Source organism: Streptomyces sp. MBT53 (assembly GCF_016654115.1).
Lineage (GTDB): Bacteria > Actinomycetota > Actinomycetes > Streptomycetales > Streptomycetaceae > Streptomyces.
This window is the reverse complement of the sequence record NZ_JAEQAZ010000059.1, coordinates 1-41,798: the sequence shown is the minus strand read 5'-3', so window position 1 is coordinate 41,798 and position 41,798 is coordinate 1. Positions and strand designations below refer to the sequence as shown.

The 41,798-nt window shown below is 68.6% G+C and carries 29 protein-coding genes; 20 read left to right on the top strand and 9 right to left on the bottom strand.

What is annotated here, in order from left to right; all coding sequences use genetic code 11:
- The 5 genes from JHN45_RS22590 to JHN45_RS22570 all read left to right on the top strand — a co-directional run.
- A partial coding sequence (locus JHN45_RS22590) for an RICIN domain-containing protein (protein ID WP_201050345.1) occupies window positions 1–925 on the top strand: 925 nt, incomplete at its 5' end.
- Between the two features lie 74 nt (window positions 926–999).
- A complete protein-coding gene (locus JHN45_RS22585; protein WP_201050343.1) occupies window positions 1,000–2,310 on the top strand; it encodes a hypothetical protein in 1,311 nt (436 codons plus the stop codon).
- 146 nt (window positions 2,311–2,456) lie between these two features.
- A complete protein-coding gene (locus tag JHN45_RS22580) occupies window positions 2,457–2,819 on the top strand; it encodes a helix-turn-helix transcriptional regulator (protein WP_201050341.1) in 363 nt (120 codons plus the stop codon).
- Window positions 2,820–2,921: 102 nt separating this feature from the next.
- Window positions 2,922–3,113, top strand: coding sequence for a hypothetical protein (locus JHN45_RS22575; protein ID WP_200710913.1), 192 nt, complete (start codon window positions 2,922–2,924; stop codon window positions 3,111–3,113).
- Window positions 3,114–3,208: 95 nt separating this feature from the next.
- The gene (locus JHN45_RS22570) at window positions 3,209–3,784 is read left to right on the top strand and encodes an SMI1/KNR4 family protein (RefSeq protein WP_201050339.1); all 576 of its coding nucleotides are present in this window, start codon (window positions 3,209–3,211) and stop codon (window positions 3,782–3,784) included.
- Between the two features lie 58 nt (window positions 3,785–3,842).
- On the opposite strand, the gene JHN45_RS22565 is transcribed toward JHN45_RS22570, so the two are convergent.
- The 3 genes from JHN45_RS22565 to JHN45_RS22555 all read right to left on the bottom strand — a co-directional run bounded on the left by JHN45_RS22565 (window position 3,843) and on the right by JHN45_RS22555 (window position 6,029).
- Window positions 3,843–5,372, bottom strand: coding sequence for a UDP-N-acetylglucosamine 1-carboxyvinyltransferase (locus JHN45_RS22565; protein ID WP_200710907.1), 1,530 nt, complete (start codon window positions 5,370–5,372; stop codon window positions 3,843–3,845).
- 64 nt (window positions 5,373–5,436) lie between these two features.
- Window positions 5,437–5,634, bottom strand: coding sequence for a DUF4236 domain-containing protein (locus JHN45_RS22560; protein ID WP_078532723.1), 198 nt, complete (start codon window positions 5,632–5,634; stop codon window positions 5,437–5,439).
- A gap of 53 nt (window positions 5,635–5,687) precedes the next feature.
- Window positions 5,688–6,029 carry a hypothetical protein gene (locus JHN45_RS22555; RefSeq protein WP_201050337.1) on the bottom strand — a complete coding sequence of 114 codons (342 nt, stop codon included), beginning with the start codon at window positions 6,027–6,029 and terminating at the stop codon, window positions 5,688–5,690.
- A gap of 313 nt (window positions 6,030–6,342) precedes the next feature.
- Here JHN45_RS22555 and acnA point away from each other — a divergent pair, with 313 nt between their 5' ends.
- Window positions 6,343–9,057, top strand: coding sequence for an aconitate hydratase AcnA (acnA, locus tag JHN45_RS22550; RefSeq protein WP_307783163.1), 2,715 nt, complete (start codon window positions 6,343–6,345; stop codon window positions 9,055–9,057).
- 68 nt (window positions 9,058–9,125) lie between these two features.
- Here acnA and JHN45_RS22545 read toward each other — a convergent pair whose 3' ends face one another.
- A complete protein-coding gene (locus JHN45_RS22545; protein ID WP_200710904.1) occupies window positions 9,126–10,127 on the bottom strand; it encodes a LuxR C-terminal-related transcriptional regulator in 1,002 nt (333 codons plus the stop codon).
- A 90-nt stretch (window positions 10,128–10,217) separates the two neighbouring features.
- Window positions 10,218–13,892, bottom strand: a complete 3,675-nt coding sequence (locus JHN45_RS22540) for a S8 family serine peptidase (protein ID WP_201050334.1) — start codon at window positions 13,890–13,892, stop codon at window positions 10,218–10,220.
- A gap of 279 nt (window positions 13,893–14,171) precedes the next feature.
- On the opposite strand from JHN45_RS22540, the gene JHN45_RS22535 reads away from it, so the two are divergent.
- Together JHN45_RS22535 and JHN45_RS22530 are read left to right on the top strand one after the other, a co-directional pair.
- The gene (locus tag JHN45_RS22535) at window positions 14,172–14,897 is read left to right on the top strand and encodes a response regulator transcription factor (RefSeq protein ID WP_201050333.1); all 726 of its coding nucleotides are present in this window, start codon (window positions 14,172–14,174) and stop codon (window positions 14,895–14,897) included.
- Entirely contained in the window at window positions 14,894–16,426 is a 1,533-nt protein-coding gene (locus JHN45_RS22530; RefSeq protein WP_200710901.1) for a cell wall metabolism sensor histidine kinase WalK, read from the top strand. The genes JHN45_RS22535 and JHN45_RS22530 overlap by 4 nt, the downstream gene beginning before the upstream one ends.
- Window positions 16,427–16,462: 36 nt before the next feature.
- Here JHN45_RS22530 and JHN45_RS22525 read toward each other — a convergent pair whose 3' ends face one another.
- The 3 genes from JHN45_RS22525 to JHN45_RS22515 form a co-directional block, all read right to left on the bottom strand.
- Window positions 16,463–18,742, bottom strand: coding sequence for an NEW3 domain-containing protein (locus tag JHN45_RS22525; RefSeq protein ID WP_236583959.1), 2,280 nt, complete (start codon window positions 18,740–18,742; stop codon window positions 16,463–16,465).
- Window positions 18,743–18,864: 122 nt separating this feature from the next.
- A complete protein-coding gene (locus JHN45_RS22520) occupies window positions 18,865–19,311 on the bottom strand; it encodes a MerR family transcriptional regulator (RefSeq protein ID WP_201050329.1) in 447 nt (148 codons plus the stop codon).
- Window positions 19,312–19,324: 13 nt separating this feature from the next.
- Window positions 19,325–20,326, bottom strand: coding sequence for an NADP-dependent oxidoreductase (locus JHN45_RS22515; RefSeq protein ID WP_201050327.1), 1,002 nt, complete (start codon window positions 20,324–20,326; stop codon window positions 19,325–19,327).
- 252 nt (window positions 20,327–20,578) lie between these two features.
- Here JHN45_RS22515 and JHN45_RS22510 point away from each other — a divergent pair, with 252 nt between their 5' ends.
- The 3 genes from JHN45_RS22510 to JHN45_RS22500 all read left to right on the top strand — a co-directional run bounded on the left by JHN45_RS22510 (window position 20,579) and on the right by JHN45_RS22500 (window position 25,715).
- Window positions 20,579–21,661 carry a lytic polysaccharide monooxygenase gene (locus JHN45_RS22510; RefSeq protein WP_201050325.1) on the top strand — a complete coding sequence of 361 codons (1,083 nt, stop codon included), beginning with the start codon at window positions 20,579–20,581 and terminating at the stop codon, window positions 21,659–21,661.
- A 339-nt stretch (window positions 21,662–22,000) separates the two neighbouring features.
- A complete protein-coding gene (locus JHN45_RS22505; RefSeq protein ID WP_201050317.1) occupies window positions 22,001–25,273 on the top strand; it encodes a GH92 family glycosyl hydrolase in 3,273 nt (1,090 codons plus the stop codon).
- 67 nt (window positions 25,274–25,340) lie between these two features.
- The gene (locus JHN45_RS22500) at window positions 25,341–25,715 is read left to right on the top strand and encodes a hypothetical protein (RefSeq protein ID WP_200710895.1); all 375 of its coding nucleotides are present in this window, start codon (window positions 25,341–25,343) and stop codon (window positions 25,713–25,715) included.
- A 7-nt stretch (window positions 25,716–25,722) separates the two neighbouring features.
- On the opposite strand, the gene JHN45_RS22495 is transcribed toward JHN45_RS22500, so the two are convergent.
- Window positions 25,723–29,514, bottom strand: coding sequence for a GH92 family glycosyl hydrolase (locus JHN45_RS22495; protein WP_201050310.1), 3,792 nt, complete (start codon window positions 29,512–29,514; stop codon window positions 25,723–25,725).
- A 369-nt stretch (window positions 29,515–29,883) separates the two neighbouring features.
- On the opposite strand from JHN45_RS22495, the gene ngcE reads away from it, so the two are divergent.
- The 9 genes from ngcE to JHN45_RS22450 form a co-directional block, all read left to right on the top strand.
- Window positions 29,884–31,350, top strand: a complete 1,467-nt coding sequence (ngcE, locus tag JHN45_RS22490; RefSeq protein WP_201050299.1) for an N-acetylglucosamine/diacetylchitobiose ABC transporter substrate-binding protein — start codon at window positions 29,884–29,886, stop codon at window positions 31,348–31,350.
- 49 nt (window positions 31,351–31,399) lie between these two features.
- A complete protein-coding gene (locus JHN45_RS22485) occupies window positions 31,400–32,326 on the top strand; it encodes a carbohydrate ABC transporter permease (RefSeq protein WP_200710892.1) in 927 nt (308 codons plus the stop codon).
- 4 nt (window positions 32,327–32,330) lie between these two features.
- Window positions 32,331–33,260, top strand: coding sequence for a carbohydrate ABC transporter permease (locus JHN45_RS22480; protein WP_201050297.1), 930 nt, complete (start codon window positions 32,331–32,333; stop codon window positions 33,258–33,260).
- 182 nt (window positions 33,261–33,442) lie between these two features.
- Window positions 33,443–34,642 carry an ROK family transcriptional regulator gene (locus JHN45_RS22475; RefSeq protein WP_200710890.1) on the top strand — a complete coding sequence of 400 codons (1,200 nt, stop codon included), beginning with the start codon at window positions 33,443–33,445 and terminating at the stop codon, window positions 34,640–34,642.
- Between the two features lie 133 nt (window positions 34,643–34,775).
- Window positions 34,776–35,876, top strand: a complete 1,101-nt coding sequence (locus JHN45_RS22470) for a sugar ABC transporter substrate-binding protein (RefSeq protein ID WP_200710912.1) — start codon at window positions 34,776–34,778, stop codon at window positions 35,874–35,876.
- Window positions 35,877–36,085: 209 nt separating this feature from the next.
- Window positions 36,086–36,874 carry an ATP-binding cassette domain-containing protein gene (locus JHN45_RS22465; RefSeq protein WP_078532725.1) on the top strand — a complete coding sequence of 263 codons (789 nt, stop codon included), beginning with the start codon at window positions 36,086–36,088 and terminating at the stop codon, window positions 36,872–36,874.
- A complete protein-coding gene (locus JHN45_RS22460) occupies window positions 36,871–38,190 on the top strand; it encodes a sugar ABC transporter permease (RefSeq protein ID WP_200710889.1) in 1,320 nt (439 codons plus the stop codon). Before JHN45_RS22465 ends, JHN45_RS22460 begins: the two co-directional genes overlap by 4 nt.
- A 216-nt stretch (window positions 38,191–38,406) precedes the next feature.
- On the top strand, window positions 38,407–40,335 hold the full coding sequence (gene dxs, locus JHN45_RS22455; protein ID WP_200710888.1) for a 1-deoxy-D-xylulose-5-phosphate synthase: 1,929 nt from the start codon (window positions 38,407–38,409) through the stop codon (window positions 40,333–40,335).
- A 137-nt stretch (window positions 40,336–40,472) separates the two neighbouring features.
- A partial coding sequence (locus JHN45_RS22450) for an amino acid permease (RefSeq protein WP_201050295.1) occupies window positions 40,473–41,798 on the top strand: 1,326 nt, incomplete at its 3' end.

Below are 41,798 nucleotides of genomic sequence, written 5' to 3'. Positions count from 1 at the left end.
GGCCGCCACGGCCGCCGTGGCCACCGCGACCGGAGCCTCGTCGGAGTCCGGTGCCGGTGCCGGGGCCGGTTCCGGCGCCGACGAGGGCACCGTCGCGGCCCCCGCCTTCGGCCGCCCCTCCCGAGGTCTCCTCGCCGGTGCCGCGATAGCCGGCGCGCTGTTGATCGGCGTGCCGTTCCTGGTGTCCGGTCTGCGCGGCGGGTCGAGTTCGGACGGTAAGCCGTCGGAGCAAGTGGCCGACGCCGGAACCGTGTTGAACGGCGCGACGGCGAACATCGGTGCCGGGGCCTACGGTTCGGCCAGCCCGGACCCGGCCTCGCCGAAACCGACTCCCTCGAAAACGGTGGGCGGCGGCAAGAAGAACACGGTCAAGAACGGCGGGGGAGCCGCGGCCGCCGGTGCCGGTGCCGGTGCTGGTGCCGGTTCCGGTGCCGGGGTGATCGCGGGCAGTTCCGCCGAGGCCCCCAAGAAGGCGTCCTCCGGCGGGAGTTCGAAGAAGTCCACCACCAAGGTCACGGCCACCAAGACGGTGACCACCGCGCCCGGCACCACCATCTACAGTCACGCCTCCAACAAGTGCATCGAGATGGTCGCGCACAAGGGCACCGACGGCTCACCGCTGCAGATCTGGAGCTGCGGCACCAAGAACTGGCAGAAGTGGGACTTCCGTTCGGACGGCACGGTCCGTTCGATGGGCCTGTGCATGGACGTCGCCTGGGGCTCGTCGGCGAACGGCGCGGTGATCCAGCTCGCGGTGTGCAGCGGCAACCCGGCCCAGCAGTTCCGCCTCAACTCCAGCAACGACCTGGTCAATCCGCAGGCCAACAAGTGCGTGGACGTCAAGGACCAGAAGACCGGCAACGGCACCCGGCTCCAACTCTGGGACTGCAACGGCCAGGACAACCAGAAGTGGAGCACCCGCTGACGGAGGCGGTGCCGACCCGCCCTTCTCGTCCGCCGCGGACACGTACCCTGCTGCAGGACGAACAGGGGGAGACGATGACCGACGACCGCAGGACGACCGTACCCGTGTGGACGCTGGCGACCGCCGACGTGAAGGCCCCGGGGCTGCCCGCTGGCGAGTCGATGACAGCCGAGCGCCTGGCCGAACTGCGCGGAGTGCTGGCCGTCATGGCCGACGAGCCGATCGTCACGCTGGAGGCGCATCCGCTTCCCGAAAAGATCGACCGCGGCCGTGGCATCCCGCTCGACGCCGCGAGCCCCTTGGCGCAGCACCTGTCGCAGTTCATCACGCAGTCGACACGCACGTCCCTCACGGCGGCCAGGGCGACCGCCTCCGGCGAGTGTCTCTACCGCATTGTGGTTCCGGCGAAGGTCGCCGCCCAGTACGGGCAGGGCGTCGTTCGTTCGATGGCGCCGAAGGGGGGAGCCAGTGGCATCCTGGGTCCGCTCGTGGGGCCGTCGGGAAGGATTGTCGCCCACGCGACCTACGTGCCGGTCGGTGGAGCGGCCGCCGTGGGCACGGTGGGTGGGGCCGGTGCCACTGCGGGGGCCGTTGCCGCCGGCGGTACGGCGCTCACCGTCGCCGCCCCGCTCGTGCTCATGGCCGTCGCGGTGGGAGTGAGCGCGCACGCCGACCAGCAGCGCCGGCAGGCCATCGAACACATCACGGAACTCCTGGAGCAACTCCAGGAGGACAAGCTCGACGACGAGCGCAGCGCACTCGGCGGCTGTCGTGCCGCCATCGACAAGGCCACGGCCATCCTGCTCGATCAGGGCAGACTCGGTGTCTCGCTGGGACTCGACTCGGCGGTGCACGCCATCGACACGGCTCTGAGCAAGGTCGAGATCCGCCTGGGGCGTTGGCGGAGCGCGCTCGACGGGATTCCCGAGGACGAGGCCGTCGAACTCGCCACGCTGACCAAGGCGTTCCCCGGCGTCGACGACCAGGGCGGCGCATTCCGCGTCCACCTCGAACTCGCCGCCCTGGCCGTCGCGTTGAAGCGGCGGGTCGTCGTCCTCCAGGCCGTCGAGCACGCCCAGAGCGATCCCGGCAACCCGTTCGAGAACTTCACCCGGCAGCTCAGGCGCGATCAACAGTGGCTCGAAGAACTGGAGTTGGGCGTCGCCGGTGTCCTGCTACGCCTGTCGGCCCTGAAACTGGCCCGCCCGAGCGGTATGCGACCCGTCTTCACACCGAGCGAGGTCGATCGCCTCATGAGCGCGTCACACCGGATCCACCAACTGGGCGTCGGCGTCACGGTCGACGGCCGTCCGGCGGACGTGGCGATCGAGATCGCCCGCGACAAGGACGGCTCGGTGACCGTGTTCCCCGCACTGCCCGTGTAGACGAAGCAGCCGGTGGCGGACGAGTGAGGGTTGCTTGTTCGCGCGAGCCCAGGGACGGCAGCGTGTCGCCGCGCGACGCTTCGCCCCTACACTGGGTGGGCGCGTGAGTATCGGCTGTGACGTGGGCACGATGGAGAGAGCGGACTGTGGCGGAGAAGGTCGGTGGCTACGGGGATCCGTCCGCCGAGGTTCTGGTGGAGGCGGCCGCGGCGTTCGGGCTGCTCGCCTCGGCGGCCCGGCTGCACATCATGTGGGCCCTGTCCCAGGGGGAATGCGATGTCACGCACCTCGCCGACCGGGTGGGCGGCGCGCTGCCGGCGGTCAGTCAGCACCTGTCGAAGCTGAAGCTCGCCGGCCTCGTCCGCTCCCGCCGTGAGGGCCGCCACCAGGTGTACTACGTCGACGATCCCGACATCGTGACGGTCGTGCGGGTGATGGTCGGCCAGTTGACCGCCCGCTCGCATCAGACCCTCGCGCCGGTACGCCGACTGCACGGCGTCGGTCGCTGAGACCACCGTGGTCCCGGGACAGGCAGGCCCTGACGGCCAACGCCCGCAACGGCTCACTAGGCTCCCCCTGTGAACAACATACGGTGCACCCAATGCGGTGCGGTGGGACTGGAACCAGGCTTCGTCGAGGACTCCGGCCAAGGTGCCCGCGGGTTCGCGCGATGGATCGCGGGCCCTCTGCAGCGAGGTCCGCTCGGCAACGCCAAGAGGATGGGCCGGCCGCGCTGGCAGATCGACGCCTACCGTTGCCCCACCTGCGCCCACCTGGAACTGTTCGCCGCCCAGGCGGACTGAAGGGCCCCGTCGGCTCAGCCCCGACGGGCTTGTCGCCGTGACAACCTCCGTGAGGTGATGGATCCGTGTCCTGGGTCGAGGAATTGCGGCGCATCATGCCCTCCCCTCCGGGAGCCGGTGACTCCGTGGACTGGGATGCTGTCGAGGCCAGTTGGGGAACGCGCTTCCCCGGCGACTACAAGGAGTTCATGGCCGAGTACGGCGAAGGTGCCATCGACGACTACCTGTCACTGATGGCACCTGAGACCCACGTCGGTCCTGGCGGCGAGTCCTCCTACATGGGCATGCAGCAGGAATCGGCGAACGCCGAGGACGTGTGGCGAGCTTCCGGGCCGGGGGCGGCGGAGCCTCCGCGTCTCATCGTCTGGGGAGCGGATTCCAGCGCGGACCTTCTGTGCTGGCTGGCCACGGACGCCGATCCCGACAAGTGGCCCGTGGTGGTGTGGGGTCGGGGCGACGCACGATGGACCGAATACCCGTGCGGAATGGCGGAGTTCCTGTGCCGCCTGTTCCGTGCGGAATTCGACGAGTGCCCGCTGGGCGCTGTCTCGCTCTGGGGAGTCGATTCCGCCCGCTTCCTGCACAGGCAGGAGGAACAGCGGCTCCGGAAGGCCGGAATCTCTCCGTGGACCGGTGAACCGGACCCGTACGCCGGAATGTTCGGAGACTGAGCCGTCGAGGATGCCGCCGCACCCGTAAAAGGCACGGCGGCATCCCCGCGACAACGGCTCAGATGTCGCGGAAGATCTCGATCTGCGCCCCGATGGAGTTGAGCCGCTCCGCCAGATCCTCGTAACCCCGGTTGATGACATACACGTTCCGCAGCACGGACGTGCCCTCCGCCGCCATCATCGCCAGCAGGACGACCACGGCGGGCCGGAGCGCGGGCGGGCACATCATCTCGGCGGCGCGCCAGCGGGTCGGGCCCTCGACCAACACGCGGTGCGGGTCGAGGAGTTGGAGCCTGCCGCCGAGGCGGTTGAGGTCGGTGAGGTAGATCGCGCGGTTGTCGTAGACCCAGTCGTGGATGAGGGTCTGGCCCTGCGCGACCGCCGCGATCGCCGCGAAGAACGGGACGTTGTCGATGTTCAGGCCGGGGAACGGCATCGGGTGGATCTTGTCGATCGGCGCCTCCAGCTTGGAGGGCCGGACCGTGAGGTCCACCAGGCGCGTACGGCCGTTGTCCGCGACGTACTCGGGCGTGCGGTCGTGGTCGAGGCCCATCTCCTCCAGGACCGCGAGCTCGATCTCCAGGAACTCGATGGGGACGCGTCGTACCGTCAGTTCCGACTCCGTGACCACGGCGGCGGCCAGCAGGCTCATCGCCTCGACCGGGTCCTCGGAGGGGGAGTAGTCGACGTCGACGTCGATGGTCGGCACGCCGTGCACGGTGAGCGTGGTGGTGCCGATGCCCTCGACCCGTACGCCCAGCGCCTCCAGGAAGAAGCAGAGATCCTGGACCATGTAGTTGGAGGAGGCGTTGCGGATGACCGTGGTGCCGTCGTGGCGGGCGGCGGCGAGCAGCGCGTTCTCGGTCACGGTGTCGCCGCGCTCGGTCAGCACGATCGGCCGGTCGAGGGTGACGGACCGGTCGACCTGGGCGTGGTAGAGGCCCTCGGTCGCCGCGATGTCGAGGCCGAAGCGGCGCAGCGCGATCATGTGCGGCTCGATGGTGCGCGTGCCGAGGTCGCAGCCGCCCGCGTACGGCAGCTTGAAGCTGTCCATGCGGTGCAGCAGCGGGCCGAGGAACATGATGATCGAACGGGTGCGGCGGGCCGCCTCCGCGTCGATCGAGTCCATCTCCAGCTCGGCCGGCGGCACGATCTCCAGGTCGACACCGTCGTTGATCCAGCGGGTGCGGACGCCGATCGAGCCGAGTACCTCCAGAAGGCGGTACACCTCCTCGATCCGCGCGACCCGGCGCAGCACTGTGCGCCCCTTGTTGAGGAGCGAGGCGCACAGCAGCGCCACGCACGCGTTCTTGCTGGTCTTCACGTCGATGGCACCGGAGAGCCGACGACCGCCGACGACCCGCAGATGCATCGGGCCGGCATAGCCCAGTGAGACGATTTCGCTGTCCAGCGCTTCACCGATTCGAGCGATCATCTCAAGGCTGATGTTCTGGTTTCCACGCTCGATGCGGTTGACGGCGCTCTGACTGGTGCCGAGTGCCTCGGCAAGCTGCGTCTGTGTCCAGCCCCGGTGCTGGCGGGCGTCACGGATGAGCTTGCCGATACGTACGAGGTAGTCGTCTGCCATGGGGCCGAGGTTATCTCAGATATGAGATGGCGCCTCTCGAGGGGGCCGTTCGGGTGACGCCCGGTCAGTCGTCCTTCTTCGTCCGTGTCTTGCGCCACCCGAAGGGTCCGGGCAAATCCATCGATGTCGTACGACGTCCGGACGTACTACGCGTGTACCGAGGACCGCGCTTGCCCCCTGTCGTGAACGACATGGACCCCTTGTTGATGTTCAGCCGGAGCCAGGGAAGGATCCGGAAACTCTTGCGGAACGTGAGCGGCATGACCGCCCCCTTTCGTCCCGCACCGGGTACCCCGAACTCCCGGGACTATGGCGTCAGTTCAGCGGAGCGGGCGCCGGGGTGCCGTAGAAGGTGAGTGGCGGCCAGCCCTTGGAGGCGGCGAAGTCGTTGAGCAGGTCGGCGATCTCCGTGGCGGTGATGTCGTTGGCCGCCGGTACCTCGATCGTGGCGACGCTGAACTTGATTGTGAGCCCCGGGAGCTGGCCGGGGATGTCCAGCTCGGACGTTGCCGTGAAGAGTGTTCCCGCGGGGAAGTCGGCCGCCGTGGTGTCCGCGGCGGCCTCGGCCGCCTGTGCTGCCGCCGCGCCGCCGACCATCGCGCCGACGGCGGTCGTTCCGGAGTGTGCGAGCAGAGACCGTCTCGAAATCCTGGACAAAGTACCCCCTCGTTCGGGGCCGTACGGGTGTCTCCCGAGGCCTCGGCCAGATCGTATGCATGTTCGATCGACGCGGGGAGGCGAACGGGATCGTCCGGTTGTGAGGGGGTGAGGGCGGCCGGGCATGACCAATCCGCCCCCGTGTACTAGAGTTATCTCGACATCGAGATATCTGCCGAGGTGCACCGCAGCCGCACACTCCGCCGATCCTAGTAGTAAGGCTTACCTAACTTAGCCTGACCTTAGCGGATCGGCCAAGACGTTGTGGCGGCAGGATGCGGTGGGAACGCGCACATCAATGAAGGAGACTGTCGTGTCGGCGAACAGCTTCGACGCCCGCAGCACGCTGCAGGTGGGCGACGAGTCGTACGAGATCTTCCGCCTGGACAAGGTGGAGGGCTCGGCCCGGCTCCCCTACAGCCTTAAGGTCCTGCTGGAGAATCTGCTCCGCACCGAGGACGGCGCGAACATCACCGCCGACCACATCCGCGCCCTCGGCACCTGGGACTCGCAGGCCCAGCCGTCGCAGGAGATCCAGTTCACGCCGGCCCGTGTGATCATGCAGGACTTCACCGGCGTGCCCTGCGTGGTGGACCTCGCGACCATGCGTGAGGCCGTGAAGGAGCTGGGCGGCGACCCGGCGAAGATCAACCCCTTGGCGCCGGCCGAGCTGGTCATCGACCACTCCGTCATCGCGGACAAGTTCGGCACGCACGAGGCGTTCGCGCAGAACGTCGAGCTGGAGTACGGCCGCAACCGCGAGCGCTACCAGTTCCTGCGCTGGGGCCAGACCGCGTTCGACGAGTTCAAGGTCGTCCCGCCGGGCACCGGCATCGTCCACCAGGTCAACATCGAGCACCTCGCCCGCACGGTCATGGTGCGCAACGGCCAGGCCTACCCCGACACCCTCGTCGGCACCGACTCGCACACCACGATGGTCAACGGCCTCGGTGTGCTGGGCTGGGGCGTCGGCGGCATCGAGGCCGAGGCCGCGATGCTCGGCCAGCCGGTCTCGATGCTCATCCCGCGCGTCGTCGGCTTCAAGCTCACGGGCGAGCTGACTCCGGGCACCACCGCCACGGACCTCGTGCTGACCATCACCGAGATGCTCCGCAAGCACGGCGTGGTCGGCAAGTTCGTCGAGTTCTACGGCGAGGGCGTCGCCGCCACCTCCCTCGCGAACCGCGCCACCATCGGCAACATGTCGCCGGAGTTCGGTTCCACCGCCGCGATCTTCCCGATCGACGACGAGACCCTGAAGTACCTGCGCCTGACCGGCCGTGACGAGCAGCAGGTCGCGCTCGTCGAGGCCTACGCCAAGGAGCAGGGCCTCTGGCTCGACCCGGCCGCCGAGCCCGACTTCTCCGAGAAGCTGGAGCTCGACCTCGCCACGGTCGTCCCCTCGATCGCCGGACCGAAGCGCCCGCAGGACCGCATCGTCCTCGCGAACGCCTCCGAGCAGTTCAAGAGCGACGTCCGCAACTACGTCTCCGACGACGACGAGGCGGGCAAGGAGTCCTTCCCGGCCTCCGACTCCCCGGCCGCCACCAACGGCGTCCCGTCGAACCCGGTCACCGTGACCGCCCCCGACGGCTCGACCTACGAGCTGGACCACGGCGCGGTGACGGTCGCGGCCATCACCTCCTGCACCAACACCTCGAACCCGTACGTCATGGTCGCCGCCGCGCTCGTCGCGAAGAAGGCCGTGGAGAAGGGGCTGACGCGGAAGCCCTGGGTCAAGACCACCCTCGCGCCCGGCTCCAAGGTCGTCACCGACTACTTCGACAAGGCGGGGCTCACCCCCTACCTCGACAAGGTCGGCTTCAACCTCGTCGGCTACGGCTGCACCACCTGCATCGGCAACTCCGGCCCGCTGCCGGAGGAGGTCTCCAAGGCCGTCAACGACCATGACCTGGCCGTGACTTCGGTGCTCTCCGGCAACCGCAACTTCGAGGGCCGGATCAACCCGGACGTCAAGATGAACTACCTGGCGTCCCCGCCGCTGGTCGTCGCGTACGCCCTCGCGGGCTCCATGAAGGTGGACATCACCAAGGACGCGCTCGGCGTCGACCAGGACGGCAAGCCGGTCTACCTGGAAGACATCTGGCCGACCGAGGCCGAGGTCAACGACGTCGTCGCCAACTCCATCGGCGAGGACATGTTCAACAAGTCCTACGCCGACGTCTTCGCGGGCGACGCCCAGTGGCAGGCGCTGCCCATCCCGGAGGGCAACACCTTCGAGTGGGACGCGCAGTCGACCTACGTGCGCAAGCCCCCGTACTTCGAGGGCATGACGATGGAGACCACCCCGGTCTCGGACATCGCCGGCGCCCGCGTCCTCGCCAAGCTCGGCGACTCGGTCACCACCGACCACATCTCGCCCGCCGGTGCCATCAAGGCCGACACCCCGGCCGGCAAGTACCTCACCGAGCACGGCATCGAGCGGCGTGACTTCAACTCCTACGGCTCGCGCCGTGGCAACCACGAGGTCATGATCCGCGGCACCTTCGCCAACATCCGCCTGCGCAACCAGGTCGCGCCGGGCACCGAGGGTGGCTTCACGCGTGACTTCACGCAGGCCGACGCCCCCGTCGCGTTCATCTACGACGCCTCGCGCAACTACATCGAGCAGGGCATCCCGCTGGTCATCCTGGCCGGCAAGGAGTACGGCTCCGGCTCGTCCCGCGACTGGGCCGCCAAGGGCACCGCGCTCCTCGGCGTCAAGGCCGTCATCGCCGAGTCCTACGAGCGCATCCACCGCTCGAACCTCATCGGCATGGGCGTCGTCCCGCTGCAGTACCCGGCGGGCCAGACCGCCGAGTCCCTCGGTCTGACCGGCGAGGAGTCCTTCTCCGTGGCCGGCATCACCGAGCTGAACGACGGCACCACCCCCGCCACGGTCAAGGTCACCACCGACACCGGTGTGGAGTTCGACGCGGTCGTCCGCATCGACACCCCGGGTGAGGCCGACTACTACCGCAACGGCGGCATCCTGCAGTACGTGCTGCGCAACCTGATCCGCAACTAGCGGCTCCGGTACGGCAGTTGAGGGCCGCATCCCCGTCGACGGGGGTGCGGCCCTTCGCCGTTGTGCCCCTACAGCCAGCCGCGTTGCGCCGCCCGCATCCCGAGCTGGAAGCGGCTGGCCGCCCCGAGCCGTTCCTGGAGGTCGCTCACCCGCCGCCGCAGTGTGCGCAGGCTCACCCCCAGATGACGGGCGACCGCCTCGTCCTTCAGCCCGGCCGCCAGCAGCCGCGTCAACGCCTGTTCGTCCTCGGAGAGTTCACCGTTCCCGGCGGGCCGGCCGAGCGGGGTCGCCTGCTGCCAGGCCAGCTCGAACAGCTTCTGCAGTGCCTCGGTCACCGCCGAATGCCATACGACGACGGCGCAGTAACCGCCCGCCTCGGACGAGGTCAGCGGGAGCAGCGCCCGACGCCCGTCGACCACCAGCAGTTTGAGCGGCACGGACGGCAACACCCGTGCCTGTTCCCCGAGTTCGACCATGTTCCAGGCGCGGGACAGGGTGTTCGGATCCTCCAGGGCGGTCGCCGCGTAGATGCCGCGCGAGACGATCCCGCGCTTGAGCAGGTCGGCCTGGAGGTCCACCTGCGGTGCGGGCGGGGCGAGATAGGGCGGGGTGTCGAAGAGACACACCTCGTGCTCAGCGCGGGCGTACATCTCCTCCAGGCGGGCCGCGATGGCGCCCTCGCCGGAGGCGACCTCGATCAGCCGGGACGGCTCCTCGCGCAGCAGCCCCGCCTCGTACGCGGTGGCCATCTCCTCGGCGGTGGAGGCGAGCAGTTCGGACTCCGTCTCGCGCCGCCGGATCAGCGCACGGATCGCCACCCGCGGGTCGACCGCCCGTAACCCGCCCATGGAGTCCGGCGGTTGGAGCAGTCCCAGCGCGAGCAGCCGGTTGCAGGCCTCGCGCAACTCGGCCGGTGTCGTACCGGTCAGCAGCGCCCAGCCGCCCGCGCCCGCGTCGGGCTGCTGGAGAATCGCCCGGTACACCAGCTCTTCGAAGGCGGAGACCCCCACCGCTGCCCAAGGGCTCGCGGCAGGGGTCTGCCGTACAGGATCCTGTGCCGTGTTCACCATGGCTCGCCACGGTAGAGCGTGTTTGTTAAGAATCCTTACCGTGGGTCGGCCCGACCGCTCGGTTCGGGCTCACTTCGGGCTGATCCGGGCTCACTTCAGGCCGAACGCCCGCAGTACGGTCTGGTCGATCACGTCGCCGTCGTGGTCGGTGGCCCGCACGCGCAGCGACACCGACGCGGCACCCTTCACGGGCCTGAACCGTGCCTCGCCCTTCTCGACGCGCACCGTCTTCCAGGACGCGCCGTCGTCGTAGGAGACCCAGGCCTTCAGACTGTTCGCCCGGACGCTGCCCGACTGGTTCGCGACCGGCAGTGAGACCGTCAACTCCCCCTTTCGGTCGGCCCTGTTGAGGAGGTCGAGGCCCTTCGGGGCGATGCCGACGGTGAGCAGCGGGAGTGCCGTCGCGCTGCCGGTGTGCGCCGAGGCGAAGGTCCACTCGGTGTGCGTGCTCGTGGAGTACTTCGCCCAGGCCGCCTTGCGCTGCACGTCCAGATCGAAGCGGTACGAGGACGTGGCCGCGGGGACGTCGAAGACGCCGTACCCGCCCAGCGTCGAGTCGCCGACGAACTGCCCGTCCGCGTAGAGCTTGCCCTGCGCGGTGGCGTCGACGCCGTCGACGTATCCGTAGTGGCCCGCTGTGGAGTCGCTCAACTCCGGTATGGAGAGGGTGAGTTTGTCGCCGGTGCGGGTCGAGAGGCCGTACTCTTCGCTGCTGCCCGGCCGGACGACCTGGCGCAGCCAGTCCTCGGTGGGCTCGGTGGCCCCTTTGGTGAAGGTCCGCAGCGGGCTCCACTCGCCCTTGGAGGCCTTCCAGTCGGGATAGACGACATGCCAGGTGCGGGTGTCCGGGTCGACGTAGTAGTACTCGTCGCGTTCCGTGCCCAACTGCATGTCCACGCTGGTCTCGACGCCGAAGCGCTGCCAGGGGCGGAAGGTGTACAGGGTGTCCGCGCCCATCTCGCCGGCCGTGGCACCGTAGTAACGGGCCTTCCGCTTCACGGTGTTGGACTTGTCCAGGCGGTAGGTCTGGTTCGCGGTGATGGTGCCGCTCTGCGCGGCGAGCAGGTTGTAGACGAACGGACTGACCGCTGTGCCGTCGAGCTTCAGGGTGACCTTCTTGCCGGTCTTCAGCAGGGCGGCCAGCTCGGCGCCCTCCTCGCCGGTGGCGATCATCAGCGGGACGGTGGTCGCCCGGTCCACGGCCTCGATCCAGAAACCGGGCGTCTTGCGGTAGACGATGAGGTAACCCGCCCCGGCCTTGGTCGCGTTGTCGAGTGCGCTCTGTGCCCGCTCGGTGGCGCCGACGCCGACCACCGCCACCTTGCCCTTGACGTCGAGCCCCGCGAAGTCGGCCGCGGTACCGCCGCCGGCGTCCACCGCCTGCACCGTGTGGTCACCGCTGATCTTCAACGGGAAGTCGTCGTACGTCTGGGAGTAGTAGAGCGAGGACAGCGCGGTCTTCTGCGGGCTGGTGACGCTCGCCGTCAACTCCTTCGCGTACAGCCGGAACTTGGCGTAGAAGTTCAGGGTGCCCACGGTGACCGGCTTGGTCGGTGCCACATAGACGTGGTCGGTCCAGAAGCCCTGGCTGTAGGTGAGTCCCCAGGCGCTGCCCGGACCCTCTCGGTGCCAACTGGTGCTGAAGCCCTGGAACTCGGACTTCTCCTTCGTCTGCGGTTTGATCTCCACGGCCTTGCGGGCGTCGAGGACCACCGCGGTGTCGCCGTCGACCTTGATCTCGGGGTTGCCGACGATCGAGGTGCCCACCGCCAGACCGCCCGCGTCCCGGTCCGGGATCCAGGTCGCGATGGAGTACGTGCCGGCCGGCACCTGCCAGGTCCAGCCGGTGCCGAGGAAGCCGTAGTCGTCGGGGTAGGCGCCGTTCAGCTCCTGGAGCGTGAAGAGCGAGGCCCCGGTGGACGGGTTGCCCTCGCGGTCCACGAGCGAGACCTTGAGGGCGTACGTCTTCGGCGCCTTCTCGAAGCCGACGGCCGTGGTGACCTGGATGCCGCCGTCCGCGGTCGCCGTGACATGGCCCGTGTACCGGCCCTGGGTCTCCTGCGCCGGGTCGACGCCGACGGAGACGGTGGCGGTGCCCCGCGCGGGCACGGTCAGGGTGTCCGCGCTCAGAGTCAGGTCGGTGAGCGACGACGAGAGCTTCAACTCCACCGGACTGTCAGTGGTGTTGGTGTAGGTGATGTCCTTGCCGACGACACCGTTGTCACCGTCCTCGAACCTGCCGAAGCTCAGCGCCGAGGTCGCGAAGACGTCCTGCTCGACCGCCCGTACGGCGTCGACCCGGCCGTCGCCCTGCTCGAACACGGAGTTGACGGCGTTCGTCTTCGCGGTGCTGGCCAGCGCCTCCTTGATCTGCTCGCCGGTCCAGTCCGGATGGGCCTGCACCACCAGTGCCGCCGCGCCCGCGACATGCGGGGTGGCCATCGAAGTGCCGCTCGCCGTCGTGTAGTAGTCGTCGACCGGTGTACCACCGGGCATGGTGGTGCCGGCGGCGCGGGCCGCCGTGATGCTCACGCCCGGAGCGGTGATCTCCGGCTTGACCGCGTAGTCGCCGAGGCGCGGACCCCGGCTGGAGAACGAGGCCAGCTGGTCCGACTTGTCGACCGCGCCCACCGTCAGCGCCGAGTCGGCGATGCCCGGGGTGCCCACGGTCTGCTCGCCCGGCCCCGCGTTGCCCGCCGCGATCACGAACAACGTGCCGGTGGACGCCGACAGTTCGTCGACGGTCTCACTGAGCACGTCCGAGGGACCGGAGGCCGTACCGCCCAACGACATGGAGACGATCTTCGCGCCGGAGTGCGCCGCCCACTCCATGCCCGCGATGATCCAGGAGGCCTGACCGCTGCCCGTGTTGTCCAGCACCTTGCCGACCAGCAGCCGCGCGCCCGGCGCCACGCCCTTGTACCGGCCGCCCGAGGCCGCGCCCGAGCCGACGATCGTGGACGCCACATGGGTGCCGTGGCCGAAACCGTCCTGGACCGTCTCGTCCGGTACGAAACTCTCCGACCCGGCGATCTTCCCGGCCAAGTCCGGGTGGCCGAGGTCCACGCCCGTGTCCAGGACCGCGACCTCGACGCCCGTGCCGTCGTAACCCGCCTTCCACACCTCGGGCGCGCCGATCTGCGGCACGCTCACGTCGAGGGACGCCTTCACCCTGGCGTCCAGCCAGAGCTTGTCGATGCCGTCACCGAGCTGCCTCGCGGCCTTCGCGGTGGGCGCCGTGCCGAGCGCCGGGGCGATGTCAGACCAGAAGGCCGTGGACTTCTTCGCGCTGAGCGCGGCGCCGTCGATCCCGGGCAGCGCCAGCGTCCGGCGCGTGCCCTCGGGGGTCTCGGTGCCCTTGCTGTACGTCGCGATGACCGGGGTGGAGCCGGTCTTCGCGTCGGTGTACCCCTGCTTGACGAGCTGGGTGACGTTGAACAGGGCCGGGTCGAGGCGGCCCGCCTTGATGAGCGGGACGGCGTCCGCCGGCAGGACGCTGATCTCGCCGTTCTTCTCGCTGGACAGGAAGGTGGCGGCCTCGCGGCCCTCGCCGCGCCGGACGTCGACGGCGTTCTTGCCGTCCGGTCCGACGGTGAGGGTCACGGTGTCGCCGGTGATGAGGGTGACGGTCTGCGGTGGGGCGGTGCTCGGGCCCGTGAGGTGGGTGGAGACCGTGGAACCGGAAGTGGCTGTCGCGGGCGTGATGGCCCCCGCGAGCAGTCCGGCCGCTCCGGCCACGGCCCACAGGGCGTGGAGTCTTCGCATGGGTGGACGTCCTCCCCTGAACGCGGAAACGCTTCCGCCCGGTGAGCGGAAGCCAGCCATCAGAGTGAGTGCCGGGGCGCCGGCGGCTCAAGGGAATCACGTGGCCGGAGAGTGCCAACGCCCCCTTCGGTCAAGGAAGTTGGACAAGACACCGGGCGGCGGACCAGGGCCGTCGTCCCTCGCCCGCCGCTGCCGTAGCCCCGGAAACCCGCCCGCTCGCACGGCTGCGCCTCAGGTGGAACACAGGATTCCCTCAGCGGACCGGGACAGAATCCGGACATGACTGGCACCACGGGGTCCCGCAGCAGCCGCGTACGCGTGCTCATCGTCGACGACGAGCCCGCGCTCACCGAGCTGCTCTCCGTCGCGGTCACCGAGGCCGGCTGGCGGCCCTACCCCGCGCCGGACGGGCACAGCGCGCTGCGGCTCGCCCGCGGCTGCGCCCCGCACGCCGTCGTCCTCGACGGCATGCTGCCCGACCTCGACGGCGTCCAGGTGCTGCGCCGACTGCGCTACGAGAACCCGAGGCTGCCCGTCCTCATGCTCACCGCGCGCGACGCCATCGAGCACCGCCTCGACGGCCTGGAGGCGGGCGCCGACGACTACGTCACCAAGCCCTTCTCCCTGGAGGAGGTCGCCCTGCGGCTGCGCGGACTGCTGCGCCGGGCGGGCAGCGAACGGCTCCCGACCGACGACTCCGTACGGGTCCTCGGCGATCTCGTGCTCTCCGGCGAGACCCGCGAACTGCGCCGCGCCGGTGAGCCGATCCAGCTCACCGCCAAGGAGTTCGACCTGCTCACCCTGCTCCTCGACCATCCCCGCCAGGTGCTGAGCAAGGCGCAGATCCTCGACCACGTGTGGAGCAGCTCCTTCGACGGCGGCGGCAACCTCGTCGAGGTCTACATCTCCAGCCTCCGCCGGAAGATAGACCGGGGCCGCGCGCCGATGATCCACACCGTGCGGGGAATGGGATACGCCATACGGCCCGTGGAGGACGGCAGATGAACCTCCTGACCCGCAACCGAGGCCGCCTGCACGGCCGTTCACTCCGCACCCGGCTGCTGCTCTTCGTCAGCGCCACCCTTGTGGTGGTCTGCGCCGCGATGTCCCTCACCACCGTCCTCGTCCAACGCGCCTATCTGCTGGGCGACTTGGACGACCGGGTCGGCAACGCGGCCCAGCGCAGCCTGGGCGGGGCCGAGCACCACCCGGACTCCGACGGGGACCTCGGGTTCCTCATGGAGAACGGCCACGCCGTCGGGACGCTCGCCGCCCGGTTCGACGCCACCGGCAAGATCATCGCCGCGGCCGTCGTCAGACAGGACGCCCCGCCCCAGAACCTCACCGCCGCCCAGCGCACGGCCCTCGCGGGCATCACCGCCGACAGCGCGAAGCACACCCGGTCCGTGCCCGGCCTCGGCACCTACCGGCTCACGGCCCTCGACACCGATGGCGTCCGGGTCCTCACCGGCCTCCCTATGGACGACGTACAGGAGATGATCAGCGGTCTGGTGGCGGTCGAGGCGGGCGTCGCCCTCGTCGGCCTGACCGTGGCGGGCTGTCTGTGCGCTGTCGTCATACGACGGCAGCTACGACCGCTCGGCCGGGTCGCCGCCACCGCGGTCGAGGTCTCCCGCTCACCGCTCGGCCGGGGCGAGGTCACCACCCTCACCCGGGTGCCCGAACGGGACACCGACCCGGGCAGCGAGGCGGGACAGGTCGGCGCCGCGCTCAACCGCATGATCGACCACGTCGAGTCCTCGCTCGCCGAACGCCAGCGCAGCGAGGAGCAGATGCGCCGCAGCGAGGAACGCATGCGCCGCTTCCTCGCCGACGCCAGCCACGAACTCCGCACCCCGCTCGCCTCCATCGCGGGCTACGCCGAGCTGATGAACCGCGGCACCGACCGGATCGAATCCGGGCTCGCCTGGCGCCGGGTCACCGCCGAGTCGGCGCGGATGACGGGTCTGGTGGAGGATCTGCTGCTGCTCGCCCGGCTCGACGAGGGCCGCCCGCTGCAGTCCGCCGAGGTGGACCTCGCGGCCGTGCTCGCCGAGGCGGTGTGGGACGCGCGGGCGGCCGGCACCGGCCACGAGTGGCAGCTCCAACTGTCGCTCGACGCCCCCGCTCTGGTGATCGGCGACGAGGCCCGCCTGCACCAGGTGTTGGCCAACTTGTTGGCCAACGCGCGTATGCACACACCTGTTGGCACGACGGTCACGGCGAGCGTCGAGGCCACGGCCGACCGCACCGTCGTCATCCGGGTGCGCGACGACGGCCCCGGCATCCCCCCGACCCTGCTCCCCACGGTCTTCGAACGCTTCACCCGCGCCGACGCCTCCCGCGCCCGGTCCAGCGGCAAGGAGGGCGGCTCCGGCCTCGGCCTGGCCATCGCGACAGCCATCACGGGCGCACACGGCGGCCGTATCGACGTCACCAGCGTCCCGGGCCGCACCGAGTTCACCATCGAACTCCCGGCGGCCGAACTCCCGCCCGCCGAAACACAGATACGCGCCCGTACGGCGCCGGTCTAGCCGCCGTACGGGCGCGTATCGCCAATCTGCCCCTGACTAGGGAGTGGTCGTGAACGAGTCGAAGTCGGCCTCGCCCGTGGTGCCCGAGGCGTGCGAGGTCTGGGTCAGGCCGACGTCCTGGGTGGCGGCGGCGGTCGGGACGTCGATGGTGCCGACCAGGTTCCAGGTGACGTCGTCGGTGGAGTAGTAGCCGCTGTAGGTCGTGCCGTTACGGACCAGCTTCAGCCACGACGGGTAGACGGCGGTGCCGGTGGAGTCCTGCGAGTCCAGCTTGCCGTCGCCGTCGCTGTCCCAGTCGAGCAGATAGCCGTTGCCCGGGGTCGCGACGAGGGCCAAGTAGCCCGGGGACGTGTTGGGTTGGGTGATGTCGTTCCGGACCATGATCCCGGCCTTGGCCCAAACATCAGTGTCCGACTGGGAGTTGAGCTTCACAGTCGTCACCGAACCGTCGTGCTCGGCACCCGGCAGATAGACCGTGCCGTATTCGTTGGTGCCGTTGTAGAGGTCCGCACCCTGGGCCCGGATGCCGAGTTGGGTCCCGGACTGGCTGAAGCTCGCCGTGGTGGAGGCGAACGTCTTGTAGGGGGCGGTCACTTGGTGGTTGACGGTGATCGTGTCACCGGCGGCCAGCCGGGTCCGCCCCGCCGACTTGAAGCGATAAGTGGCGCTCCCCTTGAAGTCGCTGGAGTCGAAGAGCTTCGCCGAGGACGGGATGGCGACGGAGTAGGTGACCTTCAGCGCGTGCCCGCCGCGGATCGTCCTGGCCCGCGTCGCCGAGTGCGTGGTGATCTTCGTGCCGGCCGGCCCGGTGAGGGTCAGGGCGGCGTCGGTGACGGACCGCGACCCGTTGTCGGACAGTACGGCCGTCACCGTACGCGTGGTGCTGTCGCTCGACGCGGACGCCCAGTCGAGCCCGAACGAGACATCCGGAGCCGCGCCGCTCACCACGTGCCGGCTGCCGTGCACCCGGTACAGGACCACGCCGTGCGCGGGCACATTGGCGGCGATCCGGCCCGCCGACTCGGTCAGCCGCTTGCTCCACAGATCCCGCAGGGAGTAGTCGCCCGCCTTGGCCAGCCCCAGCGCGGACGCGGTCGTGGCGACCTCCCGGGGCGCCGACCCGGTGTTGAACAGACCGACCACGACATCCCCGTTGGCCTCGGTCTTCGCGAACACCTGTGAATTCGCCTCCGAGGAGATCCGCTTGGCGTCGATGCCGTCCTGGTCGACCGCGAGGACATCGGTGTTCTTCAGCAACGCGAGGTCGGCCGGGTCGAGATGCGTGAGATCGGTGCCGAGGAAGAGTGGCGAGGCGGCCAGCGACCACAGGCTCATCTGCGTGCGGCGCTCGTCGGGGGTGAGGCCGTTGTTCGCCCCGTTCCCGATCTCCAGGGAGTCGTAGTCGTTGTACCCGCCGGGTCCGCCGTACGGCGCCCAGGCCGCGACCTGGTCGAAGCGCGAGGCGACCGAGGCCCAGGTGGTCAGGGGGTAACTGCTGCCGTCCGGACCGCAGTAGCACTCGATGTCGCCACCGGTGCGCCAGCCGTTGGAGAGCTTCTTCCAGGTGGCCGCGTTGTTGATGTCGAGGTTGTTCGACAGCTCCAGGTGGATCGGCCGGCCGGTGTGGTGCAGGGCGTCCGACCAAGCCTGGACGTCCTGCTGGTCCCAGGTGCCGACGCCGTCGATCTTGAGGTAGTCGATGCCCCAGCCGGCGAACTGCCCGGCCCAGGAGTCGATAAACGACTGCGCGCCGGGCTTGGTGTAGTCGATGCCCACCATGCCGCCGCAGTTGTAGTTGCTCTCCGTCGTCGTGGTGGCGATGTCCCGTGCGTGGTACGGCGTTCCCTCGATCGCCGTGTTCTTGGCGACCGCCTGCTGGGAGATGCCGGGCGTGACGTACAGCCCGAACTTCAGCCCCAGGGAGTGGACGTAGTCGGCCACCACCTGGATGCCGTTCTCACCGCCCTTGGGCGGGAACTTGACGGGGTCGGTCACCCAGCGGCCGTACTGGTCGACGTCCGGCCCCTGGCTGCCCGGGCACTGGTACCAGAAGTCGTCGACGTTGGCGTACACGAACCCGTTTTTCGCCAGGCCGCTGGTCTTCAGCGCCTTGGCCTGTGCCTCGATGGTCTGCGCGGTCGGGTTGCGGCGGACGAAGCTCCAACTGCTCCAGCCCAGCGCGGGTTTGGCCCCGACAGCGTTGCCGACAGCGTTGTCATCGGCCCGCGCGGACTGCCCGCCCGTCGCGGTGACTCCCATGGTGAGCAGTAGCGCTCCGGTCAACGCGGCCAGCGCACCGCGGATCTGTCTTCTCATGAGCTGTTCCTCCATCGCAACGCCCACATGACTCAGAAAACGTCAAGAACCAACCCCGTGAACGCGACAAGTGAACATGACCGAACGCCAGTCACCACATAGCGCGCTTGGCCAAAACTGGGTCAAGTCCGTGGGGAGGCTGTGGTGAAAGGGGGAGAAGAGTCCGGTCCGTCCCGCCCGGCGTCCCCGTCGAGGTGAACGACGGCCGGTGGTTCGCCCGCGGCTGCGGCGAGGCTCTGTCGCAGACGTGTGAGGCGGGTGATCTCCGTGTCCAGGGCCGCGAGGCGATCGGCCACGACATCGCTGAACTCGCCCTGAGGGTTGCCACAGGACGGGGGCGGGGTCCGGGCGAGGAGGTCCAGGCGGTGGGCCCGGCGGCGGAGGTCTTCCAGGGTGAGACCCAGCGCGAGCAGGTCGCGGATCACGCGGACGCGGGCCAACTCTGCGGGGCCGTACTCCCGTTGGCCGGACGGGGTGCGTGGCGGGGGCCGGAGCAGGCCGCGCGCCTCGTACAGGCGCAGGGCGCGCGGAGTGGTGCCGGCCGCCGCCGCTGCCTCGCCGATGCGCATGCGGCTCCCCGTCCTACAGCTCCACGACGGCCGCGCCGAAGGAACGGCCCGCGATCAACAGGGGCAACGCCTCCGGAGCGCGCTCGATTCCGCGGAGCGGGGTGCGGGGGAAGTGGATGCGGCCCGCCCGTAGCCAGTCCCCGAAGCGGGCCTCCCACTCCGTCTCGACCTCAGGGTGGTCGGTGCCGTTGTAGCCGGTGATCGTGATGCCCCGGGTCAGCAGCCGGTAGGTGTCGAGCACGGCCGGTGCGCTCCCGCCCGCCCGGTCCGGGGACAGCTGACCGTCCAGCGCGCCCACCAGGGCGAACCGGGCGCCCCGGTTCGCTGCCCGGACGGCGGCCGTCAACTGTTCGCCGCCCACGGTGTCCAGGACGACGTCGATGCCGTCCGGTGCCGCCTCGGCGAGCTGTCCGTCGATCGGTCCCGCTCCGCGCAGCACGGTGGCGTCGTAGCCGAGTTCCCCGCGCAGTCTCCGTGCCTTGTCCGGTGAGCCGGTGCTGCCGATCACCCGGGCGGCGCCCAGCAGTCGGGCGATCTGGCCCGCCAGGCTGCCCACGGCACCGGCGGCGCCGGTCACGAACACGGTGTCGCCCGCGTGGACCTGGGTGAGCCGGGTCAGCGCGCCGTACGCCGCGGAGCCCTGGGCGAGATGGGCGACCGGGTCGGGCAGCGTGTCCTCCAACGGCCTGCACTCGGCGACGGCCGGTGTCGCGTACTCCCGCCAGCCCTGAAGGTGCAGCACCAACTGCCCCTTGGCCAGCGGTCCTTCGACCACCTCGCCGATCGCGGGGCCGAACAGGGTGTCGCCGGGGTGCAGCGGCGGCAGCGGGACATCGCGGGTCTCGCCTCCGATGAGGGTGCGCAGGCCGGGGAAGACCAGGAAGTGGGTGTTGCGGACGAGCACCTGGCCGGCCTCGGGGCGGGGGAGGGGGACCCGCGCGAGGGTGAAGTCGTCCGTGGTGGGCAGTCCGGCGGGGCGGCGGACCAGGCGTACGAGACGGTGAGTCGCGGTCATGGCCGGACGCTAAGCCCTGACCCGTGGGTCAGGGGCAAGCCCCGGTTCCCGAACGAGCCTTCCCCGAGCGCCACTTGAAACCCCGCCCGCCGTTTACAGCCTCCCCGGTCCGCGCTAACTTCACGGACAGTGGGGTGGGAGCGCTCCCATCCGTCCGACGGTCCGGAACCCGCCGGGTGCGGCCGGGTCGCCCCACCCCACGCCTTCACCTCCGCACGTTCCGCACGACCGTCGAGCGAAGGCAGATCTGTCATGGCTATGACAATCCTGAGAAACGACCCACGATTACCACGCCCCACCTCTCAACGAGCGCTCTTCCTCGTCCTGTTGGCCCTGCTCACCACCGTCCCCGCCCTGGCCCTGATCCTCGCCACCGGCGGCACCGCGCAGGCCCACGGCACCCCCATGAAACCCGGCAGCCGCACCTTCCTCTGCTGGCAGGACGCGCTGACCACCACCGGCGAGATCAAACCCATCAACCCGGCCTGCAAGGCGGCCCAACAGGTCAGCGGTACAACGCCGTTCTACAACTGGTTCTCCGTCCTGCGCTCCGACGGCGCCGGCCGCACCCGCGGCTTCGTGCCGGACGGTCAGTTGTGCAGCGGCGGCAACCCCAACTTCACCGGCTTCAACCTCCCGCGCGACGACTGGCCGCTCACGCATCTCACCTCGGGCGCGACGGTCGACTTCTCGTACAACGCCTGGGCGGCACACCCGGGTTGGTTCTACGTGTACATCACCAAGGACGGCTTCGACCCGACGAAGACACTCACCTGGGACGACATGGAGGCCACCCCGTTCCTCACGGTCGACCACCCGCCGCTCAACGGCACCCCGGGCACGGTCGAGGCCAACTACTCCTGGACCGGGCAGCTTCCGGCGAACAAGTCGGGGCGGCACATCATCTACATGGTGTGGCAGCGCTCGGACAGCACCGAGACCTTCTACTCGTGCTCGGACGTCGTATTCGACGGCGGCAACGGTGAAGTGACGGGTATTCACGACCCGGGCAACCCCACCGACCCGGTACCCGGGGTCTGTTCGGCCACCCGCCGTACGACGGGCAGTTGGCCCGGCGGCTACCAGTCCGAGGTGACCGTCACCAACTCCGGCGACGTCCCGATGCTCGGCTGGATGGTCAACTGGACGCTCCCCGGCGGGCAGTCGGTCGCCAGCCTCTGGAACGGCAACGCGACCTACACCGGTCAGGACGTGATGGTCCACAACGCCGACTGGAACGGCTCACTGAGTCCGGGACAGAGCACCACCTTCGGCTACGTCGTGAACGGCAACGGAGGTGACCCGGCAACTGCCCTTCCCTGCCAGGTCGGTTGAACCCAGGTCGGTTGAACCCTTGCTCGGGGCGGACCCGGTGGACGGGGGCCACCGGGTCCGCGAGCCGGGCGGGGAATGGGGGTTCAACCTGCCCGGGTGATACATGGCTTGGGGCGACACTGCGGTGCGACAACGTTGTCGGATGGTCTGCATATGACTCTACCGCCCCAACGGACAACGATGTCAACCCAGTTGGTCCGGGTGGACCGTCCGAGTGTCCGCTCCGTGCGCCGCCACCGGCCCACGCGCCCTTCCGTGGTACGGGTGGCGCACGTTACTGTCCCTGCGGCTTGTGCGACCTGTGGTGCGCGACCCGTCCGAAGGAGGAGGGGCCGCGTCATGCGTTTCCGTCCCATGTCCCTGTTGCTCGCCGCCGCACTCGCGGTCGGCGGCGCCACCCCCGCCCTGGCGGCCACCGCCGCCCCACCGCACCTCGTCAAGGACCCCAGCGCCTACGTCGATCCGCTGATCGGCACCAAGAACGGCGGCAACGTCTTCCCGGGCGCCGTCGTGCCCTTCGGCATGCTCTCCTGGAGCCCGGAGAACACCAGAGGCAGCGCGACGAGCACGGCCGCGCCGGGCGGCTACCAGTACGACGCCACCCGCATCCGCGGCTTCAGCCTCACCCACATGTCCGGCACGGGCTGCGCGGGCGGCAGCGGCGACATCCCGTTCTTCCCGTACGCCGGCGAGGTCACCTCCTCCCCGGCGAGCGACACCAAGGACGCCGTCTACGCCTCCGACTTCAGTCACACCGCCGAGACCGCCGAACCCGGCCACTACAAGGTCGGCCTCGCCTCCGGCGTCACCGCCGACCTCACGGCCACGGCCCGCACGGGCTCCGGCCGCTTCACCTACCCGGCCGACAAGCCCGCCTCACTCCTGATCCGCACCGCCAACTCCGAGGTGGGGTCGACGAATTCGTCGGTCACCATCGACCCGGCGACCCGTACCGTCTCCGGCTCGGTCACCTCCGGCAACTTCTGCGGCTACCTCGACCCCGAGGGCCAACGTGCCTACTACACCCTGTACTTCACCGCCACCTTCGACCGCGCCTTCAAGACCACCGGCACCTGGCAGGACGACAAGCTGACCCCGGGATCTACCTCCGCGACCGGCGGCACGGGCGGCTTCACCAACGGCGGCCGTCCCGTCGCGGGCAAGGGCGCGGGCGGCTATGTCGAGTTCGAGCCCGGCACCGGTCCGGTGGGCGTCAAGGTCGGTGTCTCGTACGTCAGTCAGGCCGGCGCCGAGGCCAACCTCGCGGCGGAGAACCCGCCGCAGCGCACCTTCGACGCGGTCGAGGACGCGGCCCACCGCGCCTGGCGCGACCAGCTCGGCGCGATCAAGGTGGGCGGCGGCACCGACGCCGAGCGCACCACCTTCTACACCGCGCTCTACCACTCGCTCCTGCACCCGAACGTCATCAGCGACGCCGACCGCAGATACACGGGCAGCGACGGCAAGGTGCACAAGGTCGGCAAGGGGCACGAGGCGCAGTACGGCACCTTCTCCGGCTGGGACATCTACCGTTCGCAGGTCCAGCTGCTCACTCTCCTCAGCCCCCGCACCGGCTCGGACATCGCACAGTCCCTCTACGAACTCGCCCAGCAGAACGGCGGGGTCTGGGACCGCTGGCTGCACGGCGCGAGCGGCACGCACGTCATGAACGGCGACCCCTCGCCCACCGCCCTGGCCGGCATCCGCGCCTTCGGCGGCACGGACTTCGACCTCAAGGGGGCCCTCGCCTCCCTCGTCCAGGCGGCGACCGTACCGACCGCGCAGGACCTGTCCCCCTCGGGCAAGCCGGTGCTCTCGGTCGGCCAACGCCCTTCCCTGGACAAGTACTTGAACCTCCACTACATGCCGTCCGTCTCCAACGCCTGGGGCGGCGCGGCCGAGACGCTGGAGATGTCCACGGCGGACTTCGCGCTCTCCCAACTCGCCACGGCGGCCGGGAAGAAGAGCACGGCGGCCGACTTCGCCAAGCGCGCCCAGTGGTGGCAGAACAACTTCAACATCGCCGCCGACCCCACCGGCGGCTACATCGCCAACCGCAAGGCGGACGGCAGTTGGGTCACCGGCTTCACCCCGGGCACCGGCAACGGCTTCGTCGAGGGCACGGCCGCCCAGTACACCTGGATGGTCCAGCACAACCCGGCGGGCCTCTTCGCGGCGATGGGCGGCACCGACAAGGCCCTCGCCCGCCTCGACTCCTTCTTCCATGAGGCGGACGGAAGTTGGGCCTTCACCGGCAGCGGCGGCGACAAGTCCGAGCTGGACAACGAACCGTCCGTCAACGTCCCCTACCTCTACGACTATGCGGGCGCGCCCTACAAGACCCAGGAAACGGTCAGGGCGGCCATGAAGCAGCTCTGGACCACCGACCCGGCCGGCATCCCCGGCAACGACGACCTCGGCGAGATGTCGTCCTGGTACGTCTTCTCCGCGCTCGGCATGTACCCCCAGGTCCCCTCCCGCGCCGAACTCACCCTCGCCTCACCGCTGTTCGAGCGCATCGAGATCAAGCGCCCGCAGGGCAACGACATCTCCATCCGCGCGCAGGGTGCCGCGACCGACGCCCCGTACATCCAGTCCCTGAAGGTCAACGGCCGTAGCAGTGACCGTCCTTGGCTCTCCTCCTCGATCGTCAGGAACGGCGGGACCCTCGACTACACCCTCTCCACCACCCCGAACCGCACCTGGGGCAGCGCCCTCGCCGACGCCCCGCCGTCCTTCCGCACCGGTGAACAGCCGTACCAGATCGGCGTCGGCCCGACCGCCGCGACCCTCGCGCCCGGCGACACCACCAAGGTCAACATCAAGGCCCTGGCGCTGAGCGGCGGCACCGGACCCGAGGTCCGCTACAGCGTCGAGACGCCCGCCGGAGTCACGGCGACTCCCGCGCAGGGCACGGTCGTCGACGGCTCCCAGGACATCACCCTGAGCGCCGCCACCGACGTCAAGCAGGGCTTCTACGACGTCAAGGTCACCGTCACCTCGGGCGACACGTCGTACGAGCAGCCGGTGTCCCTCACGGTCGCCGCTCCCGGCACCCTGCTCGCCGCCTACAACAACGCCGGAGTCTCCGACGACAACGGCGAGCACGACGAGGCGGACTACGACGGGGGCGGCTGGAGCTACTCCCTCCAGGCGCTCGCGGCGGCCGGGCTGACCCCGGGCGGCACGGGCACGGTGGACGGGCTCGGCTTCACCTGGCCGAACTCGCCGAACGGGCGCCCGGAGAATGTCTCGGCGGCCGGTCAGACCGTCCAACTCCCGCAGCCCGCCGCCAACTTGTCGTTCATCGGCAGCGCGGTCAACGGCAACCAGCAGACGAAGGCGACCGTCACCTACACCGACGGCAGCACCGACGTCGTCGACCTCTCCTTCACGGACTGGACGGTCGGCGGGGGCGGCGGAACCGTGCAGTACGGCAACGAGATCGTCGCCAGGACCGCGTACCGCAATGTCGCGGGTGCGGACAAGGACCCGGTCGTCACGTATGTGTTCGCCACCAAGCCCTTCGCGGCACCCACGGGCAAGACCATCAAGAGCGTGACACTTCCGGACGACCCGGATCTCCATGTGTTCACCCTTGCGGTGAACTGACGTCCACTATGTGTGCCCTCGCCCGTTCCGGTGGCGGGGGCACATCGGCGCGTGCGAGCATCCGCAGATGGTGAAACGGCCGCAACTGCCCGAGGAGTTCCGGGCCGAGGCGCGCACGGCCTTCGCGTTCCTGGTCGAGGGCGAGGGCTTCGCGCCGCCGGAGGACATAGACGGCGGCCTGCGCTATCTGCGCGCCGACCTGATGGTGCGCGTCTGGTTCCTGGGCGGCGCCGAATCCGAGGTCCTGACACGACTGATCCCCCTGGCGCCGGACGGCACCAGGGGGAAGGGGGCTTGGCTGGACGACCTGTACAAGGCCGCCGCGTGCGGCCCGGCCCAGGACGTCCCCGTCTTCGCGTCGACCAGAAGAGGCGTGCTCAGACGGGTTCACCAGCACGCGGAGGCGTTGCGCAGGCTGCTGCCCCGCCTCCCCGTGCCGTGACCGTGCCTCAGGCCAGCAGCTCCACCTCCGCGAGCGTCGAGGAGCCGTCCAGGACCAGGCGGTAATGGGCGTACGAGCCAGGTGACTTGACCGAGAACGCCCGCGTCTGCTTGGCCCAGGTGAAGGACTCGCCGGAGCGCTTGTCGAGCGTCTTCCACTTGGTGCCGTCGGCCGAACCCTGGAGGGTCCAGCCGGTCGGTGCCGCCGTGCGGTCCGTCGACGAGGTCAGCGTGTACTGGATGCCCTTGGTGGCCTTGGCGACCGGGAGGTCCACCGAGGTCACCGTGGCGGCCGTGGCCGACGTGTTGTCGAACAGGGCGCCGGTGGCGGCGAGTTGGTCGCTGCGGGGGGTGGGCACCTTGTCGTTCTTGGTGATCGACACCGGTGCCGCGTTCTTGCCGCTGCCCCACGTCGAGGGCTTGGAGCCCATGGAGAAGTCCAGCACCCCGCCCTTCTCCAGCAGCGAGTGCGGGAGCGAAGTCGACGTCCACGGCTTGCCGTTGACGGTCAGACTCTGGACGTAGACGTTCTTCGTGCTGTTCTTCGGCGCCTTGACGACCAGGTCCTTGCCGTTCTCCAGGTGGACGGTCGCCTTGGTGAACAGCGGGGAACCGATGGTGTATTCGCCGCTGCCCATCACCAGCGGATAGAAGCCGAGCGCGGAGAAGAGGTACCAGGCCGACTGCTCGCCGTTGTCCTCGTCGCCGTGGTAGCCCTGCCCGATCTCACTGCCGGTGTAGAGGCGCGACAGCACCTCGCGCACGTCCTTCTGCGCCTTCCAGGGCTCGCCGGCCGCGTCGTACATGTACGTGACGTGGTGGGCGACCTGGTTGGAGTGGCCGTACTGGCCCATGCGGACGTCCCGCGCCTCCGTCATCTCGTGGATGACGCCGCCGTAGGAGCCGACGGTGGCGGACGAGGCCTTCTCCGGGGTGGCGAAGTACTCGTCGAGCTTGTCGCCGAGGGCCTTCTGGCCGCCGTAGAGGTTGGCGAGGCCGCGGCTGTCCTGCGGGGCGGTGAAGGCGTAGCCCCAGCCGTCGGTCTCCGTGTAGTCGTAACCCCAGATCTTCGGGTCGTAACTCGCCGACGCCACGCGCCAGTTGCCCTTGGCGTCCTTGCCCTGGAAGAACCCGGCCTGCTTGTCGAAGAGGTTCACGTAGTCCTGGGCGCGGTTGAGGAAGTACTCCGACTCCTCCTTGTAGTGCTTCTCGCCGGTCTTCTCGTAGAGGGCCAGACCCATCTGCGCGATGCCGTAGTCGTTGTTGTAGCCCTCCATGGCCCAGGAGAAGCCCTCGCCCGTGTCCGTGCTGGTGTAGCCGAGGAAGGGCGAGGTGGTCATGCCCTTGCGGCCGACGCCCGAGGAGGGCGGGACGACGGTGGCGTTCTTCACGGCCGCGTCGTAGGCCGACTTGGCGTCGAACTGCACGCCCTTGACGTACGCGTCCGCGAACGCGACGTCCGAGGAGGTGCCCGTCATCAGGTCCGCGTAGCCGGGGGAGGACCAGCGCGAGGTCCAGCCGCCGTCCTTGTACTGCTGCACGAACCCGTCGACCATCTCACCCGCCTGACCGGGCGTCAGAAGCGAGTACGCCGGCCAGGTGGTCCGATAGGTGTCCCAGAAGCCGTTGTTGACGTACACCTTGCCGTCGACGATCTTCGCGCCGGTGTGCGTCGGGGTGTCCTGGCTCGGCATCGGGGAGAACGGCGAGGCGTACTGGTAGGTCGAACCGACCTTCTCGAAGCCGGAGTTGGGGTACAGGTACAGCCGGTACATGCTGGAGTAGAGCGTGGTCAGCTGGTCGGGGGTCGCGCCCTCGACCTCGACCTTGCCGAGCAGTTTGTCCCACACCTTCTGGGCCTGGTCCTTGACCGTGTCGAAGGAGGTGCCGTCCGGGATCTCCTGGCCCAGGTTGGCCTTCGCCTGGTCGACGCTGATCAGCGAGGTGGCCAGCCGCAGGGTGACCGTGTGGTCGGCGCCCGCCTTGAACCGCAGATAGCCCTTGACCCCGGTGGAGGAGCCGTCCGTCACGGGCGCGTCGAACACGCCGTACACGAAGAGGCGCGTGGCGCCCGTGGACAGACCGGACTTGACGTCCGAGTAGCCGGTGACGGTCCCGTCGGTCTTGTCGAGGGTCAGGCCCGCCTGCTCGGTGACGTTGTCGAAGATGACGCTCGCGTCGTCGCCGGGGTAGGTGAAGCGCAGCGAGGCCGCGTGGTCGGTCGGGGTCATCTCGGCCTTGAGACCGTTCTCGAACGTGACGCCGTAGTAGTACGGGCGCGCGGTCTCGTTCTCGTGCTTGAACGCCAACTCCCGTGCGTTCGGGTCGGTGTTGGGCGTTCCCGAGGCCGCCGACGGCATCACCTGGAAGGTCTGCCGGTCGCCCATCCACGGGCTGGGCTCATGGCTCAGGCTGAGCGCCTGGAGCGTCGGCAGGTTGGCGTCGTTGTTCGCCCGCGCGTAGTCGTAGAGCCAGCTCAGCGACGACGAATTCGTCACCGGGGTCCAGAAGTTGAAGCCGTGCGGCAGCGCGGTCGCGGGGAAGTTGTTGCCGCGCGAGAAGCTGCCGCTGGAGTTGGTGCCGCGGGTGGTGAGCGCGTAGTCGGACAGATGCGCCTTCGGCTTCTCGGGGGCGACGCTCTTGATGCTCACGTCGTCGAGCCAGCCGCGGAACTTCGCCGGCCCGCTGGGGGAGTCGTAGGCCAGCAGGATCCGGTCGACGGTCTTGCCGGCCGCGACCGAACCGATCCGCGAGAGGACGTTGTTCCACTGGTTGACGTAGAGGATCTTGGCGGCGCCCTGTCCCTGCGGGGTGAGGGCGAAGCCGTGCGAGTCCGTGGCGCCGAGGCCGCTGAGGTAGGTGCCGTCGGTGAAGGCGAGGTCGACGGAGACGTTCGTGGCGTCGTAGTCGAGGTCGCCGTCGGCCATCTGCGGGAAGATCTTGTACGCCAGCTCGGTGTCGCGGCCGACGGCCACGTTCACGTCGAAGACCTTGTTGTACGAGTACGCCCGCCCCGTCGCCGTGTGACGGCCCGCGTAGCGCAGTGCGCGCGTCCCGGTGAAGCCGGCGCCCGCCTTGGCGGTGGGGGAGCCGCTGGGGCCGTGGTCGACCAGCGAGAGCATGTCCTCGGGGATCGGTGCGGTGGAGCCGCCGGTGGAGAACTGGACGTCGGCGAGCTGCAGGATGTCGCCGCCGTTGTTCCTGCTCACGTCGAGCCGGAAGTGCTGGTACTCGGCGGGCTCGGCGAGGTCGTACGACTTGGTCTGGAACCGGGCGGAGAAGGACTCGCCGGAGCGGGTGTCGACGGTCTTCCAGTCCTTGCCGTCGGTCGACCCCTGGAGGGTCCAGTCCTGCGGGTCGCGCTCGTCGTGGTCGTTGGCCGAAGTCAGCGCGTATGTCGCGATTTTGAGCGGTTTGTCGAGGTCGAACTCGACCCAGCCGGTGGGTGCGAAGGTGAGCCACTTGGTGCCGGACTCGCCGTCGACGAGGTTCTCCTTCACCTCGCCCGCACCGGTGTTCTCGCCGCTGGCCCGCAGGTCCGTGACATGGTCGTCGACATTGCCGGGGATACCGCTGGTGAATCCCCCGTCGACACCGGAGGCCCGCTTGGAGCCGTCCGGCGCGGTGTCCACGGTGTTGAGCCAGTCCGGCGCCGGATCGCCCGCCTCGAAGGAGGAGGCGAACTCCCCGGCCGGAGCGGGAGCCTTGACGGGCAGCGCGACCGCTGCCCCCTGCGAGCCCGCCACCAGAGCGACGGCGGCCACCGAGACGGCCGCCGAACCCCACCATCTGTGATGCATACGAGGGCATCCTCCCGCCACATGAGACAACGTTGTCAACTTTGTCGCGCAAGGAACAGTAGGGAGTCAAGTGGCCAGGGATGTCAAGGGTGTTGAGTGCGGCATTCGAGCGCAATAGCGGGGATTTCTCCGGCGTCGAACGCACAGGGCCTTCATATTTCCGCGAGGTCTCACTTCGGAAAAGACCGACAACCGACCCTGCATTCGATCTTGCTCTGTCGACCGGAAGTGGACTATACCTGTCGCGTTCGACACCGCTCTCACAGCAGCACGCACGAAGTACCTCTGCACGACCAAGCTCGAACTGACCGCGGTGCCGGGGAGGATCCGGTTCACCGCCTGAGTCCTGTTGAAGGCGAGGACTTGAGCATGGGATCCACTTCCGCCGAGAACAATTTTTCCGGCAGCACCGGCGCACAGGGTGTCGGCCGCCGAGACCTGATCAAGAGGTCGGCCGCACTCGGTCTGATCTCCGTTCCTGCCATGAGCTTCCTGTCGGCCTGTGCGAGCAGCGACAGCGGATCGGACAAGAAGGCCAAGTCGGGCACGAAGACCGCGAAGAACCCGCTGGCGGTGAACGACACCGCGCAGATGGAGTTCGTGCTCTTCGACGGCGGCTTCGGGAAGGAGTACGCCGAGGACGCCGTCAAGATCTACGAACAGAACTTCCCCAAGGCGAAGGTCAAGTTCTCCGCCACCCAGAAGATCCAGTCGACGCTTCAGCCCCGCTTCAACCAGGGCACCCCGCCGGACCTGATCGACAACTCCGGTGCCGAGCAGATGGACATGGGTGTCCTCGTCGGCAAGAAGCAGCTCAGCGACCTCACCCCGCTACTGGACGCGCCCTCCTACGACGACCCGTCGAAGAAGGTCCGCGACACCCTGCGGCCCGGCATCGTCGAGATGGGCCAGTTCGACGGCGACCCGGTCTGGATCATGTACTACGCCTACACCGTGTACGGCGTCTGGTACTCGCAGAAGGCCCTGGACGCGCTCGACGAGAAGTACCCCGAGACCTGGGACCAGATGCTCGCGGTCTGCGAGAAGGCCAAGAAGAAGGGCATGGCGGGCTGGACGTACGCGGGCAAGTACCCGTACTACCTCCCGTTCTCGCTCTACCCGATGATCGGCAAGGTCGGCGGCCGTGAGGTTCTCGACGCGATCGACAACCTGGAGCCGAACGCCTGGAAGCACCCGGCCGTCAAGGCCTGCTTCGACGCCTACTACGAGCTGTTCAAGAAGGGCTACATCCTCAAGGGCACGCCCGGTATCGACCACATCCAGTCGCAGACCGCGTGGGCCGAGGGCAAGGCGCTGTTCATCCCGAACGGCTCCTGGGTGGAGAACGAGTCCGCCAACGTCATCCCCAAGGACTTCAACCTCGCCGTCTCCGCGCCGACCGGCATCGACAGCTCCGACAAGATGCCCTTCGGCACCATCTGGGCGTCCGGCGGTGAACCCTTCATCGTCCCGGCCAAGGCGGCCAACGCGGCGGGCGGCATGGAGCAGTTGCGCATCATGCTCAGCGAGGCCTCGTCGAAGAACTTCACCAGCAAGGTGAAGTCACTGACCGCCTACAACGGCGGCACCGACGGGATCACCCTCACGCCGGGCCTCACCTCCGGTGTGGCGGCGCTGAAGCTGGCCGGCGACAACGTGCTCAACCCGCGCCTTCAGGACTGGTACGTGCAGTTGCAGAAGGAGCAGATCGGTGTCGCGGGTCTCGGCGAGATGATGGCCGGACGGGCCACCCCGGCCGAGACCATCAAGAAGATCCAGGGCTTCGCCGACGCGGCCGCCAAGGACACGTCGATCAAGCACTACAAGCACCAGTGAGGATCCGTCACCAGCGGCGGCGCCCGCCCAGAGAACGGGGTCGGTAGCAATGCAGCACGGCAAGTACCGGTTCATCGTGGGGTTCCTGGCCGTTCCCCTCGGGCTGTACGTGCTTTTCGTCGTATGGCCCTTCATCCAGTCGATCTACTATTCGTTCACGGACTGGACGGGGCTGAGCCCGGAATTCAAAATGGTCGGCTTCGACAACTACAAGAGAATGTTCCACGACGAGATCTTCTGGAAATCGTTGCAGCACAGTCTCCTGTTCGCGTTGGTGCTGCCGCTGGTGACGATCAGTCTGGCGCTGTTCTTCGCTTTCATGATCAATGTGGGCGGACGGCGCCGGACGGGCGGCCCGGTGGTCTCGGGCGTCCGCGGCTCCTCCTTCTACAAGATCGTCTATTTCTTCCCGCAGGTTCTCTCGATCGCGATCGTCGCCCTGTTGTTCGCCTTCGCGTACAACCCGGACAGCGGCGCGATCAACTCCTTTCTCCGCGGGATCGGACTCGGCAGCATCCAGCCGCTGTGGCTCGGCGACCCGAGCCTCGCCCTGTGGTGCGTGATGGCGGTCCTCGTCTGGTCCACGGTCGGCTTCTTCGTGGTCCTCTTCTCCGCCGGTATGGCCTCCATTCCGGCCGAGTTGTACGAGGCGGCGCTGCTCGACGGCGCCAACCGGATGACCACGTTCTTCCGCCTCACCCTGCCGCTGCTGTGGGACACCGTGATGTCCGGCTGGGTCTACATGGGCATCCTGGCGCTGGGCGCCGAGTCGTTCGCGGTCGTACAGATCATGACGACCGGACCGGGCGGTCCCGACTACTCGACCACCGTCATGGTCCTGTACGTGTACCAGAAGGCGTTCCGAGACGGACAGGCCGCCTACGCGACCACCATCGGCGTCGCCCTGCTCGTCGTCACGCTGGCCTTCGCGGCGATCGTGATGCGACTGGGCCGCCGTGAGCGGCTGGAGTTCTGATCACATGAAGACGACCGAGACCCCCGCCCCCGTGCCGGCCGAGCCCGGTGTCCCCGTCGCGAAGGTCGGCACATCCACCGGAGGCGCGCCGAAGCGGAAGACGAAGAAAGAGGGCAGAGTCCTCAACGTCTTCTCGCACGGCATGCTCGTCCTGTGGGCGTTCATGGTCGTCCTGCCGCTTCTCTGGGCGGTGATGACGTCCTTCAAGAGCGACAGCGCGATCTTCAGCTCGCCCTGGGCACTGCCGGACAAACTGCACTTCGGCAACTGGGCGCGCGCCTGGACCGACGCCAACATGAGCGACTACTTCTTCAACACCATTCTGGTGGTGGGTGGTTCACTCATCGGCACCCTCGTGCTCGGTTCGATGGCCGCGTACGTGCTCGCCCGGTTCGACTTCCCGGGCAACCGCTTCATCTACTTCCTGTTCATCGGCGGCATGAGCTTCCCGATCATGCTGGCCCTGGTCCCGCTGTTCTACGTCGTCAACAACCTGGGACTGCTCAACACGATCCACGGGCTGATCCTGGTCTACATCGCGTACTCGCTGCCGTTCACGGTCTTCTTCCTGACCGCGTTCTTCCGTACCCTGCCCACCTCGGTGGCGGAGGCGGCGTTCGTGGACGGGGCCTCGCACAGCCGGACGTTCTTCCAGATCATGCTGCCGATGGCCAAGCCGGGCCTGATCAGCGTGGGGATCTTCAACTTCCTGGGGCAATGGAACCAGTACATGCTGCCGACGGTCCTGAACACCGACCCGGACAAGCGGGTCCTCACCCAGGGCCTGGTGCAGCTCGCCGCCAGCCAGGGCTACAAGGGCGACTGGTCCGGTCTCTTCGCCGGTCTGGTCATGGCGATGCTCCCGGTACTTGCTGCATACATCGTCTTCCAGCGTCAGGTGGTGCAGGGGCTGACGGCGGGGGCTCTCAAGTAGCGCCCCGTTAGGGGCTCGTGTGCGCCGCTCCAGGGCTCTGGGGCGGCCTACACGCATGCGTGCAAGTACCTCGATGCGGTTCAACCTCTTGACGGGAGGCGACCCTAACGGCTCAGCTTAGAGTTCACTAGTTGGACATAGACGGGGCCTCATCGATGCGGTCCCGCGCGCAGGAGGTCGTCGTGGAGACTCCGGGGTCGCAGTCGTCGCTGCACCGAGCGAATCTAGAGCGGGTCGTGCGAGCGGTGCGGCTGGCCGGGTCGCTCACGCAGGCGGAGATCGCGAGGACGACGGGTCTGTCGGCTGCGACGGTCTCCAACATCGTGCGCGAGCTCAAGGACGGCGGAACGGTCGAGGTCACACCGACTTCGGCGGGTGGCCGCAGGGCCCGCAGCGTGTCGCTGAGCGGGGACGCCGGCATTGTCATCGGCGTCGACTTCGGGCACACGCATTTGCGCGTCGCGGTCGGAAATCTGGCCCATCAGGTGCTGGCCGAGGAGTCCGAGCCCGTCGACGTGGACGCCTCCTCCACACAGGGCTTCGACCGGGCGGAAGAGCTGGTCAACCGGCTGATCGCGGCGACCGGAGTGGACCGTTCCAAGATCGCCGGGGTGGGTCTCGGCGTGCCCGGTCCGATCGACGTGGAATCGGGCACCCTGGGCTCCACCGCCATCCTCCCGGGGTGGACCGGCACCAGACCCGCGGAGGAGCTCGGCAGCCGTCTGGGCGTACCGGTGCACGTCGACAACGACGCCAACCTCGGCGCCCTCGGTGAGCTGGTCTGGGGCAGTGGCCGGGGGGTCAGGGACCTGGCGTACATCAAGGTCGCCAGCGGGGTCGGCGCGGGACTGGTCATCAACGGCAAGATCTACCGGGGTCCGGGTGGCACAGCGGGAGAAATCGGGCATATTACTCTTGATGAGTCCGGCCCTGTCTGTCGTTGCGGAAACCGGGGCTGCCTGGAGACCTTCACGGCCGCGCGCTATGTGCTGCCGCTCCTCCAGTCCAGCCACGGCACCGACCTGACCATGGAGGGAGTCGTACGGCTGGCGCGGGACGGAGACCCGGGCTGTCGTCGGGTGATCGCCGACGTCGGCCGACACATCGGCAGTGGAGTCGCCAATCTCTGCAATTTGCTGAACCCGAGCCGAGTGGTCCTCGGTGGCGATCTCGCCGAGGCCGGTGAGCTGGTGCTCGGGCCGATCAGGGAGTCTGTCGGCCGCTATGCGATCCCCAGTGCGGCGCGTCAACTGTCCGTTCTCCCGGGGGCACTTGGAGGCCGTGCGGAGGTGCTCGGAGCACTCGCTCTCGCGCTCAGCGAGATGGGCGATTCGACACTTTTGGACGGGTCGCTGACCCAGGCGACACCTGTCTTCACTTAGAGAACGCACGACGCCGTTGCCATCTCGTTAAGTATTTACTTCTTGACGTCGCACGCGTGGCCGAGTTGACTTCCAGCCACCTCGGCCGCAACGACGCGGCCTCGTCAGGGAGGTTTCTGAAGTGAACACGCGTATGCGTCGTGCCGCCGTTGCTGTGATCGCCACCACGATGGCCGTCGCGCTGGCCGCCTGTGGCAAGGCCGGCGACGACAAGAAGTCCGACAGCAGCTCCTCCAGCTCCTCGGGTGGCGGTACCAACGCCAAGATCGGCCTGCTGCTGCCCGACAGCGTCACCACTCGGTACGAGAAGTTCGACAAGCCGTACTTCGAGGCCAAGGTCAAGGCGCTCTGTGCCGGCTGCACCGTCGAGTACAACAACGCCAACGCCAGCGCGGCCACCCAGGCCCAGCAGGTGAGCAGCATGATCACCAAGGGCGTCAAGGTCATCGTGATCAGCGCCCAGGACTCCGCCGCGATCAAGTCCTCGATCCAGCAGGCGGTCGCCAAGGGCATCAAGGTCGTCGCGTACGACCGTCTGGCCCAGGGCCCGGTCTCCGCGTACGTCTCCTTCGACAACGTCGAGGTCGGCAAGCTCCAGGGCGAGGCCCTCCTCACGGCGCTCGGCTCGAAGGCCACCACGAAGTCGAAGATCGTCATGATCAACGGCGACGACGCCGACCCGAACGCCGCGATGTTCAAGAAGGGCGCCCACGAGGCCCTCGACGGCAAGGTCGACATCGCCTACGAGCAGTCGGGCCTCTGGAAGGACACCGTCGCCGGACAGAAGATGTCCGCGGCCATCACCCAGATCGGTGCCAAGAACATCGCGGGCGTCTACTCCGCCAACGACGGCATGGCCGGTGGCATCGCCACCGTCCTCAAGGGCGCCAAGATCAGCGGCATCCCGCTGACGGGTCAGGACGCCGAGCTCGCCGGTATCCAGCGCATCGTCGCCGGTACGCAGTCCAGCACGGTCTACAAGGCCTTCAAGCCGGAGGCCGAGGCCGCCGCGACGCTCGCCGTCGACCTGGCGCAGGGCAAGAGCATCACCGGTCTCGCCACCACGACCCAGACCAGCGGCTCCGGCGACAAGGTGCCCTCGCAGCTGCTCGTCCCGGTGTCGGTCACCAAGGCCAACATCAAGGACACGGTCATCAAGGACGGTCTCTACACCGTCGCGCAGATCTGCACCTCGGAGTACGCCGCGGCGTGCAAGACGGCCGGTCTGTCCTAACCACCGCCCAGCGGTGACAAAGCCCCTTCGGCGTCCGCCCCACCTTCAAACCCCGCTGTGGGGCGGGCGCCGATCGGAACCCGTGCGAACGCAGCCGTTGCCAACTGGCATCGGCCGCGCGCATGTTCATCTTGTAAATCTGTGCCTAGGCACAACCCTCCGCGCCTTTTGACAAGCGCGGCATCCCCGCCGGTCAGGCGGCGAAGGAGATGGTTCACGTGTCCGCTACGCCCGTGCTGGCGTTGCGCGGAGTCTCCAAGCGATTCGGTGCGGTGCAGGCCCTCACCGACGTAGAGCTGGAGGTTCACGCCGGAGAAGTGGTCGCACTGGTCGGCGACAACGGCGCAGGAAAGTCCACCCTGGTGAAGACGATCGCCGGAGTGCACCCCATCGATGAAGGAGTCATCGAATGGGAGGGCAACCCGGTCAGCATCAACAAGCCGCACGACGCCCAGGGACTCGGCGTCGCGACGGTCTACCAGGACCTCGCGCTGTGCGACAACCTCGACGTCGTCGGCAATCTGTACCTCGGGCGTGAGCTGCTTCGCCGTGGCATCATCGACGAGGTCACGATGGAGAAGAACTCCCGCGAACTGCTGAGCACCCTCTCCATCCGCATCCCGAGCGTGCGCATCCCGATCGCCAGCCTCTCCGGTGGCCAGCGGCAGGTCGTCGCCATCGCCCGCGCGCTGATCGGTGACCCGAAGGTCGTCATCCTCGACGAGCCCACCGCCGCCCTCGGTGTCGAGCAGACCGCGCAGGTCCTCGACCTGGTCGAGCGGCTGCGTGAGCGCAACCTCGGCGTCATCCTCATCAGCCACAACATGGCCGACGTCAAGGCGGTCGCGGACACCGTCAACGTGCTGCGGCTGGGCAAGAACAACGGCTCCTTCCCGGTGAAGGACACCAGTCAGGAAACGATCATCGCCGCGATCACCGGTGCCACGGACAACGCCGTGACCCGTCGTGCGGTGCGCAGCACGGAGGCGGCAAAGTGAGCGACACGTCAGGCACCGTGAAGAAGGACGCGGTCGAACCGACCGCCGCGGCCCCGGCCGACGACCCGACGGCAGCGGCCGGGTCTGCCACCGTCGTCGACCCTCGTCTGCTGATCCGCGAAGAGGGCTTCAAGGGCTACATCACCGAGTTCAAGCGCAAGGTCAAGGGCGGTGAGCTCGGCTCGCTGCCGGTCGTCGCCGGCCTGATCGTCATCGGACTCATCTTCCAGCTGCAGAACAGCCGGTTCCTGAGCGCGGACAACCTGTCCAACATCAGCTACTACCTGTCGGCCACCGGCATGCTCGCCATCGGCCTGGTCTTCGTGCTGCTGCTCGGCGAGATCGACCTGTCCGTCGGCTCGGTCAGCGGTCTGGCGTCCACCCTGTTCGCCGTCTTCGTGGTCAACCACGGGATGAACGGCTGGCTCGCCCTTCTCCTGACGATCGTCACGGGTGTCGGCATCGGCGCGCTGCACGGCTTCTTCTTCGCGAGGATCGGCGTACCGGCGTTCGTCGTCACACTGGCCGGCTTCCTCGGCTGGAACGGTCTGATGCTGTGGCTGCTCGGTTCGAGCGGCACCATCAACATCCCGGACGAGGGTCCGGTGCACCTGCTCGGCCAGAGCTCGTTCTTCATGGACCAGTCGATCGCGGGCGCCTACATCCTGGCCGCCCTCGGCACCGCGTCCCTGCTCTTCGGCTCGCTCACCGACCAGCGCCGCCGCAAGGCCGCCGGGGTGCCCTTCCGGCCCACCAGCGAGATCCTGCTGCGGGTCGTGCTGCTCGCCGTGGCCGCATTCGTCACGGCGGCCGTGCTGAACTCGGCGTCCGGTGTCTCCAACTCGCTGGTGATCTTCCTCGCGTCCCTGGTGATCGTGGACTTCGTGCTGCGTCGTACCCCGTACGGCCGCAAGGTCTTCGCGGTCGGCGGCGGCATCGAGGCCGCGCGCCGTGCCGGTATCAACGTGTCCATGATCCGCATCACCGTGTTCGCCATCTCCGGCGGCTTCGCGGCGGTCGGCGGTATGTTCTTCGCCGGTCAGACCCAGAGCGCCACGCTCAACGCCGGCGGCGGCAACACCCTGATGCTGGCCATCGCGGCGGCGGTCATCGGCGGTACGAGCCTCTTCGGCGGTCGCGGCACCGTCTGGTCCGCCCTCCTGGGCATGCTCGTCATCCAGTCGATCCAGACCGGTCTCGACCTGCTCAACATGAACACGTCGATCCAGTACATGATCACGGGTGGCGTTCTGCTCGGCGCGGTCGTCATCGACTCGGTGTCCCGCAAGAGCCAGAAGGCGTCCGGACGCGGCTGACCTGCGCCCTTCTGGACCAGTGCCCGGTACCGATCGCGGTACCGGGCACAGTCATGTCGTGGAAAGAACGCAGGAAGGTCGTAGGAAAGGCTGTTCGTGGGTACAGCCGATCGCGTGACGTATGACGCACAGCCCGGGCGCGGTCCGCAAAGGCGGAACATTAGACTCGACAAGCCCGGCAACAGCTCGATCAGCTCTACTCGCAAGGAGGCACGGGTGCCGCTGCTGACCCGCATCAGGGGACCGCGCGATCTGGACCGGCTCAGCCTGGAGCAGCTGGACCAGCTGGCCGAGGAGATCCGGACCTTCCTCGTCGACGCCGTCTCCAAGACCGGCGGCCACCTCGGCCCGAACCTCGGTGTGGTCGAGCTGACCATCGCCCTGCACCGCGTCTTCGAGTCGCCGAAGGACCGGGTGCTGTGGGACACCGGCCACCAGTCCTACGTCCACAAGCTGCTCACCGGCCGCCAGGACTTCTCCAGGCTGAAGATGAAGGGCGGCCTCTCCGGCTACCCCTCGCAGGCCGAGTCCGAGCACGACGTCATCGAGAACTCGCACGCCTCGACGGTCCTCGGCTGGGCCGACGGCCTCGCCAAGGCCAACCAGGTGCTGAAACGCGACGACCACGTGGTCGCCGTCATCGGTGACGGCGCGCTGACCGGCGGTATGGCCTGGGAGGCGCTGAACAACATCGCCGACGCCAAGGACCGCCCCCTGGTGATCGTCGTCAACGACAACGAGCGGTCCTACGCACCGACCATCGGCGGCCTCGCGAACCATCTGGCGACCCTGCGGACCACCGACGGCTACGAGCGCTTCCTGGCCCGCGGCAAGGACCTCCTGGGGCGCACTCCGGTCGTCGGCAAGCCCCTCTACGAGACGCTGCACGGCGCGAAGAAGGGTCTGAAGGACTTCATCGCCCCGCAGGGCATGTTCGAGGACCTCGGCCTCAAGTACGTCGGCCCCATCGACGGCCACGACATCGAGGCCATGGAGTCCGCGCTGGCCCGCGCCAAGCGCTTCGGCGGCCCGGTGATCGTCCACGTCCTCACCGAGAAGGGCCGCGGCTACCAGCCCGCCCTCCAGGACGAGGCCGACCGCTTCCACGGCATCGGCCCCATCCACCCCGACACCGGCCTGCCGATCAAGGCCTCCGGCGCCGACTGGACCTCAGTCTTCGGCGACGAGATGGTCGCCCTCGGCCAGGAGCGCGAGGACATCGTCGCGATCACCGCCGCGATGCTCCAGCCCGTCGGCCTCAAGAAGTTCGCCGACGCCTTCCCGAACCGCATCTACGACGTCGGCATCGCCGAGCAGCACGGCGCGGTCTCCGCGGCCGGCCTCGCCACGGGCGGTCTGCACCCCGTCTTCGCCGTCTACGCCACCTTCCTCAACCGCGCCTTCGACCAGGTGCTGATGGACGTGGCGCTGCACAAGTGCGGGGTGACCTTCGTCCTGGACCGGGCCGGCGTCACCGGCACCGACGGCGCCTCGCACAACGGCATGTGGGACATGTCGATCCTCCAGGTCGTCCCGGGCCTGCGGCTCGCCGCCCCGCGCGACGCCGACCAGGTCCGCGCCCAGCTCCGGGAGGCCGTCCAGGTCAAGGACGCGCCGACCGTGGTGCGCTTCTCCAAGGGCGCGGTCGGCCCGGCCGTACCCGCCGTGGGCCGCATCGGCGGCATGGACGTGCTGCGCGCGCCCGGCACCGACGCACCGGACGTCCTGCTGGTCTCCGTCGGCGCGCTGGCGCCCATGTGCCTGGAGATCGCCACGCTGCTCGACAAGCAGGGCATCTCCACCACGGTCGTCGACCCGCGCTGGGTCAAGCCCGTCGACGAGGCCATGGCCCCGCTCGCGGAGCAGCACCGGGTGGTCGTCACCGTCGAGGACAACTCCCGTGTCGGCGGCGTCGGTTCGTCGATCGCACAGGCGTTGCGCGATGCCGGTGTGGATGTTCCGCTGCGCGACTTCGGCATCCCGCCGCGCTTCCTCGACCACGCCTCGCGCGCCGAGGTGATGACGGAGATCGGCCTCACCGCCCCCGACATCGCCCGCCAGGTCACCGGCCTGGTCTCGAAGCTGGACGGCCGCTTCGACCGGCCCACCGCGGAGGTCGACTCGGTGGAGTCGGCCAGGGACTGACACAGCCGGACGGGCCGCTTCCGCCACTCTTTGCAGTGGTGAAAGCGGCCCGTTCGCGTGAATCCACTCGCGCCGGGGCATACGGAGTACGCCCCCTCTCGATCATGTCGAGGACGCCAAGCGTGGGAGGTACACCCGTGAGCAGCACCCTCTTCCGGACGAAGAGAGTCGAACAGTCCATCCAGGACACCGAGGAACCGGAGCACGCGCTCAGAAAGTCCCTCTCGGCCCTGGATCTGACGGTGTTCGGCGTCGGAGTGGTCATCGGCACCGGCATCTTCGTCCTCACCGGTACCGCCGCCAAGAACAACGCCGGCCCGGCGGTCTCCCTGTCCTTCGTCGTGGCCGGCGTCGTCTGTGCCCTCGCGGCGCTCTGCTACGCCGAGTTCGCGTCCACGGTCCCGGTCGCGGGCTCCGCGTACACCTTCTCGTACGCCTCGCTCGGCGAACTCCCCGCCTGGACCATCGGCTGGGACCTGGTCCTCGAACTCGCCCTCGGTACGGCGGTGGTGGCGGTCGGCTGGTCCGGCTACATCCACTCGCTGCTGGACAACGCGGGCTGGCATCTGCCCGAGGCGCTCAGCGGCCGGGACGGCGCCCACGGCTTCGGCTTCGACATCCTCGCCGCCGCGCTCGTCCTGGTCCTCACCGCGATCCTCGTCCTCGGCATGAAGCTCTCCGCGCGGGTCACCTCCGTCGTCGTCGCCATCAAGGTCGCCGTCGTCCTCGTGGTGATCGTCGCGGGCGCCTTCTTCATCAAGGGCGACAACTACAAGCCGTTCATCCCCAAGGCCCAGTCGGTGGAGGCGGGCGGCAACCTCAAGGCCCCGCTCATCCAGCTGATGTTCGGCTGGGCGCCCTCCAACTTCGGCGTCATGGGCATCTTCACGGCCGCCTCCGTGGTCTTCTTCGCCTTCATCGGCTTCGACGTCGTCGCCACCGCCGCCGAGGAGACCCGCAACCCGCAGCGCGACGTCCCGCGCGGCATCCTCGGCTCACTGATCATCTGCACCACGCTGTACGTCGCCGTGTCGATCGTCGTCACCGGCATGCAGAAGTACAGCTCGCTGTCGATCGACGCCCCCCTCGCGGACGCGTTCAAGGCCACCGGACACCCGTGGTTCGCGGGCCTGATCAGCTTCGGCGCCGCGATCGGCCTGACGACGGTCTGCATGATCCTGCTCCTGGGCCAGGCCCGCGTCTTCTTCGCGATGAGCCGCGACGGCCTCCTGCCCCGCTTCTTCTCCCACGTCCACCCGCGCTTCCGCACCCCCTACCGCCCGACCATCCTCCTGGGCGTGGTCATCGCGATCGTCTCGGGCTTCACGAGCCTCAGCGAACTCGCCGAACTGGTCAACATCGGCACCCTGTTCGCCTTCATCGTGGTCGCGATCGGCGTGGTCATCCTCAGGAACAAGCGCCCCGACCTGCCCCGCTCCTTCCGCACCCCCCTGGTTCCCGCC

What these genes read in the sequence shown, in the direction of transcription:
- JHN45_RS22585 (WP_201050343.1), top strand. Translation starts at nt 1,000, where the DNA reads ATGACCGACGACCGCAGGACGACCGTACCCGTGTGGACGCTGGCGACC.
- JHN45_RS22570 (WP_201050339.1), top strand. Translation starts at nt 3,209, where the DNA reads ATGCCCTCCCCTCCGGGAGCCGGTGACTCCGTGGACTGGGATGCTGTC.
- JHN45_RS22565 (WP_200710907.1), bottom strand. Translation starts at nt 5,372, where the DNA reads ATGGCAGACGACTACCTCGTACGTATCGGCAAGCTCATCCGTGACGCC.
- JHN45_RS22560 (WP_078532723.1), bottom strand. Translation starts at nt 5,634, where the DNA reads ATGCCGCTCACGTTCCGCAAGAGTTTCCGGATCCTTCCCTGGCTCCGG.
- JHN45_RS22545 (WP_200710904.1), bottom strand. Translation starts at nt 10,127, where the DNA reads ATGGTGAACACGGCACAGGATCCTGTACGGCAGACCCCTGCCGCGAGC.
- JHN45_RS22540 (WP_201050334.1), bottom strand. Translation starts at nt 13,892, where the DNA reads ATGCGAAGACTCCACGCCCTGTGGGCCGTGGCCGGAGCGGCCGGACTG.
- JHN45_RS22535 (WP_201050333.1), top strand. Translation starts at nt 14,172, where the DNA reads ATGACTGGCACCACGGGGTCCCGCAGCAGCCGCGTACGCGTGCTCATC.
- JHN45_RS22530 (WP_200710901.1), top strand. Translation starts at nt 14,894, where the DNA reads ATGAACCTCCTGACCCGCAACCGAGGCCGCCTGCACGGCCGTTCACTC.
- JHN45_RS22525 (WP_236583959.1), bottom strand. Translation starts at nt 18,742, where the DNA reads ATGAGAAGACAGATCCGCGGTGCGCTGGCCGCGTTGACCGGAGCGCTA.
- JHN45_RS22520 (WP_201050329.1), bottom strand. Translation starts at nt 19,311, where the DNA reads ATGCGCATCGGCGAGGCAGCGGCGGCGGCCGGCACCACTCCGCGCGCC.
- JHN45_RS22515 (WP_201050327.1), bottom strand. Translation starts at nt 20,326, where the DNA reads ATGACCGCGACTCACCGTCTCGTACGCCTGGTCCGCCGCCCCGCCGGA.
- JHN45_RS22510 (WP_201050325.1), top strand. Translation starts at nt 20,579, where the DNA reads ATGGCTATGACAATCCTGAGAAACGACCCACGATTACCACGCCCCACC.
- JHN45_RS22505 (WP_201050317.1), top strand. Translation starts at nt 22,001, where the DNA reads ATGCGTTTCCGTCCCATGTCCCTGTTGCTCGCCGCCGCACTCGCGGTC.
- JHN45_RS22500 (WP_200710895.1), top strand. Translation starts at nt 25,341, where the DNA reads ATGGTGAAACGGCCGCAACTGCCCGAGGAGTTCCGGGCCGAGGCGCGC.
- JHN45_RS22495 (WP_201050310.1), bottom strand. Translation starts at nt 29,514, where the DNA reads ATGCATCACAGATGGTGGGGTTCGGCGGCCGTCTCGGTGGCCGCCGTC.
- ngcE (WP_201050299.1), top strand. Translation starts at nt 29,884, where the DNA reads ATGGGATCCACTTCCGCCGAGAACAATTTTTCCGGCAGCACCGGCGCA.
- JHN45_RS22485 (WP_200710892.1), top strand. Translation starts at nt 31,400, where the DNA reads ATGCAGCACGGCAAGTACCGGTTCATCGTGGGGTTCCTGGCCGTTCCC.
- JHN45_RS22480 (WP_201050297.1), top strand. Translation starts at nt 32,331, where the DNA reads ATGAAGACGACCGAGACCCCCGCCCCCGTGCCGGCCGAGCCCGGTGTC.
- JHN45_RS22470 (WP_200710912.1), top strand. Translation starts at nt 34,776, where the DNA reads ATGCGTCGTGCCGCCGTTGCTGTGATCGCCACCACGATGGCCGTCGCG.
- JHN45_RS22465 (WP_078532725.1), top strand. Translation starts at nt 36,086, where the DNA reads ATGGTTCACGTGTCCGCTACGCCCGTGCTGGCGTTGCGCGGAGTCTCC.